The 45,524-nt window shown below is 40.8% G+C and carries 47 protein-coding genes, 1 pseudogene and 1 riboswitch; of the genes and pseudogenes, 18 read left to right on the forward strand and 30 right to left on the reverse strand.

All coding sequences use genetic code 11. The features are described 5' to 3' along the window. Nucleotides 1–54 precede the first annotated feature (54 nt). Nucleotides 55–2,100 (forward strand): transglycosylase domain-containing protein, encoded by a 2,046-nt coding sequence (locus DDE80_RS02270; RefSeq protein WP_108306067.1) that lies wholly within the window; start codon nucleotides 55–57, stop codon nucleotides 2,098–2,100. 275 nt (nucleotides 2,101–2,375) lie between these two features. On the opposite strand, the gene DDE80_RS02275 is transcribed toward DDE80_RS02270, so the two are convergent. Next, nucleotides 2,376–2,894: a YwhD family protein gene (locus tag DDE80_RS02275; RefSeq protein WP_108306068.1), complete on the reverse strand. Its 519-nt coding sequence runs from the start codon at nucleotides 2,892–2,894 to the stop codon at nucleotides 2,376–2,378. A 62-nt stretch (nucleotides 2,895–2,956) separates the two neighbouring features. On the opposite strand from DDE80_RS02275, the gene DDE80_RS02280 reads away from it, so the two are divergent. Both DDE80_RS02280 and DDE80_RS02285 read left to right on the forward strand, forming a co-directional pair. Then, the gene (locus DDE80_RS02280) at nucleotides 2,957–3,142 is read left to right on the forward strand and encodes a 2-hydroxymuconate tautomerase (RefSeq protein WP_108306069.1); all 186 of its coding nucleotides are present in this window, start codon (nucleotides 2,957–2,959) and stop codon (nucleotides 3,140–3,142) included. Then, nucleotides 3,139–3,798 (forward strand): class A sortase, encoded by a 660-nt coding sequence (locus DDE80_RS02285; RefSeq protein WP_108306070.1) that lies wholly within the window; start codon nucleotides 3,139–3,141, stop codon nucleotides 3,796–3,798. Before DDE80_RS02280 ends, DDE80_RS02285 begins: the two co-directional genes overlap by 4 nt. Nucleotides 3,799–3,916: 118 nt before the next feature. Here the strand turns inward: DDE80_RS02285 and DDE80_RS02290 are convergent. From DDE80_RS02290 to lipL, 15 genes and pseudogenes are all read right to left on the reverse strand, one after another. Then, nucleotides 3,917–5,486 (reverse strand): annotated as a pseudogene (locus tag DDE80_RS02290) (IS3 family transposase). 90 nt (nucleotides 5,487–5,576) lie between these two features. Next, nucleotides 5,577–6,875 (reverse strand): HD domain-containing protein, encoded by a 1,299-nt coding sequence (locus DDE80_RS02295; RefSeq protein WP_108306071.1) that lies wholly within the window; start codon nucleotides 6,873–6,875, stop codon nucleotides 5,577–5,579. 89 nt (nucleotides 6,876–6,964) lie between these two features. After that, nucleotides 6,965–8,488: an acyl-CoA carboxylase subunit beta gene (locus DDE80_RS02300; protein ID WP_235612256.1), complete on the reverse strand. Its 1,524-nt coding sequence runs from the start codon at nucleotides 8,486–8,488 to the stop codon at nucleotides 6,965–6,967. Nucleotides 8,489–8,506: 18 nt separating this feature from the next. After that, complete coding sequence (locus DDE80_RS02305; RefSeq protein WP_108306073.1) at nucleotides 8,507–9,283, reverse strand: enoyl-CoA hydratase; 777 nt, start codon at nucleotides 9,281–9,283, stop codon at nucleotides 8,507–8,509. Then, nucleotides 9,280–10,191 (reverse strand): hydroxymethylglutaryl-CoA lyase, encoded by a 912-nt coding sequence (locus tag DDE80_RS02310; protein WP_108306074.1) that lies wholly within the window; start codon nucleotides 10,189–10,191, stop codon nucleotides 9,280–9,282. The genes DDE80_RS02305 and DDE80_RS02310 overlap by 4 nt, the downstream gene beginning before the upstream one ends. A gap of 12 nt (nucleotides 10,192–10,203) precedes the next feature. Beyond that, a complete protein-coding gene (locus tag DDE80_RS02315) occupies nucleotides 10,204–10,416 on the reverse strand; it encodes an acetyl-CoA carboxylase biotin carboxyl carrier protein subunit (protein ID WP_108306075.1) in 213 nt (70 codons plus the stop codon). Between the two features lie 18 nt (nucleotides 10,417–10,434). Next, nucleotides 10,435–11,787: an acetyl-CoA carboxylase biotin carboxylase subunit gene (locus DDE80_RS02320; protein WP_108306076.1), complete on the reverse strand. Its 1,353-nt coding sequence runs from the start codon at nucleotides 11,785–11,787 to the stop codon at nucleotides 10,435–10,437. Between the two features lie 2 nt (nucleotides 11,788–11,789). Continuing rightward, entirely contained in the window at nucleotides 11,790–13,430 is a 1,641-nt protein-coding gene (locus DDE80_RS02325; protein WP_235612257.1) for an AMP-binding protein, read from the reverse strand. A 42-nt stretch (nucleotides 13,431–13,472) separates the two neighbouring features. Further along, complete coding sequence (locus tag DDE80_RS02330; RefSeq protein WP_108306077.1) at nucleotides 13,473–14,615, reverse strand: acyl-CoA dehydrogenase; 1,143 nt, start codon at nucleotides 14,613–14,615, stop codon at nucleotides 13,473–13,475. Between the two features lie 45 nt (nucleotides 14,616–14,660). Continuing rightward, on the reverse strand, nucleotides 14,661–15,302 hold the full coding sequence (locus DDE80_RS02335) for a TetR/AcrR family transcriptional regulator (protein WP_427901788.1): 642 nt from the start codon (nucleotides 15,300–15,302) through the stop codon (nucleotides 14,661–14,663). An 85-nt stretch (nucleotides 15,303–15,387) separates the two neighbouring features. After that, nucleotides 15,388–16,038 carry a 3-oxoacid CoA-transferase subunit B gene (locus DDE80_RS02340; protein ID WP_235612258.1) on the reverse strand — a complete coding sequence of 217 codons (651 nt, stop codon included), beginning with the start codon at nucleotides 16,036–16,038 and terminating at the stop codon, nucleotides 15,388–15,390. Continuing rightward, nucleotides 16,038–16,733 (reverse strand): CoA transferase subunit A, encoded by a 696-nt coding sequence (locus DDE80_RS02345; protein WP_108306080.1) that lies wholly within the window; start codon nucleotides 16,731–16,733, stop codon nucleotides 16,038–16,040. Before DDE80_RS02345 ends, DDE80_RS02340 begins: the two co-directional genes overlap by 1 nt. A 75-nt stretch (nucleotides 16,734–16,808) precedes the next feature. Beyond that, complete coding sequence (locus DDE80_RS02350; protein ID WP_108306081.1) at nucleotides 16,809–17,717, reverse strand: LysR family transcriptional regulator; 909 nt, start codon at nucleotides 17,715–17,717, stop codon at nucleotides 16,809–16,811. 82 nt (nucleotides 17,718–17,799) lie between these two features. Then, complete coding sequence (locus tag DDE80_RS02355) at nucleotides 17,800–18,027, reverse strand: YuzB family protein (protein WP_108306082.1); 228 nt, start codon at nucleotides 18,025–18,027, stop codon at nucleotides 17,800–17,802. A gap of 75 nt (nucleotides 18,028–18,102) precedes the next feature. Next, a complete protein-coding gene (lipL, locus tag DDE80_RS02360) occupies nucleotides 18,103–18,924 on the reverse strand; it encodes an octanoyl-[GcvH]:protein N-octanoyltransferase (protein ID WP_108306114.1) in 822 nt (273 codons plus the stop codon). A 107-nt stretch (nucleotides 18,925–19,031) separates the two neighbouring features. Between lipL and hemQ the strand changes: the two genes are divergently transcribed. Both hemQ and DDE80_RS02370 read left to right on the forward strand, forming a co-directional pair. After that, on the forward strand, nucleotides 19,032–19,781 hold the full coding sequence (gene hemQ, locus DDE80_RS02365) for a hydrogen peroxide-dependent heme synthase (RefSeq protein ID WP_108306083.1): 750 nt from the start codon (nucleotides 19,032–19,034) through the stop codon (nucleotides 19,779–19,781). A gap of 76 nt (nucleotides 19,782–19,857) precedes the next feature. Further along, entirely contained in the window at nucleotides 19,858–20,463 is a 606-nt protein-coding gene (locus DDE80_RS02370; RefSeq protein WP_108306084.1) for a M15 family metallopeptidase, read from the forward strand. A gap of 60 nt (nucleotides 20,464–20,523) precedes the next feature. Here DDE80_RS02370 and DDE80_RS02375 read toward each other — a convergent pair whose 3' ends face one another. The 5 genes from DDE80_RS02375 to DDE80_RS02395 all read right to left on the reverse strand — a co-directional run bounded on the left by DDE80_RS02375 (nucleotide 20,524) and on the right by DDE80_RS02395 (nucleotide 22,963). Beyond that, complete coding sequence (locus tag DDE80_RS02375) at nucleotides 20,524–21,207, reverse strand: hypothetical protein (protein WP_108306085.1); 684 nt, start codon at nucleotides 21,205–21,207, stop codon at nucleotides 20,524–20,526. 224 nt (nucleotides 21,208–21,431) lie between these two features. Continuing rightward, nucleotides 21,432–21,812 carry a DUF423 domain-containing protein gene (locus tag DDE80_RS02380; RefSeq protein ID WP_108306086.1) on the reverse strand — a complete coding sequence of 127 codons (381 nt, stop codon included), beginning with the start codon at nucleotides 21,810–21,812 and terminating at the stop codon, nucleotides 21,432–21,434. 15 nt (nucleotides 21,813–21,827) lie between these two features. After that, a complete protein-coding gene (locus DDE80_RS02385; protein ID WP_108306087.1) occupies nucleotides 21,828–22,061 on the reverse strand; it encodes a DUF5327 family protein in 234 nt (77 codons plus the stop codon). Continuing rightward, on the reverse strand, nucleotides 22,058–22,234 hold the full coding sequence (locus DDE80_RS02390; protein ID WP_108306088.1) for a uracil-DNA glycosylase: 177 nt from the start codon (nucleotides 22,232–22,234) through the stop codon (nucleotides 22,058–22,060). Before DDE80_RS02390 ends, DDE80_RS02385 begins: the two co-directional genes overlap by 4 nt. Before the next feature lie 57 nt (nucleotides 22,235–22,291). Next, nucleotides 22,292–22,963: a uracil-DNA glycosylase gene (locus DDE80_RS02395; RefSeq protein ID WP_108306089.1), complete on the reverse strand. Its 672-nt coding sequence runs from the start codon at nucleotides 22,961–22,963 to the stop codon at nucleotides 22,292–22,294. Between the two features lie 107 nt (nucleotides 22,964–23,070). Here DDE80_RS02395 and thiD point away from each other — a divergent pair, with 107 nt between their 5' ends. The 8 genes from thiD (at nucleotide 23,071) to DDE80_RS02435 (ending at nucleotide 30,086) form a co-directional block, all read left to right on the forward strand. Beyond that, nucleotides 23,071–23,904 carry a bifunctional hydroxymethylpyrimidine kinase/phosphomethylpyrimidine kinase gene (gene thiD, locus DDE80_RS02400; protein ID WP_108306090.1) on the forward strand — a complete coding sequence of 278 codons (834 nt, stop codon included), beginning with the start codon at nucleotides 23,071–23,073 and terminating at the stop codon, nucleotides 23,902–23,904. 168 nt (nucleotides 23,905–24,072) lie between these two features. After that, on the forward strand, nucleotides 24,073–24,423 hold the full coding sequence (locus DDE80_RS02405) for a YojF family protein (RefSeq protein WP_108306091.1): 351 nt from the start codon (nucleotides 24,073–24,075) through the stop codon (nucleotides 24,421–24,423). A gap of 12 nt (nucleotides 24,424–24,435) precedes the next feature. Next, nucleotides 24,436–25,110, forward strand: coding sequence for a bacillithiol biosynthesis deacetylase BshB2 (gene bshB2 / locus DDE80_RS02410; protein ID WP_108306092.1), 675 nt, complete (start codon nucleotides 24,436–24,438; stop codon nucleotides 25,108–25,110). 149 nt (nucleotides 25,111–25,259) lie between these two features. Then, nucleotides 25,260–26,609 (forward strand): YjiH family protein, encoded by a 1,350-nt coding sequence (locus DDE80_RS02415; RefSeq protein WP_108306093.1) that lies wholly within the window; start codon nucleotides 25,260–25,262, stop codon nucleotides 26,607–26,609. Between the two features lie 258 nt (nucleotides 26,610–26,867). Further along, a complete protein-coding gene (locus tag DDE80_RS02420; protein WP_161952250.1) occupies nucleotides 26,868–27,218 on the forward strand; it encodes a PH domain-containing protein in 351 nt (116 codons plus the stop codon). Between the two features lie 75 nt (nucleotides 27,219–27,293). Further along, nucleotides 27,294–27,962, forward strand: coding sequence for a response regulator transcription factor (locus DDE80_RS02425; RefSeq protein WP_108306095.1), 669 nt, complete (start codon nucleotides 27,294–27,296; stop codon nucleotides 27,960–27,962). Beyond that, nucleotides 27,962–29,158, forward strand: a complete 1,197-nt coding sequence (locus DDE80_RS02430) for a sensor histidine kinase (RefSeq protein ID WP_108306096.1) — start codon at nucleotides 27,962–27,964, stop codon at nucleotides 29,156–29,158. The genes DDE80_RS02425 and DDE80_RS02430 overlap by 1 nt, the downstream gene beginning before the upstream one ends. Before the next feature lie 61 nt (nucleotides 29,159–29,219). Continuing rightward, nucleotides 29,220–30,086: an FAD:protein FMN transferase gene (locus DDE80_RS02435; RefSeq protein ID WP_161952251.1), complete on the forward strand. Its 867-nt coding sequence runs from the start codon at nucleotides 29,220–29,222 to the stop codon at nucleotides 30,084–30,086. 44 nt (nucleotides 30,087–30,130) lie between these two features. Here DDE80_RS02435 and DDE80_RS02440 read toward each other — a convergent pair whose 3' ends face one another. Beyond that, nucleotides 30,131–30,862 (reverse strand): TerC family protein, encoded by a 732-nt coding sequence (locus tag DDE80_RS02440; protein WP_235612259.1) that lies wholly within the window; start codon nucleotides 30,860–30,862, stop codon nucleotides 30,131–30,133. A 174-nt stretch (nucleotides 30,863–31,036) separates the two neighbouring features. On the opposite strand from DDE80_RS02440, the gene ilvA reads away from it, so the two are divergent. Next, nucleotides 31,037–32,299, forward strand: a complete 1,263-nt coding sequence (gene ilvA / locus DDE80_RS02445; RefSeq protein WP_108306099.1) for a threonine ammonia-lyase IlvA — start codon at nucleotides 31,037–31,039, stop codon at nucleotides 32,297–32,299. Between the two features lie 41 nt (nucleotides 32,300–32,340). On the opposite strand, the gene DDE80_RS02450 is transcribed toward ilvA, so the two are convergent. The 3 genes from DDE80_RS02450 to DDE80_RS02460 are packed head-to-tail and all read right to left on the reverse strand — an operon-like array spanning nucleotide 32,341 to nucleotide 35,187. Then, nucleotides 32,341–33,135, reverse strand: coding sequence for an ABC transporter ATP-binding protein (locus DDE80_RS02450; RefSeq protein WP_108306100.1), 795 nt, complete (start codon nucleotides 33,133–33,135; stop codon nucleotides 32,341–32,343). Beyond that, on the reverse strand, nucleotides 33,128–34,150 hold the full coding sequence (locus tag DDE80_RS02455) for an ABC transporter permease (RefSeq protein ID WP_108306101.1): 1,023 nt from the start codon (nucleotides 34,148–34,150) through the stop codon (nucleotides 33,128–33,130). The genes DDE80_RS02450 and DDE80_RS02455 overlap by 8 nt, the downstream gene beginning before the upstream one ends. Before the next feature lie 20 nt (nucleotides 34,151–34,170). After that, nucleotides 34,171–35,187 (reverse strand): ABC transporter substrate-binding protein, encoded by a 1,017-nt coding sequence (locus DDE80_RS02460; RefSeq protein WP_427901789.1) that lies wholly within the window; start codon nucleotides 35,185–35,187, stop codon nucleotides 34,171–34,173. Nucleotides 35,188–35,465: 278 nt separating this feature from the next. Further along, nucleotides 35,466–35,510: riboswitch (PreQ1 riboswitch) on the forward strand. 6 nt (nucleotides 35,511–35,516) lie between these two features. Here DDE80_RS02460 and DDE80_RS02465 point away from each other — a divergent pair. Together DDE80_RS02465 and trpB are read left to right on the forward strand one after the other, a co-directional pair. Beyond that, entirely contained in the window at nucleotides 35,517–35,999 is a 483-nt protein-coding gene (locus DDE80_RS02465; RefSeq protein ID WP_108306102.1) for a QueT transporter family protein, read from the forward strand. A 178-nt stretch (nucleotides 36,000–36,177) separates the two neighbouring features. Next, nucleotides 36,178–37,335, forward strand: a complete 1,158-nt coding sequence (trpB, locus tag DDE80_RS02470) for a tryptophan synthase subunit beta (protein ID WP_108306103.1) — start codon at nucleotides 36,178–36,180, stop codon at nucleotides 37,333–37,335. A gap of 174 nt (nucleotides 37,336–37,509) precedes the next feature. Here the strand turns inward: trpB and DDE80_RS02475 are convergent, their stop codons facing one another. Both DDE80_RS02475 and DDE80_RS02480 read right to left on the reverse strand, forming a co-directional pair. Then, nucleotides 37,510–39,120: a long-chain fatty acid--CoA ligase gene (locus tag DDE80_RS02475; protein ID WP_108306104.1), complete on the reverse strand. Its 1,611-nt coding sequence runs from the start codon at nucleotides 39,118–39,120 to the stop codon at nucleotides 37,510–37,512. 157 nt (nucleotides 39,121–39,277) lie between these two features. Beyond that, the gene (locus DDE80_RS02480; RefSeq protein WP_108306105.1) at nucleotides 39,278–40,918 is read right to left on the reverse strand and encodes a methyl-accepting chemotaxis protein; all 1,641 of its coding nucleotides are present in this window, start codon (nucleotides 40,916–40,918) and stop codon (nucleotides 39,278–39,280) included. Nucleotides 40,919–41,070: 152 nt separating this feature from the next. Between DDE80_RS02480 and DDE80_RS02485 the strand changes: the two genes are divergently transcribed. Continuing rightward, a complete protein-coding gene (locus tag DDE80_RS02485) occupies nucleotides 41,071–41,364 on the forward strand; it encodes a hypothetical protein (protein WP_108306106.1) in 294 nt (97 codons plus the stop codon). 65 nt (nucleotides 41,365–41,429) lie between these two features. Here the strand turns inward: DDE80_RS02485 and DDE80_RS02490 are convergent, their stop codons facing one another. Both DDE80_RS02490 and DDE80_RS02495 read right to left on the reverse strand, forming a co-directional pair. Then, nucleotides 41,430–43,037: a sensor histidine kinase gene (locus DDE80_RS02490; protein ID WP_108306107.1), complete on the reverse strand. Its 1,608-nt coding sequence runs from the start codon at nucleotides 43,035–43,037 to the stop codon at nucleotides 41,430–41,432. Beyond that, nucleotides 43,038–43,718, reverse strand: a complete 681-nt coding sequence (locus DDE80_RS02495) for a response regulator transcription factor (RefSeq protein WP_108306108.1) — start codon at nucleotides 43,716–43,718, stop codon at nucleotides 43,038–43,040. A 100-nt stretch (nucleotides 43,719–43,818) separates the two neighbouring features. On the opposite strand from DDE80_RS02495, the gene DDE80_RS02500 reads away from it, so the two are divergent. After that, nucleotides 43,819–44,982 (forward strand): DUF418 domain-containing protein, encoded by a 1,164-nt coding sequence (locus tag DDE80_RS02500; protein WP_108306109.1) that lies wholly within the window; start codon nucleotides 43,819–43,821, stop codon nucleotides 44,980–44,982. A gap of 21 nt (nucleotides 44,983–45,003) precedes the next feature. Here the strand turns inward: DDE80_RS02500 and DDE80_RS02505 are convergent, their stop codons facing one another. Further along, nucleotides 45,004–45,441 carry an IS5 family transposase gene (locus DDE80_RS02505; protein WP_108306110.1) on the reverse strand — a complete coding sequence of 146 codons (438 nt, stop codon included), beginning with the start codon at nucleotides 45,439–45,441 and terminating at the stop codon, nucleotides 45,004–45,006. Nucleotides 45,442–45,524: the final 83 nt, after the last annotated feature.

Raw genomic sequence — 45,524 nt, forward strand, 5'->3', positions numbered from 1 at the left:
GTGTGGTGAAACCTTCCTTATTACACTAACGTATAAATACATGAGGTGATTGCGATGAAGCGTAAGAAACATCTTCGTCAATTGAAGCATAAACGACGCGGTAAACGTCTGTTATTACTCGTCGCTATTTTTATAGCCGCTTCCGGATTACTATGGGGCGGCATTCGCATTTATGCCCAAGTAGCAGGTGCGCCGCCTATTACAGTACCGAGCGCTTCGACATTCGTCGATCGTGACGGCGAAAAAATCGGTGACCACTTCGCTAATGAACGTAGGTACTGGGTCGCACTCGATGATATCTCACCTTTTATGGTAGATGCGCTACTTTCTGTAGAAGACCATACCTTTTATGAGCATCACGGCTTTAACTTAAAGCGTATTGCGGGGGCAGTCGTCGCTAATATTAAATCAGGCGGCAAAGCGCAAGGTGCTAGTACGATCACACAGCAATTTGCGCGCAACTTATATTTATCCCATGAAAAAACATGGTCACGTAAACTTAACGAGGCGCTCTATGCCTATCGTCTCGAAATTTTTTATAGTAAAGACGCCATTTTAGAAGGCTATTTAAATACTGTCTACTTCGGGCATGGCATGTACGGTGTAGAAGCTGCCAGTCGCTATTATTTTGGTAAGGCCGCTAAAGATTTAACGCTAACCGAAGCGAGTTTGCTTGCGGGCGTACCAAAGGGCCCTAGCATCTATTCACCGATTGTAGATATTGATAAAGCTAAAGAGCGCCAAGCTATTATTTTAGCCTTAATGATGGACAATAATAAAATTACAGAAGCGGATAAAGTTGCGGCACAAACGCAAGAAATCGCATTAAAAAATGATGCCTTTCAAGAAACAAATCATGCGCCGTACTTTTTAGACGTCGCATGGCAAGAAGCGAGCGAAATTTTACGCAAACAACAACTCGATATTAGTGCAGGTGGCTATGTCATCCAAACGACGCTTAATAAAAAGCATCAAGAAGCGGCTGACTTCGCCGTAGCGAACCGCATGCCAGAAGGCGATTTACAAGTGAGCTTTGTTAGTATAGCGCCATCTTCAGGCGAGGTTACAGCGATGATTGGCGGACGCAATTATAGCGAGAGCCCGTTTAACCGCGCCACGCAGGCACAACGCCAACCGGGTTCAACGCTTAAGCCATTTTTATATGCGGCGGCACTCGAAAAAAACTATAATCCGCTAACCTTTTTACCAGTGACGCAAACGACATTTACCTTTAATGGCAACGAACAGTACACGCCTAAAAATGCCAATGATGCCTTTGCAGACCATGATATTTCGATGATTCAAGCGCTAGCTCTTTCCGATAATATTTATGCGGTTAAAGTGTTAGAAGATATTGGCTATAAAGCCTTTCGCTCTATTGGCGAGCGCTTTGACTTACCTATTGGCAAAGCTAATAGCCCGCGCATCGCACTAGGCTCAGAAGAATTATCGCTTTACCGCCTAACGACAGCGTATAATCGCTTAGCTTCTAAAGGGGCAGCGGTAACACCGACGACAATCTTATCCATTACGAACAGTAAAGGCGAAGTCGTCTATACGTACACGCCGCCTACCGAAATCGAGCAAGCGCTGACGAAAACCGATAGCTTTTTAGTAACGACGATGATGCAAGCGATGTTTAATGATGAGTATAATGACTATACTAACGTCACAGGCAACGATATTGCACCGTATTTAACACATGATTATTACGCAGCTAAAACAGGTACGACTAATAGTGACCAGTGGATAGTTGGGTTTTCTCCGTCGATTACAGCTGGTGTGTGGAATGGCTATGACCAAGGTAAAAACTTGGCAGGCGGCGTAACAAAATACATTTGGCTCGACTTTATGGAGCGCGTTAATACGAGTAAAAAACAGCGCTTTACGCCACCTAAAGGGGTAAGTGCTGTCAACGTCGAAATCTCCTCAGGGAAGCTCGGCTCACGCGCTTGTGGTAAACAGGCTGTCGTCTTTGTAAAAGACAAAGACGTGCCGACAGAACGCTGTATTAAATTTGATTTATTTGATGTGGATACGTGGGAGCGCTTCTTTGATTCCATCCCTTCTTCCATTTTAGGGCCACCTCCTAAACGCTAAGGCGCAACTTTTGCGCGCGCCATGACGTCTAATATCGTTTAGCACAAAAAAAGTCATCTATTCCTTGGAATCTTATGTTCCATAGGAATAGATGACTTTTCTTTTTTGACAAATGAAGCAAAGCGCGTAGGCAATGGTCCAGATTGCTTTGGCACTTTGCTTTTTTTGCCAAATGTCCTAGCTTACTATTATAAGCTCTACTTGTAGTTTACTTTTTTTTCGAGGTAGTTTCAACCTCATATAGAATGCTTTTTCATTTGTCACACAATGTTCATTTACTCGCATAATAAGGCTTGACGAAGTGCAGGTTCGCTGTTCACCCAAAGCATATCATTATGCGCTTGTAAAAAAGCACCTAATACTTTTTTTGATGGCTCATCCATCATGTCTACCATAATATGACGCTTTAACGATTTATCCATGCGATTGACGTGATCCGCTAAAATTTTATAGCCGCGGCGTTTCTCACGATTTACTACCATCTCACATGCTGTCACGCCGGCATAATAAGGTCCTTCTTCACGCTGATCAATCGTTACCCATACTAGCCAGTAAGGTTTGCCCCCTTCAGAGTCAGCCTTATCCATCGTAAACTTAATGCCACGCTCCACGTCACTGCGCGCATGCATAGCACCCACATCAACAAAGGCGCGTTCTTCCTCAATATCAATAAACACAGGCGAAATATTTTCTAACGATAGTGAGCCAATACCAAAACCTTTATGCCCATCTGTCGGGTTATTTTTGATAATGGTAAAGCCCATTTTTTGCTTCGGTTTTTCTGAGTTTGTCATGCTCAATTCTCCTCCATTTCATGCTATAGTTAAACTATACACGTTTAAGGAGGAAATGAACAATGCCATACGTTACAGTTAAAATGATTGAAGGACGCACGCCTGAACAAAAACGTGCACTTGTCGCTGAAGTAACCGAAGCCGTATCAAAAACAGTTAACGCACCTAAAGAAAACATCACCGTATTTATTGAAGAAATGTCAAAAGAAAATTACGGCGTCGCAGGTGTACGATTTAGCGATAAATGAAAAACAAAGTAATTAATATAGGCATTGCTCTACTTTTTATCGTAGGGCTCACTCTCATTTTTATTAATCCTATTCGCGATGCATTGCTAAAGCGCTCTGCCAAAGAGCTAAGCCTTGAGCATTATACAGCAGAGCAATTAAAAGAAAATGAGCAACAACAAGATGTGGACTTTACATTTGAAGCGGTACAATCTTTATCACTCACTGATGTGCTAAAAGCCCAAGCTTCCTCTAAAGACTATCCCGTTATTGGCAGCATTGTCGTGCCAAGCGTAAATATGGAAGTACCTATTTTAAAAGGCGTAGCAAATAGCGCATTAGCTGTAGGTGCTGGTACTATGAAGCCTGATCAAAAGCTAGGCATCGGCAACTACGCGCTAGCAGCTCATTATTTTGAAGGGCGCGACGTATTATTTGGCCCTCTTTATAATGCAACGATTGGCGATAGCGTCTACGTTACTGATTTAGATAAAGTTTATGAATACCGCATCAATCATAAGGAAACGATTGCAGCTACAGATGTACACGTCATTAATGACACGCCTGGTCAAACGAAGCTTACTTTAATTACTTGCGCGGACGCAGGTTATAATCGTCTCGCTGTAGAAGCGGAGTTTGTTGAGGCGATACCATTTGACGAAATGCCTTTGAAGTAAGCGACACTTCTCATTGTCTATGCACAATGAGAAGTGTTTTTTTATAAAAACAATAGAAAACAACCATCTCAGGAGATGAACTGTGTTCTGTCAAGTAGACAACGAAAAAACAAAAGCTTTATGCCACAGCCTGGTACCGAAACTCCATCGGTGCTAGGCTGTTTAACTTCTCTTGATAGCGTTCCTCGTTATAAAATTTAATGTATTCATCAATGTCCTTTTCTAACTCCTCGAAAGTACGATAATTTTTCAAATCGTATTTTTCACACTTAAAGTGACCAAAGAAACTTTCAATTGGTGCGTTATCTATACAATTTCCGACACGTGACATACTGCGCGTCATTCCAGCTACTGTTGTCAGATCACGATATTCCTTTGACGTATATTGGGAACCGCGATTGCTATGAATCAATGGTTTTGCGTTTGGATATGCCTCTATAGCGGTTTCTAACGTTTTCATGACCAATGGATTGTCATTATTTCGGATCACTTGATAAGCGACGATAGAGCCGTCATAAAGGTCTTTAATCGCGCTTAAATAAGCTTTGTTGCCAAAGCCGTAAGTCATATGCGTAATGTCGGTCACCCATTTCTCATTTGGTTTCTCAGCGCTAAATTCTCGGTTTAAAATGTTCTCTTCAATATTTACGTAGCTTGTTTTGTTGAGTAACCATTCGAACGTCGAATATGCGATTTGAGGCCCATTTCATTCATTAAACGACGGATTCTTTTCGGGTTATAGTGTTTCTTAACTGTGCGATTAATCTCTATTGTGATTCGACGATAGCCATAGATACCGTTCCTATTCTTGAATACTTCTTTGATTTTCTCCATCAACCATTCATTTTCTTTCTGTGGTGTTGTAGGCTCATGCTTTAACCATCTATAGTATCTAGATCGCGAGACGCCTAAGATTTCACAAAGTAATACAATGGGGCTTTTCGTCTTTTCATGGTAATCGTGAATCGCTTGAAAACGAGCTAAATGAGTGCCTAATCGCGCATTCCCATCCCCCTTTCGATTGCTTTCAACTTTTTTAATAGACCATTCTCCGCTTCTAAATACTGATTGCTGTGTTCTAATTCTTTAATACGAAGTTGTAATTTCTATTCATCTGTTAGATTAGGCTTAGATTCTAGTGACTTACCACGACGGTCGTGAAGGCTTTGTTCACTATCTTTCTCATATTTCCCAAGCCAACTGTACACTTGTTGATAAGATACTCGATACTTTTCGGCAGCTTCTTGATAATTATATTCATTGGCAACTGTATATTGAGCGATTTCAATGCGTTCTTGAAAAGTTGTTTTACGTCCAGGATTCATAGTATCTGTTCCTTTACCAGTAGATTTTATGTCTTGTCCACTAGTATAAAGGTTTAGCTACTGTCTTAAAATAGAAGTGGAAGAGATATTGAATTCTTTACACGTTACAGGCAAACTACCTTTTCCGTCTAAATAAAAGTTAACGGCTCTTATTTTACGTTCGCTGGAATATCTTTTCCAAGTTTTCGCTATCTTTAATCCCTCTACACCGTACGCTTGATACTTACGAACCCAATCGTTTATTGTGAATTTTGTAACTTCATACTCCTTTGCGACTGTATTTACTGTTCTTTGCTTCTCAATTACACTAAGAACAGCTGCAACTCTTTCATCTAACGTATGCTTAGTCCATCTTTTAGACATAAAAATGCCCCCTTTACAGTAGTAGAGAACTTTGATTATTTCTCTGTCTACTATATTGGGAGCATATCAAGACCTAAGATGGTTGTCGTTTTACGTAATATGCAATAGCTCTTTTATCTCTTGTGCTGCTTTACAATCGGTTAATGCTAAAATTCGTTCTTTCGGGAAATAGACTTTATGATCGCGTTGTACGCGTCCTGTAATGGCATCTACAATCGTAGATTTACGAGAAAGCTCAAGCTCCTTACCATTTTTCATTTCTAAGAAAATAGGCTCGCGTACTTTTTCTTCACCAGGTCGGTAAAAATCATACGGCAAATCTGCTGTAGTGTCGTGCACAAAATAATAGGTCGGATCTATCCCCGCTTCGGTAAAGAGTTCTTTTAAGCGCTCATACTTTTGCAGTTCTTCTCCTGGATTAAAGTCCACATAGTGAAACAGCCTGCGATTAATAAAACGCGTGCTCAAGTCACGTAAAATTTCGTCCTCTTCTTGCGACCACCATTTGAAATACGTCAAAACGACACTTTCGTCTAAATTAATATACGCTTCAAGCGTAATCTCTCCAGTAAAAAAGGAGACGAAAGGAAATGGATCTTGTTTAAAAACGTACCCTTCATGAAATAACTTACGTGCGCGCTTTAACGTATGATTTAAAATCATTTCGGCACTGCGCGAAATCGGGTGAAAATAAACTTGTAAATACATTTGATAGCGGCTCATAATATAGTCTTCTACCGCATGCATTCCACTTTCTTTAATAACAATTTTATCTTCACGCGGGCGCATAACGCGTAAAATGCGCTCCATATCAAAGTGACCGTAACTCACCCCTGTGTAATACGCATCGCGCTGTAAGTAATCCATGCGATCAGCATCAATTTGACTAGAGATTAAATTAACGACTAATGGATTTGCATATTTCTTTTCAATTACTTGCGCTACTTTTTCTGGGAAGTCTGGCGCCACCCGACGCAATACAGCATTTACTTCGGTATCGCCAAGCAATATTTTACGCGTGTACTCTTCGTGATCTAAGCTAAAGACGTTTTCAAACGCGTGAGAAAACGGCCCATGACCTAAGTCATGCAGTAACGCCGCGCATAATGTTAATAAACGCTCGCTGTCATCCCAATGCTCACGCCCCTTAAAAATATCATCTACAATGCGGCGAATAATTTCATAAACACCGAGCGAGTGATTAAAGCGGCTATGCTCTGCTCCGTGAAACACTAAGTACGTCGTGCCGAGTTGGCGAATGCGGCGTAAGCGCTGAAACTCTCTCGTGCTAATTAAATCCCAAATGACTAAATCACGAACATGAATATAACTATGTACAGGATCTTTAAAAACTTTTTCTTCTCTAAGCTTTGTTTGTGCGTAACTCATCAACTTTCCCTCCCATGCTCATTTCTACTTTCTTCTATTATATATACAAAAAAGGCTATCTCACAACCGAGATAGCCCTAAAAGGTAAATTAAACTGGGTTTACACCGTGTTTACGGTCAGTAAATGGCAAATACTTAGACATATATAATGGTAAACGTGTCGCTAGCGCCTGACGCAAGTCATTTGGTTCAATGACATCATCAATAATCAGCTCCGACGCTAAACGGTAGACATCGATTTCTTGTTGATACTCCGCACGTTTCTCTGCGATAAAGGCAGCGCGCTCTTCTTCTGGAAGCTCTGCAATTTTATTAGCGTATACAGCATTCACTGCCGCTTCAGGTCCCATAACCGCAATTTGCGCACCCGTTAGCGCAATACAGCAATCAGGTTCAAAGGCAGGACCCGCCATTGCATATAAGCCTGCACCGTACGCTTTACGCACAATAACGGTTAATTTTGGCACAGTCGCTTCGCTCATCGCAAAAATCATTTTCGCACCGTGACGGATAATCCCCACCTTCTCAACTTGTGTACCAATCATAAAGCCGGGTACATCGGCTAAGAAGAGGAGCGGAATATTAAACGCATCGCAGAGCGAAATAAATTTAGCTGCTTTATCAGCAGAATCATGGAACAAGACGCCACCTTTTGCACGCGGCTGATTGGCAATAATACCAACGGGTTGTCCATCGATACGACCTAGCCCCGTAATTAACTCTGGCGCAAATAACTTTTTCACTTCGCAAAACGAATCCGCATCAATTAAACGATCAATCAGTTGATACATATCAAAAGGTATGTTTTGGTTTTTAGGAATTAACTCATCAATTGTTTTATCAAAATCAGTTGGCGGTTGCGGTACACTCACTGGGCTTTTTTCTGTATAGTTGCTAGGGAAGTAACTTAAATATTTACGTGCATAAAGAATTGCTTCTTCTTCCGTCTTCGCTAAAACATCGCCACATCCCGATGTCGAACAGTGCATTTTAGCGCCGCCCATCGTCTCTAAATCTACTTTTTCACCGATTACCATTTCAGCCATACGTGGCGAGCCGAGATACATCGAAGCGTTGCCTTCTACCATGACAACGATGTCGCAAAACGCTGGGATGTAAGCACCACCTGCTGCGGAAGGTCCGAATAACAAACAAATTTGCGGCACTTTTCCGCTCATTTTCACTTGATTATAAAAAATTCGTCCTGCTCCGCGACGTCCTGGGAACATTTCGAGTTGGTCTGTAATACGCGCGCCTGCTGAGTCCACAAGATACAACATCGGACAACGCAATTTTTCGGCGGTTTCTTGAATGCGAATCATTTTTTCAACGGTGCGTTTCCCCCATGAACCCGCTTTAATCGTTGAGTCATTAGCTAGCACGCAAACCGTACGACCATTTACTTTACCAATGCCCGTTACGACACCGTCTGCTGGTAAGTCACCTGCTAAGCAATTTGCGTACAGCCCATCCTCTGACTGGAGCCCATCATCAAGCAATAATGCTAAGCGCTCACGCACAAACATTTTGCCTTGCGCTGCATTTTTCTCGTGATATTTAGGCTTACCCCCTTGTAAAATCTCTTCCTTCATCGTCGTTGTACGTGTTTCCATGTCCATTCCCCCTCTTTATTATTCCCCTTTGTAGTGAGGCGGTCGCTTTTCTGCGAAAGCAACGAGCCCTTCTACACGATCTTTTGTCGGAATTAGCGCATCATACGCTAAAGCTTCAATAGCTAAGCCAGTTTGACGATCTACCTCTACCCCTCGGTTAATCGCTGCTTTCGCTTGGATTAGCGCCAGTGGTGCATTTGTAGCAATCGCACGCGCTATCGTTAATGCGCCCTCTTGCGCATCATCACAAACTTTTTCAACAATGCCATACGTCGCCGCTTCAGCAGCAGTCAGGCGTGCAGCAGTATAAATCAGTTGCTTCGCTTTGCCTAAACCGATAAGTCGCGGTAAGCGCTGTGTGCCCCCCGCGCCCGGTATAATCGCAAGCGATGTTTCAGTTAAACCAAGCAAGACGTTTGTTGAGGCTACGCGTAAGTCGCAAGCGAGTGCTAACTCCAGACCCCCACCAAACGCTACACCATTTAACGCTGCGATTACAGGTTGTGGAATGGCCTCAACTTGATTTACCGTTTCACCAATCAACCGCACTGCTTGTTTCACCTGCGCGTCATCCATGCCGCGACGTTCTTTTAAGTCAGCCCCTGCACAAAATGCTTTATGACCTTCGCCTGTTAATATTACGACCCGAATATCTCTTCGCGCATGCATATCTTGCGCCACTTGGCTAAGCTGTTGTAATAAGTCACGCGATAACGCATTAAACGCTGCGGATCGCGCCAATGTAATGACGCCGATATGCGGTTCAACCTCTTCAAATGTTACGAGTGCTGTCATGTCTCGTCCTCCTTATGGCGCTGAATTTCCATCTGCTTGGATGCTAAAGGCTTACCTAATTTTTGTTCAATAAAACTTGCTGCTGTTAGCACTTTTTCCATTTGCACACCCGTATGAATGTTCATTTCATCAAATAAATATAATAAATCTTCAGTTGCGACGTTGCCTGATGCTCCTTTCGCATAAGGACAACCCCCTAAGCCACCTAATGCGCTATCAAATTTAGTAATGCCTAGCTCCATTGACTTCACAACATTCGCTATCGCTATCCCGCGCGTATCATGAAAATGCATCGCTAATCTTTCAGGCCCGTAATGCGGTAATAAGTGGGTTAATAATGCCTCGATTTGCGTAGGTACACCTACCCCAATCGTGTCACCTAATGAGATTTCATCAACCCCCATATCAAATAGTGCATCCGCTACATGGCGCACCTTTTCTGGTGCAATATAACCTTCATACGGACAACCTACCACCGTCGAAATATAGCCACGTACAGTTAAGCCGTTGCGCTTCGCTTCATCTACTACTTCTAGTAGTACAGGAAACGTTTCATCAATCGATTTATTAATATTATTTTTATTGTGACTTTCACTTGCAGACATGAACACGCTAGCTTCATCAATGCCTACCGTTAATGCTCGCTCAAGGCCGCGCTTATTCGGAATAAGCGCCGCATACGTCACATCTTGCTGGCGTTTAATTTGTGCGAGCACTTCAGCAGCATCGGCTAATTGCGGAATCCATTTCGGGTGCACAAACGAAGAAACTTCGATGTACGATAGCCCCGACATACTTAATAAATTAATGAGCTCCACTTTATCAGTCGTTAAAATTGTCGCCTTTTCATTTTGTAAGCCATCTCGTGGGCCAACTTCTTTCAGTACAACTTGTTTCGGTAAGTGCATAGTACATCCCCCTTACTCAATTTCTACTAAATCATCATCGACGTTAATAAAATCGCCTTCATTTGCGATGACTTTCGTTACTGTGCCATCCGCTTCTGCCGCAATAGGAATTTCCATTTTCATTGACTCTAAAATCGCTACATCTTGACCAGCTGTTACACTGTCGCCTTCTTTAACTAAAATCTTCCATACTGTACCTGCCATGCTTGCTTTTACTGTTGCCATAATAAACCCCTCCAAAAATTAATGTTGTAATTGTGGTAAATAATAATGATCAACGAACTTCGTTGTCGTATTGCCTGCTAAAAACGCTTCATGTGTTACCGTTTTAAGTAACATCGGAATATTCGTTGCAATCCCTTCTATTACAAAAGCTTCTAGCGCCTTTACTAAACACTCGCATGCAACTTCACGCGTCTCTCCCCAAGCGATTAATTTGCTAATCATCGGATCATAAAATGGCGTTACCGTACCGCCTTCATACACGCCACATTCATTGCGTATACCTTCGCCTGTCGGTAACACAAGCTTAGTAATCGTGCCTGGTGAAGGGAAGAAGGTCGTTGGATTTTCGGCATAAATGCGCACTTCAATCGCATGACCGTTTTTTTCTACCGTAGCGCTCGTAAATGGCAGTTTGCCACCCGCTGCTACGATAAGCTGTGCTTCTACTAAATCCAGCCCTGTGATTTCTTCGGTAACAGGGTGCTCCACTTGTAAGCGCGTATTCATTTCAAGGAAGTAAAAGTTTTCGTTTTCATCCACTAAATACTCAATCGTACCTGCGTTAACGTAGCCAATATGTTCTACAGCTTTAGCTGACGCCGCTAACATTTTTTGTCGTGTAGCTGCCGAAATAAATGGCGATGGTGCTTCTTCTACCACTTTCTGGTTGCGTCGCTGAATCGAACATTCACGCTCAAAAAGTGGCACAATCGTTCCGTGCTGGTCAGCAATGATTTGCACTTCGATATGATGAGCTTCAGCAATAAAGCGCTCCATATACATCGTACCCTCTCCGAAAAATGAAGCTGCGCGCTTTTGATTTCCTTCAAAAGCTTGCGCTAAATCCGCTTCGCTTTCCACAAGTTGCATGCCGATACCACCGCCGCCTGCTGAAGCTTTTAACATGATAGGATAGCCTATTGTTTTCGCAATTTCAATCGCTTCATCAGCATCTTTAATAGCAGTTTCTACGCCTTCAACAATCGGTACACCCGCTGCTTTCATCGTTTTACGCGCTTCTAACTTACTCCCCATCGAAGCAATAACAGCTGCACTCGGTCCGATAAACGTTAAATTCGCTGCTTCACATGCTTTAGCAAAGTTTGCGTTTTCAGATAGTAAGCCGTAGCCAGGATGAACGGCTTCAGCGCCGCTCTCCTTCGCTACTTCTAAAATGCGATCAATATTTAAATAGCTCTGTGCAACAGGTGGTTTGCCAATGCAGTATGCCTCTGTTGCCTCTTTAACGTGCAGTGCCTCCGCGTCCGCTTCTGAGTACACAGCTACAGTTGCAATACCTAGGCGCTCACATGTACGAATAATACGGCGCGCAATTTCGCCGCGGTTGGCAATCAATACTTTTTTGAACATCGTCATCCCCCCAAATTTTGTGAAATAAAGTCCTCACGTAACTTAAACTTTTGAATTTTCCCTGAGGCAGTCATCGGGTATTCGCTTAAAAACTTAATATAGCGCGGAATTTTATAACGTGAAATCTTGCCTTGACAATAATCACGCACTTCTTGTTCAGTTAGCTCTTCACCTGGTCTCGTAATAATCCAAGCAACAACTTCCTCCCCGTACTTTTCGTCAGGCACGCCTGCTACTTGTACGTCAAACACTTTAGGTTGCGTATATAAAAACTCTTCAATCTCACGCGGATAAATGTTTTCGCCACCTCGAATGACCATATCTTTTAAACGCCCGGTAACACGTACGAAGCCTTGTTCATCCATCGTCGCAAGATCACCCGTATGCAGCCAGCCGTCCTCGTCAATTACATTAGCCGTTTCTTCAGGGTTGTTATAATACCCTTTCATTACATGGTAGCCACGCGTACAAAGCTCGCCTTGCGTATTACGCGGCGCTTCTTCATTTGTCCCTGGGATAACAATTTTCACTTCAAGATTAGGTAACGCCCTGCCGACAGTTTCGACTTTAGCGGTAAAATCATCATCCACGCGCGTTTGTGTAATAACAGGCGATGACTCCGTCTGGCCGTAACAAATTGTAATATCTGTCATTCCCATCTTATCGATGACAGCTTTCATTACTTCTACTGGACAAGTTGAGCCCGCCATTACGCCGGTGCGTAGGGAACTCAAATCATATTTCGAAAAATTCGGTGAATTTAACTTACTAATAAACATCGTCGGTACGCCATGTACTGCGGTACATTTTTCTTGTTCAATCGTAGCCATTACCGCTTCTGGTGAAAACTCTTGTACAGGTACCATCGTGCCACCAACTGTTGTAATTGCTAATGTGCCGATTACGCAACCAAAGCAATGGAAAAATGGTACAGGTATACATAGCCTATCTTGCTTCGTTAAATTCATACATTCGGCGATATTCATCGCGTTATTAACTAAATTAAAGTGCGTTAACATTACCCCTTTAGGGAAGCCGGTCGTTCCCGATGTGTATTGAATATTAATCACATCATCATGTGATAATGTAGCATGGCGCGCATCAAGCGCTTCGTCACTCACCTGCTTTGCACCGTCAAGTACATCTTGCCAAGTTAATACGCCTGGTCCGTCATAATCCCCGATGACGATAACACGCTTTAATAGCGGTAAACGTTTTGACTGCAAATTGCCTGGTTCGCTCGTTTCAAGCTCCGGACATAGCGCCTTTACCGTTTCAATAAAAGCATGATCTCGGTACTGCGGCATTAAAATTAATGTTGTTGTATCGGATTGTTTTAATAAGTACTCTAATTCACTTTGACGATAATTTGTGTTCACTGTGACGATTGGTGCCCCCATATAGCCTGAAGCAAACTGAAGTTGCACCCACTCTGGTACGTTCGTCGTCCATACCGAAACATTTTCGCCTTTCTCGATGCCTAAAGACATTAGCCCTTTTGCGACTAATCGACATTGTTCATTTAATTGTTGGTACGTCATTCTTAAACCGCGGTCAGCATAAACTAAAGCTTCATGAGTTGGATCTTGTTGCGCCTGTTCCCCTAACAATTGGCCAATCGTTTTATACACCAGTTCTGCCATTGAAAGTCCCCTTTCTTATTTCCTACGATTTTCATGCTTTTATTAACAACCAATTAAACGAGAAATAACAATGCGTTGAATTTCAGATGTTCCTTCGCCAATCTCCATTAGTTTAATATCACGTAAATGACGCTCTACATCATACTCTTGCATATAGCCCGAACCACCGTGAATTTGAATCGCTTGATTACATACGCGGAAGCCCATTTCTGATGCAAAGAGCTTAGCCATCGCCGCCTCTTTACCGAATGGTTTACCGTGGTCTTTGAGCCATGCTGCTTTATGTACTAATGTACGAGCAAGCTCAATTTCCATTGCCATATCTGCTAATTTAAATTGAATCGCCTGGAATTTTGAAATTGGCGTGCCAAATTGTTCACGCTCTTTCGCAAACTTCAATGCTTTTTCGTAAGCTGATTGTGCGATTCCTACCGACAGCGCAGCAATTGAAATACGACCGCCATCTAATGTGCTTAAGAATTGAGAAAAGCCTCGTTTTTCGTCTCCGAGTAAATTTTCACGTGGGACACGAACATTTTGTAAAATAATTTCGCACGTATTAGAACCACGTACGCCCATCTTGTCATAGTTACAATTAATCGTTAAACCTTCAGCATCCGTTGGTACGATGATAGAAGAAATAATCTTTTTACCATCTTCACGTTTACCTGTTACAGCTGTCACAATAATTTGTCGAGCATGACCTGCATTAGTAATCCAACATTTTTCGCCGTTAATTACGTAATCATCACCGTCAACTACTGCAGTTGTACGCGTCCCCCCCGCATCCGAACCAGCATTAGGCTCTGTTAAACCAAATGACCCCATCGTTTCGCCTTTCGCTAACGGTACTAGCCACTCTTTCTTTTGTTCTTCTGTACCGAAGTTGTAAATTGGTGTTGCCCCTAAACTGATCGCTGCCGCATAGCTTAAACCTGTACCCCCACAAGCACGACCGATTTCCTCTACTGCTAAAGCGTAAGATACGGTATCTGCCCCTGCACCACCGTACTCCTCAGGGAATGGTAAGCCCATTAACCCTAGCTCCGCTAATTTTTTAAATGTTTCAATACGCATTGTAGACGTTTGATCTACTTCGCGTGCATAAGGTGCAATTTCCTTTTCTGCAAAATCACGTACCGTGTCACGAATCATTTTTTGTTCTTTCGTTAATTCAAAGTTCATACCATTTCCCCCTTGTGTGAATACCGACCAGTCGGTTTGTTTTAGTTAAAAAATAAAACCAGCTTCGTTATTTGCTGATTGTATAACATACTCACTTGCTTCTTGTGCCCCTTGTTGCGTAATGATGCTGCGTAAAATCATATCAATAAAGATGGCTGTAATTTGCGCCATTGTCATCGTGCCGTCTTGCTTATACCATTTATACGACCAGTTAACCATCCCGGTAATCGACATCGTAACGATTGTCGGTGGTAACTCTGTGCGGAAGTCACCGCTCTGTTGGCCCTCAATGATTACATGTTGCAAAATTTTGCGATAGGCATCGCGCTTCTGTTTTATAACTTCGCGGTCACTGTCGAGTAGTGATTTGCTCTCATCATAAAACACCGTAATATGCGCTTGGTATTTGTGAAAGGCTGCGGTAAATGATTGCAGTAACGCACAAAGCTTGGCAATCGGTGTAGCATACATTTCTTCCGTGCGCTTTGCCTCTTCTAACACATACGTAATAAACACATCGTGTATTTCATATAGCAGCTCATCCTTCGCTTTAAAGTGGTGATAAAACCCGCCTTTAGATGCGCCGACATGTGCCACAATTTGGCTGATTGTTACGCCATTATAGCCGTGGGTTTGAAACAGCTGTAATGCCGCATCAATGATTTCTTGTTTTAAATCTTTTTTCAACGTATAGCCTACTTTCATTTTTGCTTGCGTTTACTATAGCACGTAAAATTACAAAAATAAAGATTTTAAAAGAATTTAGAAATCATTAAACAGAAAAATTTTTAATATCTGGCGATACACTGTAGCTTGCTTCTGTTTTTTCTTTCAACGCTTCAAGCGTAATATCAGGCGCTTTTTCCACGAGCACCATGCCTTCATCCGTAAAATCAAAAACTGCTAAGTCTGTAATTAATCGATGTACGACCGCTTTACCTGTTAGTGGCAATGTACACGTTTTTTTCACTTTGGATTCTCCATGCTTTGAAACATGTTCCATAATAACGATGACTTTTTTAGCGCCTTGTACTAAATCCATAGCGCCACCCATGCCCTTCACCATTTTACCTGGTATCATCCAATTAGCTAAATCGCCATTTTCGTCCACTTCCATACCGCCTAAAATAGCTAAATCAATATGGCCGCCACGAATCATAGCAAATGACTCAGCACTATCAAAATAGGATGCGCCTGCAACGGCTGTCACTGTCTCTTTACCAGCGTTAATGAGATCAGCGTCTAACTCGCTAGCTGTTGGATAAGGACCAATGCCGAGCAAACCATTTTCGGATTGTAATAAAACTTGATAGTCTGCAGGAATTTCATTAGCTACTAATGTTGGCATGCCGATACCTAAATTGACGTTCATGCCGTCTTTAATCTCACGCACAGCCAACTTCACAATACGGTCTCTCATCATTATCCCTCCCTCATCGTTTTACGTTCGATGCGCTTTTCATAATCTTTGCCGACAATAACGTGTTGGACGTATACCCCTGGTGTATGAATCTCATCAGGCTGTAACGCACCGACTGGCACAAGCTCCTCTACTTCAGCAATCGTAATTTTGCCAGCTGTTGCTGCTAACGGGTTAAAATTACGCGCGGTCTTGCGGTACACTAAATTACCGAGAGGGTCTGCCTTCCATGCTTTAACGAGCGCATAATCCCCTGTAATTGCTCGTTCTTCGATATACGTTTTACCGTCAAATTGCTTCGTTGGCTTACCCTCTGCAATCGGTGTACCTACACCCGTCGCTGTATAAAATGCTGGTATACCTGCTCCGCCTGCGCGAATACGTTCGGCAAGCGTACCTTGCGGAGTAAGCTCAACTTCTAACTCACCACTTAAATACTGCTGTTCAAAAATTTTATTTTCGCCTACATATGAAGCTACCATTTTTGTAATTTGACGATTGGCTAATAAAATGCCGAGACCAAAATCATCAACGCCACAGTTATTGCTAACAACCGTTAAGCCTGTCGTACCTTTAGCACGAATGGCTGCGATGGCGTTTTCTGGAATACCACAAAGTCCAAAGCCACCAACGATAAGTGTTTGATTAGCCTGTAGCCCTTGTAGCGCCTCTTCAAAAGATTGTTTTACTTTTGTCATTCTTGCACCCCCTATCGCTATAGTTTTATCGTAGCGTTTTTTTATCTATTAGAGAAATACATATATTGCATATATTTAATTCCTGATTGGCATATATTGTTGCCAAGACCATGTCGTCGTAGCCATTAATGATAACCACTCTTTCAGCGCTACGGATTGATAGCGCCCCGCTAACGTCACGATGCCTAAACGCCATACGAGCGGCTCTACTAACGGTATAATTTTAACGTTTGGATTTGCTTGTTTTTCATAAATAGCGCGCGGCAAAATGGTCACGCCTAAATTAAGCGCAATCAGCTCCGTAATTAAGTCCCACTGCGAACTTTTATAAGCGACTTGCGGTGTAAAACCTGCTGTTTCGCAACTGCGTAATACAAAGTCATGGAGCGCAAAATCATCCGAAAATAAAATAAACGGCTCCTCCTGCAACGCCTCAATTGTAATTTGCGTATGTTGCGCTAATGGATGGTCCTTATACATATACGCTACAAAATCATCGTCTACAAAGCGGTCAATTAAAAACTGTGTATCATTAACGGGCAGTACCATAAAGCCGACGTCTACTTTTCCTGAATGGATGAGTTCGCCAATCGTTTTAGCCCCATGCTCTACTAACTCCAAGGTGACATGTGGAAATTTTTGATGAAACTGTTGCGCAATTTCCGGGAAAAACAGCGTACCAATAAGTGGTGGGATACCAATGCGAATCGTACCGCGCTGCACATCGCGCATATCTTGCAAGCTACGGTCAAGTGCCTCTTTCGTATTAACGATGCGCTTAGCATAATCGTAAACGACACGCCCCTCCTCCGTGACGGCTACTTTACGCGTAGTACGATGCAATAAAGTAATCGCTAACTCTTCCTCTAAACGTTTAATACTCTTACTCAGCGTTGGCTGCGATACATACATACGGGCAGCTGCTTTCGTATAACTTTCCTCTTCCACTACTGCCATAAATAATTGCAAATCTCTAAGCTCCATAATTTACACCCCTTTTCGCTCATTATAACGATTTTTGCATACAAAAACGCATTATTTTCTAAATCGAAAATAATGCGTTTCTTTAGTTACGTTTTAACTTCGCAAGTACTTTTTCCATAAGCTCGTCTTCTGTAAGCGCCGCAACAGGACGACTATTAACAAAAGTGAAAGTCTTTTTGCGACCTGGCCCACAATACGAGTGACAGCCAATTTCGATGGTTGCATCAGGATCAATTTCCTTTAATTTTGGAATTAACGTCTTTAAATTAACGGCCTGACATTCATCGCAAACTTTAAATTCGTTTGCCATAGTAGTCAACAACCCTTTCTGTTTTATATTTTGCACACACGTATTTTATCGCACTTAGCGCGCGCAAACAAGCAACTACTTTGCTAACATTTTTGCATTGCGGTCGAGCACGCGTTGTAAATAAAATGCATAGCGTGTGTTTTCTTCAGCGTTAAATGAAGTAGCTTGCACTTGTCCGAGTGTAGCTAACACGCGATAGGCACGCACGACGATATCTTGTACCGTTAATGATTGCCCTATTAATTCATTTAATGAAGCCATCACTTGTGGGCGTATAACAGGATACGAAAATTTTGTGACTTGCTGCTGCAAACCTTGCGCATAAAATTTTTCAATAAGTGCTGCACGCTCACTGCCGCTTCCTTCTACGCATAAATAAATTTGTACGGCTACCCCTTGGCGCAGACGTCTTTGTGAAATGCCCGCAAACTTTTTGCCATCAATACTCAAATCATAAGACCCTGGGCAATAGGAGCCTTCAATTTCATACGCTTCGATTGTAGCTTCTGGTAATAGTAAGCGAATGAACGCAAGCATCGCCTCATAACCCTCATCAATCGACATCGCCTTCGTTTGCTCTGAAAAGACGAGCGATAAATTTAACACACCTTTATCTAATACGACAGCGAGCCCGCCAGAATTTCGCACGATAGGTTGATAGCCTTGTGTTACTAAATAACGCATCGCTTGCTGAATATAGGGTAAGCGGTGATCTTGTATACCTAGCACCACGCTGGCATCATGCACCCACGTCCGTAAAGTAGGTGGTGATTGTAACTGCCCTACTAATTCACAAAGCGTATCGTCCATCGCAAAAGATGTAAGGGGTGAAGTAGGTATGGCACTAATCGATTGATCATAAAAGCGCCAAATGGGTTGTTGTAATAACGCCATAATCATGACTCCTTTTCACTTGCATACAGCCATAAAATTATCGGTTATATGTAATGTATGCTAAAATAAATAATGTAAGTTCCATTATACATTAAGGAGTGTTCTACATAATGAATGAAGCAGCAATTACTTTAGATGGCTGGTACACGTTACATGATTTCCGTTCAATCGACTGGGCTTCTTGGAAGTTAGTTTCAGAGGAAGAGCGTAAAGCAGCTACAGATGAGTTTATCGCATTTTTAGAAAAACTAAATCAAGCAGACGAAGCAAAAACAGGCTCACATGCATTTTACTCAATCGTTGGTCAAAAAGCAGACTTCATGCTAATGACGTTGCGTGAAACGATGCAAGAGCTTAATGATATCGAAACAGAATTTAATAAATTAGCAATTGCTGATTTTACAATTCCTACGTACTCTTACGTATCAGTAGTTGAGCTTTCTAACTACTTAGCGGGTGAGTCTAACGAAGATCCATACCAAAACCCACACGTACGCGCTCGTTTATACCCAGAGCTACCACGCTGGGAGCACGTGTGCTTCTACCCAATGGACAAACGTCGCGAAGGCAATGACAACTGGTATATGTTAGATATGGAAACACGTAAAAAATTAATGTACTCTCACGGCTTAATTGGTCGTAGCTATGCAGGTAAAGTTAAACAAATCATTTGTGGCTCTGTTGGCTTTGACGATCATGAGTGGGGCGTAACATTATTTGCTAATGACGTACTACAATTCAAAAAAATCGTTTATGAAATGCGCTTTGACGAAGTATCAGCTCGCTACGGTGAGTTCGGTGAGTTCTTCGTAGGTAACATTTTAGACAATGAAAAATTAGTTAAAATGTTAACGGTTTAATCTTCATAAACTTTTAAGAACCTCCCTAGCTATTTATTAAGTTTTTCTTGGTATAGTAGCTTTGGAGGTTTTTATTATGAAGAAAATTGCAATACTTATTTTACTATTAGCTATCGGTAGTAGCTGGTACATGAAACAAAAGCCTAGCACTACGGATGAACCTATTGATCAGCTAGTACTAGTCAATCAAAAAAATCCACTCAATCATGTGCCAACGGATTTAATTAATTTATTTGAACAGCAACGGAGCTATGACGTTTTCACGAGTGATATTACGTTATCCGCCCGTGTTGCGGAGGCGCTTGAACAAATGATACAAGACGCAAGCGCACAAGGGTTAAGCCATTTTATCGTCATGAGTGGTTATCGCTCATTTGAGCAACAACAAGCGCTCTATGAAGAAATGGGCGCTGCCTATGCGATGAAGCCTGGTTATAGCGAACACCATACTGGCCTCGCACTTGATATCGGCTCTACTGAAACGACGATGGACGTAGCGCCAGAAGGCAAGTGGATTGCAGACAACGCATGGCGTTACGGCTTTATTTTACGTTACCCTGCTGATAAAGTAGCAATTACTGGCATTGAATATGAACCCTGGCATCTGCGATTTGTAGGATTACCCCATAGCCAACAAATGTTTGAACAAAATCTCGCACTAGAAGAATACGTCGCTAAATGACAAAACGAGGCTATAGTGAAAGTGTTAAACTTTCGCTACAACCTCGTTTTTTGTTACTCATTATTTTACGATATGCATAGCAACTTCTTTAACGATTTTTTGTTGATTTTTTTCTGCTACTACCGTTAATGTATAGCTACCTGGTGCTACATCTACTTCAGAAGACCAAAGACCTGAACGATTCACACTTACAGGTTGCGTAATTTTTTGTCCTTGTGCATTCGTTAACACAGCGCTAATTTTAGCACCACGCTCTACTTTACCCATTACTTTTTTATTAAGTTGACGAGTAACTTCTAATTTCGGCACAAATTTAGCTGTCGCTACATGTGCTACAGGCATTGCTACTACACCTGTGTTTTTAAATTGCACGCTTAACTCATCTGCCGTCGCTACACCGTTTAATGTCGCCATAACGCGTGTTTGATCTGCATCAATCACATATGTTACACCTGATAATGTTGCACCGTTTTTCTTTAATGTAATATGTTGTAAGTCGGCTACCGCTACTGCTTTATCAAACGTTAACGTCACTGTTTTTTGTGATGCACTGTATTGTGCAGCTTTTAATACTGGCTGATTTTCTACAATAATAGGCGCATCACCTGTATGTGAATGCGTTACTTTAATTGTGTAACCTTTAGTAATTTCTTGGTCGTCGTTCGCTGAAGCTGATCCGCTTCCCATCGCTACTAACATTCCCATTAATAATGTGCTTTTTGTTAACATTGATACTTTTTTCAATTTATGTCACCTGTCCTTTATTTTTTAATTATCGATTATCTACACTCGCAATATTATATCGCCATTCATTTCTATTATTATAGCGTTTTATTTTTTTATTTTTTCCTTTGCAAACGACTTTATCGTAGTTGATAACGTAATTATACAAAAAGTGGACTGAACAAAAACTGAACATACCCTTTAGACAAAAAAAGAAGCGCCGCATTAAGCGTCACTTCTTACATTCATTTTCCTTCTTTAACGACTGCTACGATTAAACATACCCAGCTAATTAAGAAAAATACGCCACCAAACGGTGTAATCGCGCCCAATTTGCCAATCCCTGTAACAGCAAGCGTATACAAACTACCTGCAAATAATAAAATACCGATATTCATACACCAACCAGCCGCATTTAATAGCTTAACATCGCCCATTAACTTGCGACTCATTAAAATACCGACTGCTAATAAGCCACCTGCATGAAACATTTGGTATTGTACAGCTGTATTCCAAATACCTGTGCTATATACATCGAGCACGTCTTTTAAACCATGTGCCGCAAAAGCACCAAGAGCTACAGCTAAGAAGGCATGTATTGCCCCTGTAACGATAAATTTCTTCATGTCTTTTCCCTACCTTTAAAAGTCAAATAATGATTCACCATTCGCGTCATCTTCTTTAAAGGGTTGCTGTACTAATGATTGCGAAGGCGCTATAGGTTGCATAGTAGGCTCAACTTCGGTGCGTAAGCTTACGTTACAAAGCGCTTGAATCGCTGTCATACCCGCTTGGAAATCTGCAGGTGTGCGCGCACTTTTTACGCGTTGTAACTGCTGTTCTATTTCTTGAATAATCATCTGCTGTGAAATCATGCTTTTTTGCCCCCTTGTTTTGGTACAAACTTCATACAATCCATACCTGATGATTGCTTGACAACGACGGATGGTAATTGTTTCGTTTTAAAGCCGTACGCTGCGCATGCACGTGGATTATTAACATCCCATGTCACCTTAAAATAATGACATTGAAAACAGTTCACTCGCATACGAACGCCTCCTTTCAATGTATCACGATTATTGTTCGCTTTGAAGTGACGAGTTTCTTACAAACACCAATCAATCGGTTGCTCGCCCCAAGCTTGAAGTTGTTTATTAATTTGTGAATACGGCTTACTACCGAAAAAGCCGCGATGTGCACTTAACGGACTAGGGTGAGGCGCTGTTAGTACAACATGTTGAGAGTAACGTTTAATTACCGCTTGCTTTTGTTGAGCAGGGCGACCCCATAATACAAAAATAATAGGGGCTTCTCTTTGCGCTAAACGTTCGATAATAACATCAGTAAATGTTTCCCATCCTTGCCCTTTGTGCGAATTAGCTTCACCACGGCGTACCGTCAACACTGTGTTAAGAAGCAAGACGCCTTGTTGTGCCCACTTCATAAGATTGCCATGTGTAGGCACGGGGCACCCTATATCATCATGTAACTCTTTATACATATTGCGTAAGCTCGGCGGAATCGCAACACCTTCTTTTACAGAAAAACTTAAGCCCTGCGCTTGATTAGGGCCATGATAAGGATCTTGCCCTAAAATTACAACACGCACATCTTCATAAGCTGTTGTATAGAGTGCATTCATTACCTCTTCTTTCGGTGGATAAATCGTTGCACTCGCATACTGTTGTTTTAAAAACTGACGAAGCTTCTTATAATAAGGCGCCTCGAACTGATCATGCAGTACTTCTTGCCAATCATTAGTAAAAACATTTGTCATTATAATCTCCCCTGACCTTATACTTTTTGCTAAAACTGATGGTTTTTATATATCCAGTGCAGCGGTATACTTATTGATACTTATTTTACTACAAAGGAGATTGAATTATGAGCTTAAAGAAAACATTAACTATCGCTGGTTCTGACACATCAGGAGGCGCTGGTATTCAAGCCGATCTTAAAACGTTTCAAGAGCATGGTACTTACGGGATGACCGCACTTACTGTCGTTGTTACGATGGACCCTGACAAATACTGGGCACATGGCGTTTATTCACTACCCGTTGAAGTGTTAGATGCACAAATTAAAACTGCGCTATCTACAGGAGTCGATGCAGTCAAAACAGGCATGCTTGCAACAGAAGAAGTGATTAAAACAGCTGGTGAAGCTATTAAAAACGCTGGTACTACTAACGTAGTCATCGATCCTGTTATGGTGTGTAAAGGCGAAGATGAAGTATTAAACCCTGGCAATACAGACGCTATGATTAATTATTTATTGCCTTATGCTGCCGTTACTACACCTAACCTATTTGAAGCTGGTCAGTTAGCTGGCATGAAAACACCGCAAACGGTAGAAGAAATGAAACAAGCTGCACAAAAAATTCATGCGCTAGGTGCCAAAACGATAGTCATCAAAGGTGGACGTGCATTGCCAACGGATAAAGCACTCGATTTATTTTATGACGGTACGACATTTTATGCCCTAGAAACAGAAAAAATTGCATCAACGTATAATCACGGCGCAGGCTGTACTTTTGCCGCTTCTATTACAGCCAATCTTGCAAACGGTATGACAATTAAAGATGCCGTAGTAGAAGCAAAAGAATTTGTAGCCGCGGCTATCGCTAAAGGCTGGGCACTTAACCAATATGTAGGCCCTGTTATGCACGGTGCAAAATCACGCTACGGTGCACCTACGGTTACTATTCGCGAAATTTAATAGATGAAATAATGCGCTGAGCACTAAGTTCAGCGTATTTTTTATGTGGAAGCCGCGCACATGCTTGATGTTAAGTAGATCAGCCTTGAGTTAAAATGAAATCTTAGCATTTCCCTTTGTATTAAAAATTGTTTATACTAAAAGCATTGATTTCAAGGAGGCACAAAAATGGAAATCGTCAATATTGCACAACTCCAAAAGCAACTCGATGCTTTTGCTAATAAAGAAGTATATATTCATTTAGAAACAACAAACGGCTCTTACGCCGCTCACTATGATGAACAATTTTTTAATGCTGGCGCTTTTATTCGCAACGTGAAACTCGTATATGAGCACGCTAAAGTCATTGAAGATCACCCAAACCGTGTAGGCTTAAAGCTAGAGCATGGCTGGGTGTACGCACAGGGTATTACCCATTCAGAAATTGATGAGCAAGGTCGTTTACTAATGGCCGGCTTAGACTATAGTGGAAAGTTAGCGGTCGCTTTACAAATTAGTGAAACACCGTTTGCTTATTAAGGAGGCAAACTCATGGAAAAACAACGACATATTTTAATCGTCTACCCTCACCCTGATGACGAATCTTTTTCAGTAGCTGGTATTGCAGCTATGCAAGCAGCTATGGGCGTCCCTATTACGTATGCATGTTTAACACTCGGCGAAATGGGACGTAACTTAGGTAACCCCCCATTTGCCACGCGTGAGTCGCTACCTGCGATTCGTAAACAAGAGTTAATTGCGGCTTGTGAAGCTATCGGCATTCAAGATTTACGTATGATGGGGTTACGCGACAAAACAGTAGAGTTTGAAGACGACGAAAAAATGGTGCGTCTCGTAACGGACCTTATTGAAGAGTTGCATCCTTCTATGATTTTTACCTTCTTACCTAAATATTGTGTACACCCTGACCACGAGGCAACAGCGCGTGCTGTCGTTGAAGCAGTACGTCGCCTACCTAAAGAGCAGCGCCCTACTTTACTCGGTGCAGGCTTCGCTAACAACACCGAACAAGAAATGGGACCTGCAGACTTTGTCGTAGACATTCGTGCTTTTAAAGAACAAAAGTTAAACGCATTAAAAGCACACGCTTCACAAACAGGTTGGATGTTACAGGAATTAGATAAGCGCGAGGAAGACAATGGTGAATCAACAGAAGATGCTTGGTTTACAACCGAACAATTTTATACAATTACTTTTGAAGACTAAAATCACGTTTTTACGTGATTTTTTCTTTTTCCTAAACAAAAATCGCAAATTTTCAGAAAAAACTTTTTTGTGAAAAGGACTAGACACCCAAATAAAAAACCTTTATAGTGTATAAATATACAAAACATACATTAAAAGAGGTTATCAACATGAAAAAACATTCGCTTGGCTCATGGCTTCTTTTCCTTATACCTTCACTACTTGGCGTGTTTATTTTTATGACACCCCTCAATATTGAAGGCGCATGGAAAGTGCCAATTGCTATTATGGCTAATTCACTCGCTGGCATGGTCGTTCCTATTATTAGTTGGTTTGCATTAACAATTATGGTTATTGCGGCACTAGGCTCAGTGATTTATTTATTCTTACCTAAAACAACATTAAAAGCACCGAGCTTCACGGCTCAGCTTTTCCGTGTTAATTTATTTTGGACAATTACACGTGTACTCGCTGTAATTTTCACGGCGATGGTCGTGTTTGACTTTGGTCCAGCAGCGATTAACAATCCTAATACAGCAGGGTTATTAATGGACCCTGAAGAAGGTTTAGTAACTTTTTTATTTACGATCTTCTTATTCGCAGGGTTATTATTACCGCTCCTAACAAACTTTGGTTTACTCGAATTCTTTGGTACGTTAATGACAAAAGTTATGCGCCCTTTATTTAAAATACCAGGTCGTTCTTCAATTGATGCGCTTGCTTCATGGATTGGCGATGGTACAATCGGTGTGTTAATGACGAGTAAACAATATGAGCAAGGCAATTATACGAAAAAAGAAGCAGCTATTATCGCTACTACTTTCTCAATCGTCTCTATTACATTTTGTTTTACTATTTTAAAAGAGTTAAATTTAGAAAGTTACTTCTTTGAGTTTTACGGCACAGTAATTATCGCAGGCTTAGCGTTAGCTTTAATTATGCCGCGCATTTACCCATTACGTAAAATTGAGGCATCTTATATTGATGGCTCTACAAAACAAAAAGAAGAAGTACTACAAGATGAGCCGTTGTTACAAGTAGCCACTGACCGCGCTTTAACTTCTGCTAAAAAGAATAGCAACTTTGCTTCATTTTGGGCAGAGGGCGGTAAAAACGTATTAGATATGTGGTTTGCTGTAGCACCTGTCGTTATGGCATTCGGTACTATCGCTTTAGTATTAGCTGAGTTTACTCCTGTATTTAGCTTTTTAGGTAAGCCGTTTGAATACTATTTAGCGGCCCTTAACATTCCTGAGGCAGGCGAAGCTGCACAAACGATGGTTGTTGGATTTGCGGATATGCTATTACCTGCAATCTTAGGAAGCGGCATTGAATCAGAAATGACACGTTTCGTCATTGCGACCGTTTCTGTTACTCAATTGATTTATATGTCAGAAGTGGGCGGTTTAATTTTAGGTACTAAAATTCCATTAAAAATTTGGGATTTAATCGTTATCTTCTTATTACGTACAGTAATTTCACTACCAATTATCGCTTTAATGGCGCATTTATTTTTCTAAAAGGCATGCCCTCGTGGCATGTCTTTTCTCTATCTAAAGCCGCATCTAACTAGTTATTACTACTCATTATTAATACACAACTAAAGACTTAAACGAGCGAATGTAAACGGTTATTACTTACGATGACCTTCTTTTTTGTTTACTATTAGCGTATTTTCCACCCTTTTTATACCTTATGCCCCACCTTCTATTTTTTTAGCGTTTGTTATGATAATGCTAGGTCCGTTCAAGTGACCTAAATTATAGGAGGGTTTTATTTTGAGGAATGAGCAAGATGCTTTATCGTTAGTTCGCGCCAGCTTGAAGGAAGACGAGGAGGTCCGACAGAGTCTGTTCGGTACGGTACACCTTCCGTTCATGAGTGCTAGAAGAAAACGTAAGGGCCTGCTTGTAGCCACTAATCAACGCCTTGCCTTTTACACGCAACAGTTTGGGACCGAAACATTTGATTCCTATGATTATGAAGACATTGATGCGATAGAAACGCGCCACCATTACGCACACGGTCAACAAGTCGTCGTGCAGCAAGATGGACATGAGCAGATTTTATCTGCTATTGAATCATCCAACATTTTTGATTGTGTTCATTTTGTACAGCAAAAAATTTAACAAGGGAAGCTTGTACGATGTTACTACTTGTCGTGCAAGCTTTTTTGCGTATAGTTAATGTAAGAGGTGATGACGATGAAAATTTTGTTTGCAGAAGATGATCAAATATTGCGTAAGCATATGACATATTTACTGACGCATGCGGGCTATAAAGTGACGACCGCAAAAGACGGCGCAGAGGCACTTGACTACGCTTTAGCCGAACCTTTTGACATTATTATTTTAGATTGGTTAATGCCTAAACTATCAGGGCTTGCCGTTTGTCAAAAACTTCGCGCGACACAACACACAGCCGGCATTATGTTGCTTACTGCTCGCGATGCAGCGGAAGATATGATTACCGGCTTAGATGAAGGGGCAGATGACTATTTAGTGAAGCCTTTTAAAAGCGATGTTTTGTTAGCTCGCATTCGCGCATTGAGTCGTCGTAAAACAAAAGCAATTATCGAAACGCTGACGTGTGGCGACTTAACACTCAACATTCAACAACGCACCGTACATAAACAACAGCAAAGCATTGAGCTAACAAAAAATGAGTTTTTAGTGCTCTATTACCTCATGCAAAATGTAAATCATGTGTTAACACGTGAGCAAATTATTGCTTATGTGTGGAACTTCGAACAAGACGTCACGAGCAATGCGCTTGATGCCCTTATTAAACTCGTACGTAAAAAAATTGATGACAACGCAACTTCCTACATTCAAACTGTACGCGGTGTTGGCTACAAGATGCAGGTGATATAATGTTTCGTTCGATGCGCAATCAACTGACCCTACTTTATACGATCACGTTTACAATTGCGGTTAGCTTGTTAATGATTGTGCTGTTTTTCGCCTTACAAAAGGTTATGGACAAACAGCAAGTAGAAGAGCTTAATGCATTTTTCATTCGAGAGCAACATGATTTTTTATTACAACTGCAAGCTAAAGAACCCGTATTACATATTGATCCTACACGCCACTTTTTTTATTACATTTATAATGAAGAAGGGCAATTTATTCATGGTGATTCACAATATGATGGTTTAGAAAACGTTATCGCTACTTACTTTATCGAGGAAACACCTTATCAAAAAATCCAATGGGATAACGAAACACTCTTTATCATTAAAAGACCATTTATGTTAAATAACCGAGAAGTCGGCTATATTTTGACTGGTAAAACAATCACAACGCAAGCTAACTTCTTTAAAAATACTTTGGCTGTTTTGCTCATTGCGACGTTGCTTTTTGCTCTGCTTATTGGCGCGATTAGTCACTTCTTTGCAGGGCGTGCTGTACGTCCTATCCAACAAGCTTACGACAAGCAAAAGCGCTTTGTATCCGATGCCTCACACGAGCTCCGTACACCACTTGCTGTATTTCAAAGCTCCACAGATATTTTACGCACAGAGTCGTTAAGTGACTTTGGTAAAGAAGTGTTGCGCGATGCTGAAAATGATGTCGTGCATATGCAAAAGCTACTCGAGCAACTATTAACATTAGCGAGAGCTGACCAAACACCACTCGTTTTGGGCGATAATGTCGATTTTTCAGCACTCGTAGGGGCAACTGTGCAAAAATTTCAGCGCTTAACGCACCTGCCGATCCACGCTGAAATTACACCGCAGCTATTCGTAAAAGGTCATGCTGCAAAACTTCAGCAAGTGCTCTACATTTTATTCGAAAACGCCCTGCGCTACACACAAGACGGTACAATTGACGTAAAGTTAGATGACTCAGGTTTGACGTTAACTGATAGCGGTATTGGAATTGATGCTAAGGACCTTCCTCATATTTTTGAGCGCTTTTATCGTAGCGATGATGCACGAGCTAAAGGCGGTACAGGCTTAGGCTTGGCGATTGCTAAAACAATTATTGAACAGCATAATGGTACAATTACCGCAACGAGCTCGCCACAAGGCACAACTTTCCATATTACTTTGCCTATTTTCAGATAAAATTCAGTTTAGTTGTGTATACTTCTTTCAACTTATCATTTAGATGGAAGGACGAAACACAATGACACATACGTTTACTTTCCGTGCTATGCATGTGGATTTTTCGTTTACACTTCCTCAGCACTGCGCGCCACTAGAACCTATGCTTAAACAATGGCTACTCGCCTTAGAAAAAGACTGGTCGCGTTTTAATGACCAAAATGAATTAGCAACGATTAATCGTCTCGCTATCGGCGATACATTACAAATTAGTCCTTTACTTTATACATGCTTACAAAGCGCACATAAATATTACGTGCGTACTAACGGCTTATTTTCACCTTATTTACGCACACAAATGATTGCTAACGGCTATATTACATCGTTCCCGTTCCGCCATTCTGCCGTACGCACCATTCCTAAACCAGTTACAGCGCTCGCCTTTTTACCGCAGTACACGATTAAAAAGCAAGCGCGAGGTGAAGTAGATTTAGGTGGCTTTGCGAAAGGCTTCCTTATCGATCAGCTTTGTACAATGCTGAAAGATAACTATCAAGCGGCTTACGGTCAAATTATCGGGGGCGACGATATGCGCATGTGGTCAACTACCGATAAAGTTTGGGAAGTACCGCTTCTCCACCCGATGCATCAATCTGTGATGACGACGATTCACGTCAAAAATGCCGCAGTTGCGACTTCAAGTAGACTGCAACGTACTTGGCAAACGACAGCCGATCACATTCATCACATTTTAAATGGACAGACAGGGCAACCTGCTCAAACGGACATCGTTCAAACGACTGTAATTTGCGATGATTTAACTGCTGGTGAAGTAAGTGCCAAACTTGGCTTTTTAACAGATGAGGCGTTACTTGGGCCATTCTCTAGTTACATTGTCCATGAAGATGGTACACATCACTGGCAACAACAAGCTGCCTTAGCGCATTAAAAATACGCGTAAGCTCCTCATAATAAAGAGCTTACGCGTATTTTTTACTGTTGTTTTTTACGTAAAATATGCACGAGAAATGTTAAAGCAAATGCGAGAATTAATACCGCAAAAAAAGCATAGTGAGAAACTTCAATACCAACGACGCTTAATCCCATCTTCAATGCAATTACACCAATTAATAAAAATGCCGTCGTCTCTAATTCTGGTACGCGATCAATGAGCGATACAAAAAATGTAGCGACGGTTCGCATCACTAAAATGCCTAACATACCACCCATTAATAATACCCAAACTTCACTCGAAACCGCAAAGGCTGCTAAAATGGAGTCCACTGAGAACGCCACGTCCATGACTTCTACTGTTATGACGGTCGCCCAAAAAGTACCAAACAGACGTACAAGCCATGAACTTTTATTAAACTCAGCTTCATTCGGTTGCTCTTTTTTTTTAAAGTGAGAAACGGAGAGCCATGCTAAATACAGCGCGCCTGCTAATTTAATAAACCAAAATTTCACTAAGTAAACACCAAGCCCGATAAAAATAAAACGGAAGAAGTAAGCACCAATTAAACCGTATAATAGCGCTTTTTTCCGTTGTTTTTTAGGCAAATGGCGCACGAGTACCGCTAAAACGAGCGCATTATCTGCAGATAGCAACCCTTCTATAATAACGAGAGATAAAATCAATCCCCACGCTACAGGATCAGTTAAGACGACTCTCCACATATGCCAATCAAAAAATTGAGCATAGGTGGCTAAAATTTCTTGCCACATGCGTAGCATCTCCTTTTGCTTGTTTTCTTATCTATACCCTTCTCACCTAGATTAATGCGCTTACATCTTCTAAGTTACGCAAGTTTATTAGAATTAACTAAATATTCAAACCTTTAGTGTTTAAAGTATGTTACTATAGATAAATGTTTATTATAGAATATGGAGGTTGACACAATGGAAGAAACACAAACAACAGTCGTTCAAGTGGAGAACATTTTAATTGCACATCAGTTTCTTAAAGATGTCGTTGAACATACACCACTACAAAAAAATGAATACTTATCAGAGAAGTATGGTGCCAACATCTATATTAAACGCGAAGATTTACAACACGTGCGTTCGTTTAAATTACGAGGTGCCTACTATAAAATCAAAAAAATTGAACAGGATGCGCGCGCTGCAGGCGTAGTAGCCGCTAGTGCTGGTAACCATGCGCAAGGTGTAGCTTATGCTTGTGCGCAACTTAAAATTAAAGCTAGCATCTTTATGCCTCAAACGACACCAAAACAAAAAATTGACCAAGTTCGTATGTTTGGTCGTGACTATGTTGACATTATTTTGTCGGGCGATACATTTGACGATGCGGCAGAGAGCGCAATTAAGTTTTGCGATGAGCATGAAAAGATTTTCATTCACCCATTTGATGATGTAGATGTTATCGCGGGGCAAGGTACGGTAGCCGTAGAAATTATGAATGATATCGAAGAACCAATCGATTATATTTTTGGGAGTATTGGCGGAGGCGGCTTAATGTCTGGTGTTGCTGCCTATGTTAAAAATCTATCACCACAAACTAAAATTATCGGCGTAGAGCCAGCTGGCGCGGGTAGCATGAAAGAAGCCTTCGCTCAACAGCACCCTGTAGCGCTTGAATGGATTGATAAATTTGTCGATGGTGCAGCTGTCAAACTCGTTGGTCAACATACGTACAACGTCTGTCAGCGCTATTTAGATGATATCGTTCTCGTTCCTGAAGGTAAAGTGTGCACGACGATTTTAGATTTATACAATAAGCACGCAATTATCGCTGAACCTGCAGGCGCTTTATCTGTAGCAGCTATTGATAGCTATGCTGAACAAATTAAAGGCAAATCTGTCGTCTTTATTATTTCAGGCGGTAATAATGATATTGGACGTATGCAAGAAATTAAAGAAAAATCACTAATTCACGAAGGTTTATTATATTACTTCATTGTTAATTTCCCACAACGTGCGGGTGCACTGCGCCAGTTCTTATCTAATGTACTTGGGCCTAATGACGATATTACAACGTTTGAATACACGAAGAAAAATAATAAAGAGAGCGGCCCAGCACTTGTTGGTATTGAAGTTGGTCATCGCGATGATTATCCTGGTTTACTCGAGCGCATGCAAAAATTCGGCTTCTCTTATAAAGAAGTTAATAAAGATATTACATTATTTGGCTTACTCGTATAACCATCAAAAAAGGCTTGAGCGTCTGCTCAAGCCTTTTTGTTTTAACCTAATAACGCGCGGTCCGAGTTCATTTTTTCGCCTCGAATCGCTTCGAACTCTGCCATTAAATCTGGAATAGTTAAGTGTGGCTTACGTTGTTCTTCTACTTCTAAAATAATTTGACCTTTGTCCATCATAATTAAGCGGTTACCAAGATCGAGCGCCTGTTGCATATTATGCGTTACCATCAACGTCGTAAGTTGATCTTGCGCAACGAGCTCCTTCGTTAGCTGTGTAATAAGCGTTGCACGCGATGGATCGAGAGCTGCTGTATGTTCGTCTAGTAGTAAAATAGAAGGCTGCGTAAACGTTGCCATTAATAGAGACAGTGCTTGACGCTCACCACCCGATAATAAGCCAACCTTCGCGCCTAAACGATTTTCTAAATTTAAATGCAGACGCTCAAGTGCGGTTCTAAAAATATCACGACGTTTTTTTGTCACGCCCATACGCAAGCCACGCGGTTTATTACGCGAATAAGCGAGCGCGATATTTTCCTCAATCGTCATAGAAGGTGCTGTACCAGCCATAGGATCCTGGAATACGCGTCCAATATACTGTGAGCGTTTAAACTCTGGCAGTGCAGTGACGTCCTTCCCATCGATGCTAATACGTCCATAATCAGGCGTCAATGCCCCCGAAATCATATTCATCATCGTTGACTTACCTGCACCATTACTACCAATGATGGTTACAAAATCACCGGGCTTGAGATGTAAATTAATATTACCGAGTGCCACCTTTTCATCAGGTGTGCCTTCATTAAATGTTTTTTGAATTTGTTGTAGTTTAAGCAAGCTCATTACCTCCTTGCTCCACTTTTGTACGCATCTCAGCGAGGCGCTTTGCCTTACGTTTGCGCTCCTTATACTTATCAATCATTTGCGGTAAAATCAGTGCAATAATAACGATAACCGCTGTGATTAATTTCATATCACCTGAATCAAGGAAGCCTGATTTTAGTGCTAGCGCTAATACAACACGGTAGATAACCGCACCGATAATAACAGCTAACGTCGTACGCATAATCGTTTTTGTACCGAGGATTGCTTCACCAATAATGACAGAAGCTAAACCCGTTACGATCATACCAACACCCATCGTTACGTCCGCCGCTTTATTAACTTGTGCAATTAGTGCGCCTGCTAGCGCAACTAAACCATTGGATAAGCCTAGCCCTAAAATAATAAGGCGATCCGTATTGGCTGAAAAACTACGAATCATGCGTTGGTTATCGCCCGTTGCACGAATAGCTAAACCGACTTCTGTTTTTAAGAACCAGTCTACAAATAGCTTAATGATAATAATAATAACGAGCCCTACAAAAAGTGCGCTCCATGTTTTTGGTACTTTTTCGAAACCAAGTCCCATCAACGCGCTCGTAATAGCAGCATCAATACCTAAATTGCCCCACCATGCAGCTACTGTTGAAAAAATCGTATCTACATTTAATAAAGGAATGTTAGGACGCCCTACAGAATTTTCTAATGTAAAGCCCATAATGCGTAAATTAATAGAATAAAGTGCAATCATCATTAAAATACCGGATAGTAGTGGATTAATATTCCCCTTTGTATGAAGCAAGCCTGTAATACAGCCTGCTACAAAACCTGCAAGTATCGCAACTAGTGTTGCAATAACAGGGTTATAGCCTAATACAATCATCATCGCAGCTGTTGCCGCGCCAGTTACAAAGCTACCATCTACCGTTAAATCGGGAAAATCAAGCACTCGGAAGGTTAAATAAACCCCGAGTGCCATAATTGCATAGATGATTCCCTGCTCAACTGAACCAAATATTGTAACGAACATTTCGAATCATCTCCTAGTTGTTAGTCAATCACTTCTGCGCCCCAGCTATCTTTAACCTCAATGCCAAGTGCGTCTGCTGCTTTTTTATTAACGACTAATTTTAAGTTTTGAGGGTATTGTGCCGCAAGCTCTGCTGGCGTTGCCTCACCTTTTAAAATTTTCGCTGCCATTTCGCCAGCTTCATAACCAATATCTTTGTACTCAAAACCATAAGCTGCTAAGCCGCCACGTGCTACTGAGTCTAATTCGCCTACGATAACTGGAATTTCATTTGTTTCACCTACATCAATTACTGACTCCAATGCCGATACTACTGTGTTATCTGTAATGATGTAAAACGCATCAACCTTGCTTGCTAATGATTCAGCTGCTTGTTTTACTTCTGATGAGTTTGATGCCGAAGCCTCGTCAATTGTAATGCCTGCTTCTTTAGCAGCTTCTTTTACTTGCTCTACTTGTGCTACTGAGTTTTGCTCACCAGCGTTGTATACCATACCAACTTTTTTAGCACCTAGCTCATCTTTTAAGAAAGCTACTGTGTTTTTAATTGTATCTGGGTGCAAATCAATTGTGCCTGTGGCGTTTTTGCCTGGCTTATCCATTGACTCAATTAACTCTGCGCCAACTGCATCTGTTACAGAAGTAAAGATGACAGGAATATCACTCGTTGCCCCCATAGCTGCTTGTGCAGAAGGTGTTGAGTTAGCAAAAATTAAATCAACATCGCTACCTACAAAGTTTGTAGCAATTGTTGTGTTAAGGCTGTTATCACCTTGTGCAATTTGCTCGTCAAATGTTACATCTAATCCAGAATCTTTAAGCGCTTGTTTAAAGCCTTCTGTTGCTGCATTTAGTGATGGATGCTCAACAATTTGTGAGATCCCCACTGTATAGGATTCGCCATTTCCTGTCGAATTATTATTTTCATCATCATTTTCTTTCGGCTGTTCTGTAGCCTTATCTCCGCCACCACATGCTGCAAGTACGAGCACGATAGAAAGTAGCAGCAATGTTAGCCAGTTTGATTTCTTCATCATCTTGATGTCCCCCTTATGTCTCAATTACTAATTTATCGCTATATTACAGTGCTTTAAAACGTTCGTCAACAAGGGTTTCAAATGTTCTGACACTTTATCGGGGTAAATTATTTTTGTTTTTGGAGCGATTCGCCGCTTTAAACCACTAAATCGCCTAATTCCTAGCCTTAATTACTTTTTTAATATAATTAAAAAACTTTTTTTATTTTAGTGTATTAATATACTGAAATTTCCTTCAAATTGACTTCATACGCCTACTATATTAGAATATTACTTTGCTCAACGTGGTTCGTAACCATCCCACGAAAAAAAACTAAGGAGAAAAAAATATGAAAATTAAGCTATTAGCTGTCAATGCTACCGTAGCAGCTTTATATGTTGCTCTAGCACTCGCTGTAAAACCCATTGCTTTCGGTGAACTGCAGTTCCGCATACCTGAAATTTTTAATCACCTTATCGCCTTTAATCCGTTATTTATGCCTGGGGTGATTCTCGGTGTATTTATTTCAAATTTAGGATCTGAATTAGGACCTATCGATTTAGCATTTGGTGTAGGGCACTCTGTCATTACGCTTGGACTTGCTATTATTATTTTTAAATTTGTACCTAATATCAAAGCACGCCTTGCTATTATGACGTTGCTCTTCACTTTCACTATGTTTATCATTGCTTTAGAGCTCGTACTCGTATTTAACTTACCATTTTTATTAACATGGCTATTTGTCGCTGGCGGCGAGTTAATCGTGCTAGCTATTGGTGCACCGATTATGTATACGCTTAACAAGCGTTTAGATTTTAAAAATATGTTATAAACATGCAAAAAGGCTTGTGCGCCGCACAAGCCTTTTTATTATGTTCTTTTTACGTTTAGTCTCATACTTGCGTTTCAATTAATTTGACTTAACTGACAATTGTCGGTATTATGAGAAAAATTACTACAGCGTCGCTTGCATATAGTAATGCAAGGGCAACTTGAGGAGTGCAGATGAGATGAGTACAGTACAGACAAAAGGTTATTATGGGCAATTTGGTGGCAGCTTTGTGCCCGAGGATTTACAAAAGGTGCTTGATATTTTGGACGAAAATTTCCAAAAATACAAAGATGACGTAGACTTTAACAAGGAATTATATTATTACTTTGAAGAGTATGTTGGTCGCAAGTCACCGCTTTATTTAGCTGATAATTTAACTAAACGCTTAGGTGGCGCGAAGATTTATTTAAAACGCGAAGATTTAAATCATACAGGTTCACATAAAATCAATAATGTCCTCGGACAAATTTTATTGGCGAAGCGCATGGGTGCTAAACGTGTAATTGCCGAAACAGGCGCTGGGCAACATGGTGTAGCAACCGCTACAGTATGCTCTATGTTTGGTATGGACTGCACAATTTATATGGGCGAGGAAGATACGAAACGCCAAGCACTAAATGTATTCCGTATGGAGTTGTTAGGCGCTAAAGTAGTTGCCGTTACAGAAGGGCAAGGTCGCTTAAAAGAGGCCGTTGACGCAGCATTTGCTGATTTAGTCGAAAACTACGACCATACCTTTTATTTATTAGGCTCTGCAGTTGGTCCGCATCCATTCCCAGCAATGGTAAAGCACTTCCAACAAGTAATTAGTGAAGAGAGCCGCGAGCAAATTTTAGCAAAAGAGGGTAAGCTTCCTGCAGCTGTAGTAGCTTGTGTTGGTGGAGGTAGTAACGCCATCGGTTCATTCGCACATTATATCGATGATGAGGATGTACGTTTAATTGGTGTGGAGCCTGACCAAGCAGCTTCTTTAAATGAAGGTGTACCCGCTGAGTTACACGGTTTCCGTTGCTATGTACTACAAGACGAGCAAGGTAACCCGCTTCCTACCTATTCTATTGCCGCTGGGCTTGACTACCCTGGTTGTGGTCCTGAACACTCTTACTTAAAAGAGATTGGACGTGCAGAGTATGTTACGATTTCAAACGAAGAAGTACTGGATGCTTTTAAAGTATTGTCACGCGAAGAAGGCATTATTCCAGCACTAGAGAGCTCACATGCCATTGCACACGCGCTAAAATTAGCGCCAACACTTAGCCCTGACGAAAGTATTATCGTTACCGTGTCTGGTCGCGGTGATAAGGATGTTGAGCAAGTGTTTGACATGCTATCCTAACAAAAAAGTGGCTGGAACAAAAGAAAAATGTGAGATGATTTTTAAAATCATCTCACATTTTTTTGCTTTTAATAAATATAACTAAGAAAAAAACTAAGAAAAAAACTAAGAAAATGAACAAGTGTTTTTTATATTTTCTCAAAAAATCGAGTTATGTCCTAGCCTCTTCGTTCATTAAAGCATAGGATAAATTTCAGCTACATTTTCGCGTAATTTAGCTTTTAAAAACTTACCAACAGACGTTTTAGGAATTTCGTCTAAAAATACGATGTCATCAGGCATCCACCACTTTGCAAAATGTGGTTCTAGTACAGCATATAACTCTTCTTTCGCTACATCGGTACCCTCTTTAAGTACAACGCAGGCTAATGGTCGTTCCTGCCACTTTGCATGTGGCACTGCGATAACTGCTGCTTCATAAACATTAGGATGCGACATGAGCGCGTTTTCTAAATCGACAGAAGAAATCCATTCGCCACCTGACTTAATTAAATCTTTTGTGCGATCTGTAATTTTAATTAAACCATCAGGCGTGCGTACAGCAATATCTCCCGTATATAGCCAACCATCACGGTAAGCATCTACGGTACGCTCATCTTTATAATATTCATGCGAAATCCACGGCCCGCGTAAACGAAGCTCACCCATCGTAGCACCGTCCCAAGGTACCTCGCCATTTTCATTAATGATGCTTGAAGTAATGCATGGCATCGTCATCCCTTGTGTAGTACGTACGGCTACTTTGTCATCCGTCTCCCAATCTTCCATCCATGATTGATAATTTGACATCGCTACAATTGGTGTCGTCTCTGTCATACCATAGGCAGAAATGTACGGGATATTATAGTCTTCTTCAAAAGCACGAATTAAATGTTGAGGTGAAGCCGAACCACCACAACAAATAGCACGTAGCGAGCTAATATCACGGGCTTGTTTTTCTTGAATATGCAGCGCACTTAACCAAATTGTCGGCACGCCTGCTGTTAAAGTTACACCTTCTGCCTCAATCATATCTAAAATGATTTCTGGCGTGAAATTAGGTCCTACTAATACTTGCGTTGCTCCTACATTTACACTCGCAAAAGGAATGCCCCATGCATTTACGTGGAACATTGGTACGATCGGCATTGTTTTATCTGCCTCGCAAATGCCCATTGAATCTACCATACTAAGCATCATGCTATGTAGTACTAACCCACGATGTGTATATACTACCCCTTTAGGTCGGCCTGTCGTTGCGCTTGTATAGCACATGCTTGCAGGATCATCTTCTTGTAAGTCTGTCGGAAACTCAAATGCTTCATCTGCCTGTGCTAACAACTGCTCATAACAATGAACATTCGGTAAGGTCGTCTCTGGTAAAGCCTCATCCGTCATAATAATATAATGTTTTACTGTTGTTAACTGCGATGCAATTGCTTCAATCGTTGGCAATAAATCGACATCAATTAATAAAATTTCGTCCTCTGCGTGATTAATAATATAAACTAAATCATCCTCAGATAAACGGATATTAACCATATGTAAAACTGCTCCGCTACAAGGAACTGCAAAATACGCTTCTAAGTGGCGATGTTGATTCCAAGCAAATGAGCCAACCTTCATCCCCTTTTCCATACCTAATGTTGTTAATGCATGTGCTAAACGGCGTGTGCGCTTTGCCCACTCTCCGTATGTAATACGATGTATATGTTTGTCACTTGTGCGCGAAATAATCTTCTTCTGCGAAAAATATGTTTCTGCGCGATGTAAAAAGTCCGTTAGTACTAATGGTGTTTGCATCATAACTATCCCATCCCCCTTGGTTTTATTCCCCTTGTTCCAAATTTATATAATATTTGGATAATTATATTATAGTCAGCTTTTAAGCGGTTAATCAATGAATTTTTTATTTTTTCTAGCTATTTTACGTTTTAGCTACAAAAAAAGACTTAGCTTTACGCTAAGCCTTGGCGACAAATCGTGCTGTCGCATGATGTAATTGTTTAGACACTTTAGCTATTGCGCCTGCATTTTGATAAAGCGTATGCATCTGTCGCATTTGATCCTCTGTTAATTTTTCCACATCACGTGCATAACTAGCATTTTCTTGCGCGAATGTTGTTAAAGCGGTCGCTGCCTCAGCTACTTGCGCCGTATGATGTAAAATTTCTTCTAACGTATGTGAGACTTCAACAACATGTGGTTTCATATTATCTACCTGCTTAAAAATATCGCTAAATGTAGTGGCAGTTTGTGAAGTAATCGTGACACCTTTAGCTGCTGCTCCGACAACCTCATCCATCATAATAACTGAGTCAGAGGACGCCGCCTGAATATCACGCACAATCGTTGTAATTAACTTTGTAGAGTGAATCGATTTTTCTGCTAAATGTCTCACTTCATCTGCTACGATAGCAAAACCTTTACCATGTTCTCCAGCATGAGCAGCTTCAATTGCGGCATTAAGCGCTAATAAGTTCGTTTGTTCAGCTAGCGCTGTAATAACATCGACGATTTTTTCGATATCGCTAGAACGATTAGCCATCTCTTGCACAGCCTTGCTTGATTTTTCAGCAGATTGCTGAATATGCTTCATCTGCGTCATATTATGGCTGACAATAGACGTACCTTGTTGTGCCTCATGCAATGTATAATCAGCAAATTGTGCCACATCTTGCATGCGAGCCGTAATTTGTTCAATCCCTTGCTCTACTTCTTGTAAAGACGCTTCATTCGTACTGAGCTCTGCACTAGATTGTACAGTAGCTTGTGAAATACGCTCAATATGCGCTGCAATTTGCTTAGTAGAGGCGGTCGTTGTAGAAGTAGTTTGCTCTAACGTATCCGCTACTTGTGTCACATCACTTGCTGTCGTCTGTACCGTTGCTAATAGCGTTTGGACTTGCGTAACCATTTGATTATAAGACAGCATAACATCCCCTAATTCATCACGAGCACTGTACGTCGCCATTGAGGTAAAGTCGCCTTGCTCCGCTCGTTTCAATAACTTTTTCAGCTCTTGTGTGGGAATGTGGACAGCGCGTGTAGCTACTATACTCATACCGATAACAAGTATGACGACAAATAAACTTACTGTACCGAGTAATTTGTAACCGAACGCGATATCTTTTTCATAGTTTGCACGTTTAGTAGTCGCTGCTTCAACAATATGGGCACTCGTATCGCGCAAAATGGCAAAAGTGCGTTCACTCTCTGGCAAAAACGTCGTTTCATACCAGGTGGTATCGCTTGGCTTAGTATTAACCATTTGTTGTAGTTGCTCAAAACCTTTCTCATATTGTTTAGCTAATAGCGGTACTTTATTATCTAATTTAAGCCCTTTCCAACGCGTGACTGCTGCATGCATTTGTGGTACAGCTTCATTACCCATAGCTGCTTTATTAAGCAGTTGATGCGTCTCTTCGATTTCGTTTAGCCAAATGAGTGGCTCCAATGCTTGTTCATATGTACTTGTCGCTTGCCACGACATTTTTCTTAAATAGTCCATGCTAAAAACACCTAATAAAACGTTAGAAATGACACAAATAAACATCAGTACAACTAATTTGTCTTTTACTTGTACGTAACGCAGTAAATTCATATTTTTAACTCCTCATACACTTGTCTATTTATCATAAACGCTATGTATCTTTATGATGTTAGTGCTATGTAAAAATTTCGTTAAGTTTGCACTAAAGATAAAAATAAAAAAATAGCGTATACTATATGAAGAAACTCATAGAAGGTGATTATATGGACGCTCAAGTCACACAATGGATTAAACAATTTCAACAAGATAAAGATGCCGATGCCTTACTACATTTAAAGGAGCATTGCGCCGTTATGATTGAGCCTCTAATTGAGGAGTTTACACAGAAATACGGTGAAGAAGCAGGGCAATTACTACGGTTAAAATGGGACAAACATTTCTTTTTTATCTTTACAAAGTACCAATTAGATGTAGGGCTACCATTAGAAACATTCGTACAAAATACGTACCGCTTTTATTTTATGCAAGTGTTGCGACGTGCAGGTTATAAACAATAAAAACAGACTAAGATTAGTAGTACAAACCAAGGCCATGGTTTGTGCTACTAATCTTAGTCTGTTTGTTATGGCAAAGTAATGGTAAATAATGTGCCTTGCTCACTTGAGTTTACAGTAATTGTACCGCCGTGTAGTTCTACAAGCTGTTTGGTAATCGCAAGCCCTAAGCCTGTACCACTACTGTCACTAGTAGTATTTGTTCCTCGGTAATAGCTCTCAAATAAATTATCTAGCTCATGTTGAGGGATGCCCGTACCAAAATCTCGCACGGTAATTACGTTTTCTTGTGCCTTCACTAGCACTCTTGTATGTGCAGGCGTATGCTTTTTAGCATTGGTAATAATATTATCTAACACACGTTGCATTAATAATTTATCGGCTTCAATTATCGCTGGCTCACGTACTTGTACTTCTACTTCTTCGTCACTAAACTGAGGCAACCAATCTTTTAAATTAATCGCTTCACGTGTTAGCGTAATTGCTTTATTTTTTAATTGATACGTATATGTTAAGTCCTTAATTAACGCATCCATATAAGTTGCCTTCTCTTGCATAGTTGCCGCAAAGTGACGTACCTCTTGCTGCGACCATTCATAATCAGAGTTAAGCATAGCGGAATAACCATAAATCGAACTTAAAGGCGTTTTTAAATCATGAGATAACCCCGTAATCCATTCTTCACGTAACTTTTCGCTATTTTTAATTTGACGTTCATTATAAGCAAGACGTGTAGTTAAATTATTTAAAGATTCATCAACTGGTTGATATAAATTGTATTTCCGCTTAAGGCGTTTTGTTTTTGATTTATACAAAGGATTTTTCGTAGGCTTGGCATAATCAAACTGAGCTAGACGTTCAATACGGGATAAAATATAGCGCACTGGGCGCACAAAGCGGCTCGAAATCATTAACGAAATAATAATAACGCCGATTAATAATAAAATATGAACGATAACAAATACAGCAACACTTGTTTTACTCACTTCACTCATTAACTCAGCAAATGTACGCTGTAACTCATTAGGTGTACGCAACACGATAATAGAGTCGTCTGCTTGGCGAAGTATTGCACGGTGCTCCTTATATTCAAAAGTAAGTGCTTCCGTTTCAATAAAATCAGCAGGGCTTAATACAGAACGTTTATCGCCTAAAAAAGCAACTCGTTCGTTATTAATATAATGCTCTGCTGTAATTTTTTCTTGTTGTAACAAAGTAAGGAGTTCGGGTGATGCTTCACTCGTTAACAATGCTTGTACAATATCAGACGTGCGTCCTACAAATGGATCATTTGCGATAAAATAAAGTACATTGCCCTGATAATCCCAACGCTTAATTTTACGATTTTTCAGCGTTGTCCAGTCCTCTTTGCATAGTGTACAGTCCGCATCTGTTGTTACTAGCATGTCTAGCTGAGGTGTCATTAAATATAGTTCGCCATCATTTTGAGCGGCTTGTAAAGCAAAGCCTTCATCAATTACCCAATTTCCCTGTTGATCTTTATAAACACTTTCTTCAATTTCAAAAGGCTCAACTAATAAAATATCAGCCCCGTGCCGCTTCGTTTCATAGGTAATAATAATACCAACCGTCAATAGTAATGCGGCGATAATCATAATATAAAACATAGTAAAATATAGAACAAAGCGTAATGTCAGTAGGTTTAGCTGCCTCATTTAGCGCTCACCGACCAACTTATAGCCAATGCCACGCACCGTTATAATGACTTTAGGTTTACTTGGCATCGCCTCGATTTTTTCTCGTAATTTACGAATATGCACCATAATTGTATTGTCATCATAAATAGGATCTCCCCACACATGATTATAAATTTGCTCCTTTGATAACACTTGCCCCGCATGCTCACATAAATACTGCAATAAATAAAATAAACGCCCACTCAACATTTCTGTATGACCATTTACCGTTAACTCAGCTGCATCTACATTAAATGTAAAATTAGAAAAAACATAATTATTTTTGCTGACACTTTGCTTATGATAGCGAGCAAGGTGCACTTTAACACGTGCTACTAACTCTAACGGGTTAAAAGGCTTCGTAATATAATCATCAGCCCCACTCATAAAACCTTTTAATTTGTCCGCATCGCTAACTTTAGCCGATAAAAAGAAAATAGGCGCATCTGTTTTGGTGCGTAGCGTTTCGGCAATAGCTAACCCTGTACCATCAGGTAGCATTACATCAAGCATATAAAAATCCGCTAGTGGCTGTTGCAAAGCACACGCCATACTACCACACACTGTAACATGCTTAAAACCTTCTTTACGTAAAATAATTTCAATCATATCTGCAATAGCCGCTTCATCTTCTACGACTAAAATTTTCGTCTCTAACACAAGCATCCCTCATTTTAAGATTAGTTTAAGATAGAGATTACCTTAACATAAGCTCCATCCTTTAAAGTTACTATTAACTTATCACAAGGAGCTTATAATTATGAATAATTGTCGTGTTACTTTTATTGACGGGTTACGAGGGCTGAGTCTGCTCGGTATTTTGCTTGCCAATATGCTAATTTTTCAATTTGGGATGTTTAACAAAGATACCCTTACCTTAAACCGCTTTGATACAGGCGTGTTGCATGTCGTACAGGTTGTTATTGAACATAGCTTCCTCCCAATCTTCACCGTACTTTTTGGTTTTTCTCTTATTAAGATGATTGACGCTGTACGCCGTCGTAAAACGAAAAGTCGTTGGACGATTTTACGTCGTGCTATTGGTTTAATTGTGCTAGGTCTACTGCATAGTCGCTTTATTTGGGATGGCGATATTTTATTTTCGTACGGGATTATGACACTATTACTTATCCCATTTATTAACCGTAAGGCCAAAACTTTATTTATTTGGGCAGGTATTTTTACTGCTTTAATGTTAATTTTAGGTATTGGATCAAGTATGACACCTGTTGGAGAAGCAGATATGACCGAAGTTCCTGCAATGGTAGATTATATGAAACAAGAAAATGAGGTATTACAAAACGGCTCATACGCAGCCATTTATGACTTCCGTAATAATGTGGATATTCCTATGTTTGGAGACGACGAAAGCGCAGGGGTATTTATGCTAATTGCAATGATACTTGCACCTATTATGTATGCTCCTTTATTTTTACTGGGCATAGGGCTAGCAAAAATTAATGCTTTTACTAAGATGAATCAAGAACAAAAATGGTATCGCACACTTAGCTTTTTTGTACCCGTCGGTTTAGCTTTAAAAGCCAGCAGTATTTACCTAGGAGAAGAAAATGGCTTTAGCATGACACTTAGCTTGTTTGGGGCCAACTTATTAGCTGTTGGTTATATCGCACTCTTTGCGATGATTTACCATAGCACAGCCATACAAAAAATCGCACCATATATCGAGAGTGTTGGCAAACTTTCACTCACAAATTACATTATGCAAAGTGTCATTTGTACTACAATTTTTTATGGCTACGGTCTTAGCTTATTTAATAAATTAGCTGTATGGCAAGGCGTACTGCTTGGGCTTGTGATTTACACACTACAAGCTATTATTAGCCGCTGGTATTTACAATTTGCTAAACGTGGGCCATTAGAATATGTTTTACGTATGTGGACGAATTTTTCATTTAAAAACTAGGACGTGTCTAAAAACTCTACCTTATTGCGTCAATTTGAAAATCGCAGCGATATAAACGAATGCCAAAAAAGAAGTGGCTAATTTGTCGTAACGGGTTGCCACTCCGCGAAAGTGTTTGATTTTATTGAAAAAGCATTCGACTACGTGACGCTCTTTGTAGAGATGCCAATCGACAGACCACGGTTCTTTGGCGTTCGTACGTGGTGGAATCGTATAAGGTGCGCCTTTACTTGTCAGTTTGTCGCGAATCGCCTTTGTACCGTACGCTTTATCACCTAATACGTTACTGCCCGCGATTGGAAGTTGGTCGAACATATCACAAGCAGGTTGGCTATCATGCACGTTTCCAGCTGTTAGTTGAAATAACAATGGGTTGCCTAACGCATCCACAATGGCATGGATTTTCGTTGTTTTTCCGCCACGACTTACACCGATGTGTTGGGCAACTTCGGTATCGATGGCGTTTTTTTTGCCCCCGCACTATGTTGGTGAGCGCGAACGCTTGTTGAATCGATGCTTACGTTTTCAAAATCAGGTTCGAT

It is taken from the genome of Metalysinibacillus jejuensis (assembly GCF_003057615.1).
In the GTDB taxonomy this organism is placed as follows: Bacteria; Bacillota; Bacilli; order Bacillales_A; family Planococcaceae; genus Metalysinibacillus; species Metalysinibacillus jejuensis.

Bases quoted from the DNA above. Each gene is read 5' to 3' on its own strand.
- DDE80_RS02270 (WP_108306067.1), top strand. From the start codon at position 55: ATGAAGCGTAAGAAACATCTTCGTCAATTGAAGCATAAACGACGCGGT.
- DDE80_RS02275 (WP_108306068.1), bottom strand. From the start codon at position 2,894: ATGACAAACTCAGAAAAACCGAAGCAAAAAATGGGCTTTACCATTATC.
- DDE80_RS02280 (WP_108306069.1), top strand. From the start codon at position 2,957: ATGCCATACGTTACAGTTAAAATGATTGAAGGACGCACGCCTGAACAA.
- DDE80_RS02285 (WP_108306070.1), top strand. From the start codon at position 3,139: ATGAAAAACAAAGTAATTAATATAGGCATTGCTCTACTTTTTATCGTA.
- DDE80_RS02295 (WP_108306071.1), bottom strand. From the start codon at position 6,875: ATGAGTTACGCACAAACAAAGCTTAGAGAAGAAAAAGTTTTTAAAGAT.
- DDE80_RS02300 (WP_235612256.1), bottom strand. From the start codon at position 8,488: ATGGAAACACGTACAACGACGATGAAGGAAGAGATTTTACAAGGGGGT.
- DDE80_RS02305 (WP_108306073.1), bottom strand. From the start codon at position 9,283: ATGACAGCACTCGTAACATTTGAAGAGGTTGAACCGCATATCGGCGTC.
- DDE80_RS02310 (WP_108306074.1), bottom strand. From the start codon at position 10,191: ATGCACTTACCGAAACAAGTTGTACTGAAAGAAGTTGGCCCACGAGAT.
- DDE80_RS02315 (WP_108306075.1), bottom strand. From the start codon at position 10,416: ATGGCAACAGTAAAAGCAAGCATGGCAGGTACAGTATGGAAGATTTTA.
- DDE80_RS02320 (WP_108306076.1), bottom strand. From the start codon at position 11,787: ATGTTCAAAAAAGTATTGATTGCCAACCGCGGCGAAATTGCGCGCCGT.
- DDE80_RS02325 (WP_235612257.1), bottom strand. From the start codon at position 13,430: ATGGCAGAACTGGTGTATAAAACGATTGGCCAATTGTTAGGGGAACAG.
- DDE80_RS02330 (WP_108306077.1), bottom strand. From the start codon at position 14,615: ATGAACTTTGAATTAACGAAAGAACAAAAAATGATTCGTGACACGGTA.
- DDE80_RS02340 (WP_235612258.1), bottom strand. From the start codon at position 16,038: ATGATGAGAGACCGTATTGTGAAGTTGGCTGTGCGTGAGATTAAAGAC.
- DDE80_RS02345 (WP_108306080.1), bottom strand. From the start codon at position 16,733: ATGACAAAAGTAAAACAATCTTTTGAAGAGGCGCTACAAGGGCTACAG.
- DDE80_RS02350 (WP_108306081.1), bottom strand. From the start codon at position 17,717: ATGGAGCTTAGAGATTTGCAATTATTTATGGCAGTAGTGGAAGAGGAA.
- DDE80_RS02355 (WP_108306082.1), bottom strand. From the start codon at position 18,027: ATGGCAAACGAATTTAAAGTTTGCGATGAATGTCAGGCCGTTAATTTA.
- hemQ (WP_108306083.1), top strand. From the start codon at position 19,032: ATGAATGAAGCAGCAATTACTTTAGATGGCTGGTACACGTTACATGAT.
- DDE80_RS02370 (WP_108306084.1), top strand. From the start codon at position 19,858: ATGAAGAAAATTGCAATACTTATTTTACTATTAGCTATCGGTAGTAGC.
- DDE80_RS02380 (WP_108306086.1), bottom strand. From the start codon at position 21,812: ATGAAGAAATTTATCGTTACAGGGGCAATACATGCCTTCTTAGCTGTA.
- DDE80_RS02385 (WP_108306087.1), bottom strand. From the start codon at position 22,061: ATGATTTCACAGCAGATGATTATTCAAGAAATAGAACAGCAGTTACAA.
- DDE80_RS02390 (WP_108306088.1), bottom strand. From the start codon at position 22,234: ATGCGAGTGAACTGTTTTCAATGTCATTATTTTAAGGTGACATGGGAT.
- DDE80_RS02395 (WP_108306089.1), bottom strand. From the start codon at position 22,963: ATGACAAATGTTTTTACTAATGATTGGCAAGAAGTACTGCATGATCAG.
- thiD (WP_108306090.1), top strand. From the start codon at position 23,071: ATGAGCTTAAAGAAAACATTAACTATCGCTGGTTCTGACACATCAGGA.
- DDE80_RS02405 (WP_108306091.1), top strand. From the start codon at position 24,073: ATGGAAATCGTCAATATTGCACAACTCCAAAAGCAACTCGATGCTTTT.
- bshB2 (WP_108306092.1), top strand. From the start codon at position 24,436: ATGGAAAAACAACGACATATTTTAATCGTCTACCCTCACCCTGATGAC.
- DDE80_RS02415 (WP_108306093.1), top strand. From the start codon at position 25,260: ATGAAAAAACATTCGCTTGGCTCATGGCTTCTTTTCCTTATACCTTCA.
- DDE80_RS02425 (WP_108306095.1), top strand. From the start codon at position 27,294: ATGAAAATTTTGTTTGCAGAAGATGATCAAATATTGCGTAAGCATATG.
- DDE80_RS02430 (WP_108306096.1), top strand. From the start codon at position 27,962: ATGTTTCGTTCGATGCGCAATCAACTGACCCTACTTTATACGATCACG.
- DDE80_RS02435 (WP_161952251.1), top strand. From the start codon at position 29,220: ATGACACATACGTTTACTTTCCGTGCTATGCATGTGGATTTTTCGTTT.
- DDE80_RS02440 (WP_235612259.1), bottom strand. From the start codon at position 30,862: ATGTGGCAAGAAATTTTAGCCACCTATGCTCAATTTTTTGATTGGCAT.
- ilvA (WP_108306099.1), top strand. From the start codon at position 31,037: ATGGAAGAAACACAAACAACAGTCGTTCAAGTGGAGAACATTTTAATT.
- DDE80_RS02455 (WP_108306101.1), bottom strand. From the start codon at position 34,150: ATGTTCGTTACAATATTTGGTTCAGTTGAGCAGGGAATCATCTATGCA.
- DDE80_RS02460 (WP_427901789.1), bottom strand. From the start codon at position 35,187: ATGATGAAGAAATCAAACTGGCTAACATTGCTGCTACTTTCTATCGTG.
- DDE80_RS02465 (WP_108306102.1), top strand. From the start codon at position 35,517: ATGAAAATTAAGCTATTAGCTGTCAATGCTACCGTAGCAGCTTTATAT.
- trpB (WP_108306103.1), top strand. From the start codon at position 36,178: ATGAGTACAGTACAGACAAAAGGTTATTATGGGCAATTTGGTGGCAGC.
- DDE80_RS02475 (WP_108306104.1), bottom strand. From the start codon at position 39,120: ATGATGCAAACACCATTAGTACTAACGGACTTTTTACATCGCGCAGAA.
- DDE80_RS02480 (WP_108306105.1), bottom strand. From the start codon at position 40,918: ATGAATTTACTGCGTTACGTACAAGTAAAAGACAAATTAGTTGTACTG.
- DDE80_RS02485 (WP_108306106.1), top strand. From the start codon at position 41,071: ATGGACGCTCAAGTCACACAATGGATTAAACAATTTCAACAAGATAAA.
- DDE80_RS02490 (WP_108306107.1), bottom strand. From the start codon at position 43,037: ATGAGGCAGCTAAACCTACTGACATTACGCTTTGTTCTATATTTTACT.
- DDE80_RS02500 (WP_108306109.1), top strand. From the start codon at position 43,819: ATGAATAATTGTCGTGTTACTTTTATTGACGGGTTACGAGGGCTGAGT.